The sequence below is a fragment of the Neorhizobium sp. DAR64862/K0K3 genome, assembly GCF_050500185.1.
Taxonomy (GTDB): domain Bacteria; phylum Pseudomonadota; class Alphaproteobacteria; order Rhizobiales; family Rhizobiaceae; genus Neorhizobium; species Neorhizobium soli.
The window spans coordinates 115,204-170,310 of the sequence record NZ_CP191451.1; the positions used below are offsets into that span (position 1 = coordinate 115,204).

A 55,107-nucleotide genomic window follows, 5' to 3' on the forward strand; every position below is an offset into this window, starting at 1 on the left:
ACGGACGCCGTCGAGCGCTGGCGTAAACGGCGTATCAACGCGGTATGACACGTTGCCTTCGGAAAGCTGGCTGAGCGCTCTGGCAAGGTTCTCTACGGCGAACTTCACGTCGGCAGCTTCTTGGCTTCTCATTGCTTCGCGCTCGACGCGTTCACGTTCAGAAAGACTGAGATTGTCGATTGCCTCCTGCTCAAGGCGAAGACGCTCCAGAGCGTTGTCGCGGAAAATGGCGACAGCCTCGGCCATCATACCAACCTCGTCTTTGCGGCCCAGGCCATCGATCTCTGCGTCTGTGTTGCCGGCAGCAAGCGAAGACATGCGTTCACGAAGGCGCGCCATCGGAGCGGTGACGCCTGTGTGGGCGATCGCCATGGCAATCGCAACAGCAACCGCGATACCAATAAGCATTCCGATGAGAGCTAGCTGGATAGTGGAGGAAACTTCCGCCGAGAGCTGGTCACCGCCGTTCTTGATCATATCCGTCATTGCTCCGTTGTTTGCACCAAACTTGGGAGACAATTCGATGACGATTTTGTCGAGATCGCCTGACAATGCAGTAACCTTAGCAGTGTCGCCGGCGGCATGAGCCTTCAACAGAAGGTCGCCGATGGCTGCCAGCTTGTCGATATCGAGGAGAAGCTCTTGCACCGCAGCTTGACGGCTAGGAACGAGCCCTGGGACCTGCTCCAGACGACTGCGAGCTCCTGCAAGCTCCTTGCCAAAACGTTCAGAAAGATCTGCAAAAGCCGCCGACTGCGGGGCCTGAGCCAGCGCGCGACTGAGCCAGGTTGTGGCTGTCCAAGTGGCTGCTGCGCCGCGAGGGACAAACGCCGCAGCGGTGCTCTCTTTATGAAGGAAACTGGAATAGGACTGGTTGGCCGCGCTGAAGCGCTGTGTGACAAACAACAGGCCAGCGAGGGAAATGACTCCGAGGATGGCAATTGCCATCAGGAACTTGGTCTTGATCTTCAGATTTTTAAGCATGGAGGACCTTCGCAGGGAAAGGAATGAGCGCAGCGGGGAGAAAGGAGACAGGAGCCGTCGCAGACGGCGCGCATCATGCGCGTAAAAGGATCTGATCGATCTCGGTGTCCTGGCGGGAAGGTAAGAGAGTTCTCATAAGAAAAGATTACTCAGGTTTCCCTTGAGTTCTGGTTTCCTTGTGAATAAGCGATAGCCTGGTTGAAATATGCGCATGGGACAGCGCATGATTGCTACCGTCAGAAATTGTTGACCCGCTAAAGCTGCGGAATGCAATAATCGCAATCAGCGCGACGCACTAACTCAGACGTTCCCGATCGTCGATTGTGTCGCATTCATATATGGCAGCCGTGAAACCCAGTAACTCGGCTGAGATAGGGAAACAATGTATGCCAACAGGAACGGTTAAGTGGTTCAGCGTAGCCAAGGGGTTCGGATTCATCACACCTGACGATGGCACTGCGGACGTATTCTTGCATATCTCAAAGGTTGAGGAAGCCAATCTTCCGACCTTGGAGAACGGCATTACTCTTCGGTATTCCATTGGCTCGCGGAACGGGAAAGTCTTTGCAGAAGGCCTCTCGGTCATTTCCAAGCCAAAGGCACCTCAACGCGAGCCTGAACCGGATAATGCAACTTCGACTTTCGAGAAAGAATTCGAGAAGGAGTGGGGTCTTCGACGGCGATAGCTGTCGTGCATCGCTAATGTAACAGGCAGGCCCGAATTGCCTGTGCAAAGATCGTCAATTGCAGGATCGTCTCGCCTCGCACGGAACTTTCCTCGACAAGTTCAAGCCGCTCGAGGCGGTCAACAGTTTTCTCCGATAAGCGCCGCCGTTACGAAGCTCCGAACGAGGTGTCAGTAGACGGTCTGGTATAGCAGATAGACAAATACCTCGGGAAACTGTCGGCTCATACCGGGTGAAGCCAGCTCCCTAATGGTGACCGCCATGTTCTGGATCTCCCAAGCTTCTTCTCGCGCATCTCAACCTCCGTCGAACGCCTTCCAACATGGCACGTCGAGGTGAGCGTTATGTGACGCACATAAAGCAGAACGGCCGCCGTTGATGGCGACCGTTCCCCGAGATTGATCGATCCGTCCGATCGGAATAAGTCGAGATCATACTGAGGCTCAACGGTGCTGAAAGATGGGCTCCAAATCATCGGCGAGCCTTATCCGAAGTTAGACGGGTTAAATACGACCTGGCCGCATAGGCTGGTCATCAAACTCCTCGTCGTCCGTCGGGACCCGACCATCAGGTGTCAGGTCGTCTACCGCGGTTGGGAGGGAACGGCTGAGGCGACTGAGGATTTCCTCGGTCGACAACCCGGTACGTGACGATAGGTCATCGATCGTGTCGGTTCCAAGCGCCTCCGACAGCTGACCGTTAGTGACTGGTCTGTTCTCGCCGGGCTGCACCCACGAGTTGGCGGTCTCGCCATGTCCCTTGGCTTCGAACTGGCGTAGAAGATCACCGAGGCCTCCCGCAAGACCGCCCTTTAGCAAGTCTCCGAGGCCGCCGAGACCTCCTCGACCACCACCGCCCGCGCCGCCTGTCAGACTGCCGAGGAGATCATCAAGTCCGCCACCGGAAGACTGCGGTTGACCATCCAGACCCGGCTGTGAGGGACTACGAATTCCCTTCAGCAGCTCGCCGATCTTGTCCCGGTTCTGGTAACCCGCTACGGCGAGTACGCCTAAGAGAGCTTTCAAAGCATTGCTAGCCATTCTATCCTCCATCAATGACGAAACGCCGGAGACGCCAAGGCCTCCAGCGTCGGTGCGTTCACATGCGTTAGACGCGGCGCGTCACTGTCTCCGAGACGATCACGTTACGCTTGGTTCCGTATGAGCCGCCGAACCAGCCAGCGAGCGCACCGAGAGCAAGAGCGATGAAGCCGAGGATAGCGCCGGCAGAAACGACCGCGGTCGCGGTCTGTGCAGCTTCGAGCGCCTGCTGCTTAGCCGCTTCGATGTTCTCGCGATACGACTGTTCGTACTGCTCGACCTGGGTGCGAGCCTGATCGACCGGTATGCCTTGAGCCTTGGCGACGGCGTCGGCTGCGCGGGTGCGTGCTTCTTCGGCCTTGGCCTGGTCGCCAGTAACCAGTGCCTGCACCGAAGATACGGCGGCGGTCTGGAGAGCCTGCGGGTCGTTCCCCGTCGTGGACCTGATCTGCTGCTCGATACCCGCCATAGGGTTGGTCGAGTTTGCGAGCGCAGGAGCTGCAGTCGCGGCAGCGGTGGCTGCTGTCTGACCGACGCCGCCGACAATGGTGGTCAGTCCGCTAAACGCGCCGCCGATGAGTGCGCCGACCGAGGTGGTCAGAAGGTAAAGCACGACGAGAGTGGTGACGGCCCAAGTCGTCAGGCCTTGATACCCGCCCGTCGAGTTGCTCGGACGGCCGGAGAGACGGCTGGAAACATATCCGCCGAGGAACGCTGCGATAATACCCGCGACTACGAACCAGATACCGCCGCCAATCGAAAACGAGCTCGCGGCGGGATTGTCTGATGTCGTGGGGTCGAGAACTGCTGCTCCGATACCAACGCCCAGAAGATTCAGGAGAAATTGGGCAGCGAGCGCAATGGCAACGCCTGCGAAGACCGCGCCCCAGCTTACTTTGTTGTAGGCTGCAGTGGTCGACGTGCTGTCATGCAGGGCATCGTGTGGAAGATGCGTTGATACGGGTACGGACATTATTACCTCCAGTCGCTAATCACGGGTTCGTGAGTGCTCGCTCAACGCCGGAGCCGACTACAAGTTCCGGTATAGCCACACCTCCACCTCGATCGTCGCAGGTCGATGCGGTGAGTAGAACGCACGGCGGCGGTGTGCGGTGGCTAAGAGGGAATCTCGGCGACGAACGACGACGACGCGTGGCCGGTTAAATAGCTTTGTTCTCAAGGGAAAGGCTCGCTGTCACGACACCTAGTGCTTTCCATCGCACGTCCGCCAGAATTCGCGCACTGCTGACGATGGGGGAACTCCAGTCAGACGGTGACGGCAAGGCCGCGAAGGTTACGCGGGGTCGCAAGCGTGTGGCCTTCAAGGACGAAGTAGGGCAGCGAAATGCTACCCTACTTCGTCTGCGAGCCGATATCAGCCTTCGGCGTTCTGATTTACGACAGATGTCGCAATAGAAGTCAGAACAAGATCGGTCGCTTGTTCTTCGTCCAGCGTTGCCTGAAGAAGGCTTGCTGCGTCATTTAGACCAAGTTCTAGAGCCCACGTGCGAAGAGTGCCGTAGCGCGACATCTCGTAATGCTCGACAGCCTGTGCCGCAGCCAGGAGCCCCGCGTCCAACGCCGGGGAACCTGCATATTCCTTCATGATCTCGTCACCTTCGTCGGTAATACCGAGGATAGCGTCACAGGTCTTAGGCTCCGGATCCTCGCCGATGATTTTGAACACCTGCTCCAGCCGTTCTATGTGAACCTTCGTTTCGGCGAGGTGCTGCGTGAAAGCGTCCTTGAGGCTCCCGTTCTTCGCAGCTTCGTTCATCAACGGCAGGGTATCAACGATTTTCTTTTCAGCGAAGTAAACGTCTTTGAGCGTGTCGTGAAAAAGGTCTGCGAGGTTTTTCGTGTCGGCCATGGGTCTATTCCGTTCTCTGTTAGCGAAAAGAAAAGCCGCCGGGAAATTCCGGCGGCTTGTTTTAGTTGACACCTAGTCGCGGCGGATACTGCCCGAACCTACGTTGCTCACGCCGCCTGTCCGGTCGTCCTCGACCTCGACCTCGGTTTTACGCACGGAGTCAGATACTGTCTCCTGACGCTGTTGCGCCGTCTTCTTCAGCGAAATTTCTTCAACGACGCGCGCTTCCTTGGAAATGACGGCTTCCTCGCGGTGCTCCTCGGCTTCGATCGTACGGTCCACGAAAGCGTCTTCATTACCATTCAGCGGACGGTCCACCGTACGCCGGGTAATCTCGACGTTTTCATCGCGAAGCGAAACGCTCCCGCTGACCGGGGTCTCGGTAACGTAAGAGCGGACGCGTACGCGACCGTTGTTGACGTCGCGCTTGCCAACGCGCAGTTCTTCTTCGATGACGGGAATGACTTCCTCGTTGTCGGCGTCGATTGCTGTCGAGGTAGCAGTGCCGCTGGTGCGGTCGTAGGACGACGCCGCATACGCTTCAGTCGAACCCGTGCGTGACCAGCCTTCGAATTCCCACGCCTTGGAACGTTCGTCGATGTCGATGCTTCCTTCGTCATCAAGAATATCAAGGGCACGGTCGTGAAGGTCGAATGGATATCCGGATACGGTCACCAGAAAACCGCCGCGTCGAATGCCTTCGGCGTAGGTGTTGCGGTCATCGTCGGCGAGGAAAAACTCACCAAGCGCAGCCCAGAAGCCTTTGCTTTCATGCGTCGTCGTGGTTGTCTCACCGCCGTCGGCGATCATCTTGATTGCGGATCGCGGAATGCCCGCTTCGCTTAGTCTCTCGATCGCACGGTCTGCTTCAGAACGGTCGTCGAAGAAGGCGGTGATCGTATTGGAATGGGATGGCACGGTGTTTTGGTCAGTGTAGGCCATGGTGTTTCCTCCTGTGCTATTCGTCGATACGCTCGACGGTGGCGGTCTGCTTGCGAACGGTTACCGGGACGGAGACGTCTTCCGAAGTCAAGATTTGGCGGATGCGGATTTCTTCTACGAGGATAAGACGCTTCTCTATAACGACGATCTCCTCGACGACGGGAATGATCGTGGTGTCGCCTTCCACCCTAGTTTCGGGGATCGCATCGATCTCACGATCCATGCGCTCCCGCGTGACCTCGACGCGCGTGCCAGATAAAGTGGCCTGCGCTAGCTCTTCTACTTCCGAGCTGGAAGTGGAGACACGGACACGTCCCGTCGCGACGCGTTCCTTGTCGACGCTGACACTCTCTTCGACGATCTGGATTGTGGTTTCGTCGTGGTCTGTCATGGTCACGCCTCGTGGTCGGGAAGCAAACCCGGCGGATTGCGATATGTTCCGTGTCGGCAATTTTTGGTCGCAACACGCGGCAAACGGCGATCCAGTTGAAAGTCCATTTTATGTTTCGGTACGACTTCGCCCGTGGCGGCCGGGCGGCCCTTATGAATCTCTGTTAAATTGAGTAATGTCTGCGGCGAACCAGCAGAGAAGTCAGATTCGACGCTTGCAACATTCTCATCGTCATGGCTCATGCGCATACGACTACCGCTTCGAGAATTGTGTGAGAAAAGATGCATAGAAAAAGCGCTGCTTTAAACAAGCTAGGCGGTCTTGGGCTGGAAAAGTCTCTGGCGTTTGGTCTGTTAGCTGCTGTGGTGTTTTTCGTCATCAGTGCAGCCGTTGCAGTTTACACAACGCAAACGTTGAGGGCGAGCAACGAAAGCGTAGTCAAAACCCATCAGGTCATTGTCTCGATCGACCTTCTTCTGTCTGATGTCCAGGACGCCGAGACAGGGCAGCGTGGTTATCTGCTGACGGGCAATGAGCCGTATCTGCAGCCGTATCAGCGTGCCGTTGCGCAGATACAGGCACGGCTTGCGCGGGTCGAGAGCTTGATCACAAGGGACACCGCGCAAAGCTATCGGTTAGAAGATCTCCGTAACTCCGTTTCCTCAAAATTAAGCGAGCTCGAAGAAACTATTCGCACCTACCGAACCTCCGGGCCTGCCGCTGCCCTCAGGCTCGTCAATACCGATCGCGGTAAGTTCGACATGGATACGATCCGCACACTGGTATCACAAATGCGCAACGCAGAAACCGACGTGCGTACGCAGCGTGTCGCGGAGATGAACAGGGCCTATGTCGTTGCATTCGTCACGAGCTTATTGTCGGGACTTCTTGGCATCGTTCTGACGCTGGTCATCGGTGGCCTGATGCGCCGTACAACCTTGGCACGGAAGAACGAGCAGTGGCAGCAGGAAGCGCAGGTCGGTCTTGGGTCCGTCGTCATCGGGGAACAGTCGACGCAGGAGCTTGGACAGAACATCTTGCGCTTTCTCACCAGCTACCTGGGTGCCGTTGCAGGCTCTCTCTATGTGAGAGACGGAGCGCGATACGCTCTGCAAGCCGTTCACGGTGTCCCTTCAGGCACAGCCATTCCAGAGCGTTTCGAAGAAGGCGATAGCCTGTTCGGTCATGTTCTCCGAGATCATCGTCCTGTCACGGTAGGGGAGCTTCCTGACGGCTATATCAGCTTCGGCTCCAGCCTCGGGCAGCAGAAGCCCCGCTTCCTGACACTGGCACCGGCGATGGTGGACGGCGAGGTCAAGGCGGTATTCGAACTGGGCTTTCTACACCCGGTTGGCGATCACGTTCTCGCCCTCCTGGAACGGTCGTCCAACACGATCGCGGCAGCTATCCGCTCAGCCGAATTCCGCACACAGCTACGAACACTGCTCCACGAGACGCAGCGGCAGACGGAAGAGCTTCAGGTCCAGGGCGAAGAACTGCGAGTATCCAACGAGGAACTGGAAGAGCAGAGCAGGGCGTTAAAGGAATCCCAAGCCCGTTTGGAACAGCAGCAAGTGGAATTGGAGCAGACCAACTCTCAGCTTGAGGAGCAGGCGCAGGAGCTTGAGCGGCAGAAGGACGACCTCGAAAAGGCAAACGACGCCGTCAGATTGCAGGCGCAAGAAGTGGAGCGTGCCAGCCGCTACAAATCCGATTTTCTGGCCAACATGTCACACGAACTGCGTACCCCGCTGAACTCGTCGCTGATCCTTGCCAAGCTCTTGGCGGACAACGCCGACGAGAATTTGACAGCGGAGCAGGTCAAGTTCGCACAGACGATACAGTCTTCGGGGAACGACCTGCTGAACCTCATCAACGATATCCTTGATCTTTCAAAGATCGAGGCCGGCCATGTGGAGGTCAATCCGGAGCCAGTTGCCATCAAGCGGACTGTCGATGGGCTTCGGCAGTTGTTCGATCCGCTCGCTGCCCAAAAGGGACTGAACCTCTCGATCGAAGTCGCCCCGGACGTCCCGTCGGTGATCGAGACGGATCCGCAACGTCTTGAGCAGGTCCTGAAGAACCTTTTGGCAAATGCCGTCAAGTTCACCGCAGAGGGGCAGGTATCGCTCCTGGTCCGCCCTGCCGGTGATGCGCAGATTGCCATCTCTGTGGTCGATACCGGAATTGGCATTGCCGAGGACCAGCAGCGCAACATCTTCGAGGCGTTCCATCAGGCAGACAGCACGATCAGTCGCAAGTTCGGCGGAACCGGCCTCGGGCTTTCGATCTCGCGGGAACTGGTCCGTCTGCTTGGCGGCACGATGCATCTGCAAAGTCGTCCAGGTGCGGGAAGTACGTTCACCGTCATCATCCCGAGGATCTTTTCGGCCAGTGCCGTTCGCGCGCCCGAACCTGCTATCATTACGGGCCCCACAGCACCTGCTCTCGTCAGCGGTCCCATCGCAACAGAACGTTCGCCGCGTTCACCTGGCATCGTCGACGACGATCGTCATCTGAACGGTGGCCCTACCCGCAAACTTCTCGTGGTGGAGGACGACCAGTCCTTCGCGATGATTCTGCGTGATCTGGCGCGAGAGCTGAGCTTTCAGGTGCTGGTCGCTGGGACGGCACAGGAAGCACTTGAACTAGCCCGCCAGCACGCGCCAAGCGCGATCGTTCTGGACGTCGGTCTGCCGGACCAGTCCGGGCTCTCGGTCCTTGATCGCCTCAAGCGTGACGTTCGGACGCGCCATATCCCGATTCATATCATCTCTGCGGAAGATTATACCGAACGCGCGCTGTCGTTAGGCGCCATTGGCTATGCGATGAAGCCGGTCCAGCGCGATGAACTCGTAGATGTCTTGAAATCGCTGGAGGCGAAAATATCGCAGAACGTGCGCCGCGTTTTGATTGTCGAGGACAACCAGATCCAGCGCGAGGCAGTCTCCAAGTTGATCGGATCGCAAGATGTGGAGACCGTTGGTGCCGGCACTGCGGCGGAATGCCTGGCGCTCCTGAAGGAACAGACCTTCGATTGCATGGTGCTCGATCTGTCGCTGCCGGACGCTTCGGGATTTGCGCTTCTCGAAACGATCAGTCAGGACACTGCCCATTCTTTCCCGCCTGTGATCGTCTACACGGGACGGGTCCTTTCGGCAGAGGAAGAGCAGAGCCTACGACGCTTTTCCAAGTCGATCATTATCAAGGGAGCCAAGTCACCGGAGCGGCTTTTGGACGAGGTGACGCTTTTCCTCCACCAAGTCGTGTCCGAGCTTCCCGACGAACAGCAGAAAATGATCCGAAAGGCCAGGAATCGCGACGCCTTGCTTGAGGGACGCCGGATCCTGATCGTTGAGGACGACGTGCGCAATATCTATGCGCTGACGAACATTCTTGAGCCGCGTGGTGCCGTTATCGAAATCGCCCGTAACGGTGAGGAAGCGTTGCAGAAGCTCGACCGGTCGCTTTCCAGCACCGATGGCCGGATCGATCTGGTTTTGATGGATGTGATGATGCCGGTGATGGACGGACTGACCGCCACCCGCCACATCCGCAACAATCCGAACTGGAAGAAGCTTCCGGTGATCACGCTGACGGCGAAAGCTATGCCCGACGACCAGAAGCGGTGTATCGAGGCCGGCGCCAACGACTATATGGCCAAGCCGCTGGATGTCGAGAAACTCCTGTCACTCGTCCGTGTCTGGATGCCTCAATGACGGAGACTTACGAGAAGATAGAAGACATCGAGATCAGGCTTTTGCTGGAGGCGCTCTATCACCGCTACCACTATGATTTCCGCAACTACGCCATGTCATCGATCCGCCGAAGGCTGCGTCAGGCGCGCGAGCAACTGGGTTTTGCAACAATTTCCGCGATGCAGGAGCGCGTTCTGCACGATCCGGACATGTTGCCGCGAATGCTGCGCTACCTCACGGTCCAAGTCAGCGAGATGTTTCGGGATCCGAGCTACTTCCGGGCAATTCGCGAAAAGGTAGTACCGCATCTGCGCACCTATCCGTCTTTGAAGATCTGGATCGCCGGATGCAGCACCGGCGAGGAACTGTACTCTTTCGTTATCCTGTTCCGTGAAGAGGGGTTGGAGGAGCGAACCCTGTTTTACGCGACAGACATCAACCCGGAAGCCCTGGCGCAGGCGGAGGCCGGCGTTTATGAACTGGATCGGCTACGCCTGTTTACTGAGAACCATCAGCAGGCAGGAGGGAAGACATCCCTGTCGGACTACTATCAATCTGGTTACAATCGCTGTGTCTTTGACAAGAGCCTGAGACGCAATGTGGTTTTCTCTGACCATAGTCTCGTCACCGACCAGGTGTTCGGCGAGATGCAATATGTCTCCTGCCGCAATGTCATGATTTATTTCGATCGTGATCTCCAGGATCGCGCCGTTTCGCTGTTCAGGGACGCCCTCCCACGCAACGGTTTCCTCGGGCTGGGCTCCAAGGAAACCTTGCGGTTTTCTCGCCATGAGGACGCCTTCCAGGACTTCGTGCGCGAGGAGAAGATCTACAGGAGGAACGGCGCATGACCGACACATCTCAAGGCGCTGTGATTATCGGTGCCTCCGCTGGCGCGCTTGAAGCGCTGTCGGTGATCCTTCCCTCGCTTCCGGCCGGGTATCCATATCCGGTTTTCGTGGTCGTCCACGTGCCGCCTCACAAACGCAGCGTGCTTGCCGAAATCTTCAATGCGAAGTGCCGGTTGCGTGCGGTGGAGGTCGAGGACAAGGAACCGGTCGAACCGGGAGTTATCTACTTCGCCCCTCCGAATTACCACATGTTGATCGAAAACAGGGCGACCATCGCGTTGTCGTCTGACGAGGAAGTGATGTTTTCCCGTCCATCGATCGACGTAGCGTTCGAAAGCGCAGCCGACGCATGGGGGCGAGATCTACTCGCCATTGTTCTGACGGGTGCCAATAGCGATGGGGCAAAGGGCCTATCTGCAGTAGCCAAGGCTGGCGGTAGCCTCATTGTCCAGCAACCACAGGACGCCTACGCGAGCGCCATGCCGGAAGCTGCAATTTCGGCTTGCCCGCAGGCCCGTGTCCTCTCGCTTCAAAATATTTCGTCATATCTGCTGAGTATTGCCTGATGAACACGCCGGCCAAATTCCTGATCGTCGACGATCTTCCGGAAAACCTTCTGTCTCTTGAGGCGCTCCTCCGGCGTCCTGATCTCGAACTTGTTAAGGCGAGGTCGGGCGACGAGGCGCTTGAGCTCCTGCTGCACCATGATTTTGCACTGGCACTGATCGACGTTCAGATGCCGGGCCTGAATGGTTTCGAGCTTGCCGAACTGATGCGTGGCAATGAGCGGACCAAACGCATACCCATCATCTTCGTTACAGCTGGCGCGCACAGCTCTGAACGGCGCTTTCAAGGCTACGAGGTCGGCGCCGTCGACTTCATCCAGAAGCCGATCGAAGCCCATATCCTTCGCAGCAAGGCGGAAGTTTTTCTGGAAGTCTACCGTCAGCGCCAGACGCTCGCCGAGCAGCGGGATCTACTGCAATCCCAATCGGAGGCACTACAGCTTGCCGACAAGCGTAAGGACCAGTTCCTTGCAGTCCTCGTCCATGAACTACGCAACCCGCTGGCGGCCTTACAGGGCGGCCTCACGCTTCTAAAAAGAAGGAACACTGAAGAACAGGCTGCCAAGATAGAGATGCTGATGCAGGATCAGATGTCCCACCTCACTCACCTTGTAGACGATCTCCTAGACGTGTCGCGGATTACGCAAGGAAAGATCGTACTTCGGCAGAGCGTGTTTGACCTACGGGAGGCCGTTCGGTCCGCTGTGGATATGACGCGGCCGGCGATCGACGAGAAGGGCCACAATCTGGTCGTCGAAGTTCCTGGGGACCCGTGCAACATACTAGCGGACCCGGTCCGCGTCACGCAGTGCATTGCCAATCTACTGAACAATGCCGCTAAGTACACGCAGGACGGCGGAGAGATACAGGTCAAGGTCGAGAACGAAGCCGCGTCTTTCCGCGTGACGGTTCGTGACAATGGTCTCGGACTGACGCAGGAAGCTTCAAAGGCGATATTTGCCATGTTCGCTCAGGTCGATGGTCACCGAGAACATTCGCACGGCGGGCTCGGTATCGGCCTTGCGCTCGTAAAGCAGCTCGTAGAGCTGCACGGAGGCAAGGTGACAGTGCAAAGCGATGGCCCGGGCCACGGAAGTACGTTCGTTCTTGAACTACCTAAGACTTGCGACTGATGGCTGGCCAAGTTCGGTTTCAGCTGCAGTGTAACATGTCCTGTCGGTAACTGTTGTCGTGCCGATCTGTCTCGGCCGAGGCCGCCTCATATCGCATCCTACTTAATGGCGACGCCCTTTTCGACCAGCCCGGACTTGATCAAGTCGATAAGGTCATAGCGTGTCTCGGTCCATTCGCTCGTTTTGGCCCAATATTCCATTTTCAGTGTCGTTCGGTCTGCAGCAAGATCGTCGGAGTACACCCGAGGGCTTGGATTTCTTTGCACCCGGACGTCTGATGTGATGATCGACAGCAGCGTATCCTTCACCATTCGGACATCGACGTCGTTTCCGACTGCAATCGATAATTCCTGACGACGTTCCGGTTCCCGGCTGTGATTGATGATGGGGGTGTTCCAAAGAGTGGAGTTGGGCGCCATCAGATAAAGACCCTCGCCTGTCCTGAGTTCGGTCGCGAACAGTCCTACGTCGACGATCTTTCCCTTCACGCTGGAGGTCTCGATATATTCGCCGACACGAAAAGGCCGCAAGACGAGAAGCATGATGCCGGCGGCTATGTTCTGCAGTGTCCCCTGCAGTGCCAGCCCAACGGCTAGGCCGGCTGCACCGAGCGCTGCGATGATTGACGTGGTCTGAACGCCGAACTGTCCGAGCGCCATGACGAAGACGAGGATCAGTAGGCCGTAGTGGACCACCTTTTCGAAAAAGCGTGCCAGGGTCTCGTCAATCCCATGGATGCGTGAAAGCCCGCGATATGACCAGCGGCTCAAAAGGCCGGACAGGATCCAACCACCGACGATGAGCACTATAGCGCCGATAAAGGACAGCCCGTAAGAAACGGCCAAGGCTCCGAGCTGGCTGAACGCCGTGTGGGTCGCTGTTGCGGTATTTGCTGTTTCTTCCATCTGGTCGCCTCATGTTCATTAATTAACGTGCCTGCGACCGTGGCGCTTCTCGAGGCGCATGAGCAGGCAACGAAAGGCCGTTCCGAAGAGCGGCCTAGTCTGAGATTGTTGAAATCAGGCTGTCTTCTTTGCCGCAGCCTTGTCGTTTGCTGAGGCTTTGGCAAGCTGAGTGAGTTTCTGATCAGTCGCCTCTTCTTCCTGCAGGTTTGCCTGCAGTAGCGGTACTGCGTCTGTTAGCCCTAGCTGGTTTGCCCACTCGATCAAGGTACCATAGCGAGCGATCTCGTAGTGCTCGACGGCCTGGGCGGATGAAATTAGACCCGCATCGAGAGCCGGCGAGCCCTTGAATTCTTCAATAATTTCTTCGCCCTCAGAGATAATGCCCTGAATTGCCTCGCAGGTCTTGCCACGGGCAGTTTTGCCCAGCAGTTCGAACACCTGCTCGAGCCGCTCGATCTGGCCTTGCGTTTCGTCGCGGTGCTGCAGGAAGCCTGCTTTGCCCTCCTCAGACTGTGCAGCACGTGCCATTTTGGGCAGGGCCTTCAGGATCTGCTTTTCCGCAAAATAGATATCCTTGAGCGTATCAAGGAAAAGGTCGTCAAGAGTTTTGATCGTAGCCATTGCGAGAGTACTTCGTCGTCGTTTGTTAAACGACAATCCCACCCCCGAGGGTTTGTTCCGAGTGCGGGCGCGTTTAACGCTTGTGGCGACCCAACGACTTAAAACTCGCCAATAGAGAAGTTTGAGCGCCGACGATCCTTCCCGCCGTACCGAGCAGCAGGCCGCATCGCTCGAAGAGACCGCGGCAGCGCTCGAACAGATCACTGCAATGTCGGCAACGCGTCGCGGCGATCGCAAGACGCCCATCGTATTGCCAGCGAAACCAATGCCGCGAGTGAAAGCACAGCAGTGCTCATTTCAAATGCGTTGAAGCCATGGCACGCATCGAGGTCTCGTCGACCAAAATCGGCGGAATCATCAGCGTGATCGACGAGATCGCCTTCCAAACCAATCTTCTGGCTCTCAACGCCGGGGTCGAGGCCGCAAGGGCGGGGGAGGCAGGACGAGGGATTTGCGGTGGTTGCCCAGGAGGTCCGCGCTCTGTCTGGAAGGTCGGCGGAAGCCGCACGAGAAATTAAGCAACTGATTCAGACGTCTGACCGCCAAGTTCTAGACGGCGTTCGCTGCGTCCGTGAGACCGGCGAAGGACTGTCAAGCAAGACTGCTTGTGGTGCATTCGTGCCATGACTGCTTCACGACCAGAGGGGTCTTCGCCGCCGGAGTAAGTGCCGAGAAACACTAAAATTCGGAACAGATCAGCGACGTTGTATTTTGAGGGAGATTTCGGTCGCGCAGAAATCGGTCGCAAAAAGCTAGCATTCGCGACCGACTTTTGCGAAGGGATTGGATCACCGGAAGTGACCCTTCTAAGCCGTTCCACAATTGCGCGTCTACTCCTGCTAGGCTGCCGCTTACTTTTCTCCTTCATGTCTAAGCATCGTGTATAGGCAGAAGCCGCAGGGAGCCACCGAGCCACATGTCCTATCGCACTATCTTCCCGCACCTTGCAGCGGCAGCGCTGTTTCTTCTTGGGCCGCCACTTGCCTTCGCGGAAGACCCGGCCTTGCCGCCAGGTGCCGAGACCGCGGGTAATGCGTTGCCCAGCGAAATCATGCTACGCGCGGCACCCCTGATGCAGGCGGGGAGGGGCGACGAGGCGACGTTCTGGTTCTATGCAGGACAACTTCGCTGGCGCTCACGCCTGAACGGCGGCCCAGCTCAGGACCCGACCGGCGAACCCGCTCTGTTCTCGTCGCTGTTCGAGACACTCGGGCCGCCCGTCAATGCTTGGGCCTTCGGCGATATCCCCAAGCTCCAGCGGACGATCGACGCTGTGCTTCTTTGGGACGCACATTATCCCGATCCTTCGCTGGATCCGCTTGTACACGAGCGGATGCGGGCAGGACTGAGGGACCTTCGAGACCAGATCGGCCGAGAAGCTGGCATGATCAGAGCTGAGCGCGCCTCACGTGGTCTGGGGAACCGATAATGCTATGCTTGAGGTGTTGCATCGACATGGAACGCTTGTCCCGCCTGCTGCTCGCCTCCGCGATGCTACTTTCCATCTCCGAATCCGCATCGGGGCAGGATGGTCCCGTCGCGGATCCTTTGCGCAGCGGTCTGGAGGGCGCACTGCGCGGCTGCGAGACTTGGGTCCTCGACCCGTCAAGCTGGCTGAACGATCCGGCGCGCTTCCTCGCGGCCATCGATCTTGGCAGCGCGGTGTACGAGACCAAGAAACTGCCCGAGCCGCTCCTCCCCCCTGAGCCCCTCAGGCGCGGCAACCGCTACTGGCGGATCAATGCCGGACCCAACGAGGGTTACGCGCTGGTGGTCTCGCGCGACATTCCGATGTGCCACATCACGGGCGGCGGCGGGGTTGATTTCCAGCCGGCGGCCGAAGCCATGGCCGCCTCGCCGGACTTCTCTGATCGCTGGGAGCGCATCGGCGAGGAGCGCCAGGACGGCATGGTCTCGACCCTCTTCCGACTGCGCAAGGAACCAAAGCTGGCGCTGGTCCTCAGCCGTGCCGACGCGCCGGGTGCACGACGTGACCGCGCCCAGGTGATTGCGACGGCGACCTACGACCTAGGTCGCTGAGGCGACGTAACTTCGTCTGGCCAGCGTGGTGGAAATGGTAAAACAGGAACCTTACCGCCCGGCGGGATCGGTCCCAGATGGCGGAGCACACGGTCATAGTTCTGATCGCTCGGCGAGTAGCGAAACTCACCATGTCCGACAACGGACCCGTCTTCGCTTTCGGCTCGCAGCCATAGGATCAGCGTGCCATCGGGCTCGCAATGCGCTGAGCCGATCGACGCCTCCGCGGAAGGAGGAGCCGGCGCATGCCCCTGCGAACTTGCTCGCCTGTTGGCGGACGCCGCCAACGCTTCCAGCACTGCGACGAAACGTTGTCTCGGACAATCGGAGCCGTCCTCCTGCAGGACGTCGTCGCCATCGAACAGGGCGACGCTGCACAGTTGGTCTGTCGGCTCACCGATCATTGGCGGATCGGGATCCGGCATGATCCAGACCTCGTTCCCGGACGCAATCACGTTGTGCCGCTCCTCCTCCGAAAAGGCATCGGTGCGTTCGCCTACGATCTTCACCGGCCCTCCCGCGTCGGCTAGACGGGTCGTTGCCTGCCGGATCGTCATGAGGTCGAGATCAATGACGATCCAGCGAGCCAGCGGCGACAGGACGTTGCCGGTGGTGACCAGCATCCCGCGACGGGGCAGTTCACCGACAGGAAAGGCGAGACGGACGCCCGCGCGGCTAGTGCGTGCGGGCGAGGCGATCTTTGCGTCGGCGTAACCGGGCTCGTGCGCCTCCGCTGCGACCCGCAAGACGAGAAGAAGGACCAGAAGCTCCAAGGTGCGCAGCCGTCGTAAACGGTCAAGCACTCCTTCGCGCCACTTGGTTCCAGTTTTGGTCCGGTATGCGCCCGTTCTGCTGCCTTCCATTAGCGAGCCTGCTTCAGTTCGTTTCGCGCCGGCGATCCTATCAACGCTGGTCCTAGCCGTCATCCATACATGGTCAGCAATCCGGGTAGTAGGGGCTGACCTCGACCAAACAACCGAGCCGCTTGCCGAGTTCCTGCCCAAGCGCCGTCATGCCGTCGGGATCGCCGTGCTGTGCCAGGAACACAGACTGGTTGTCCGCGCCGGGTGCATGCGTGTAACAATGGGCATGAAGCGACGAGCCGCCCCCGCCCTTGGCCGGCGTCTTACGAATGACCTCAAGATGCAGAATGTCGGTGCGGGGCATGACAAAGAGCTGATCCGAAACCACAATCAGCGCTTCTCCGTCTGCTGACAGCCCAAGCATTCGCTGCCGGTCCTCGATCAGGTCTTCTGGGTCGCGCACATATTCGAGCTCTGTCTCGCCCGGCGCAAGGCGGCCAGCCTGTGCCATGCGCGCTGTCCCGACATAACCCTCGAATGCGAGAGGCACGGAGCTTGTCACCCATTCTCGTTCTCTTGCGCTTAGAGGCAGGCGGAAGCCCGTCGCCAGCGTCACGTGGCAGGCGGTCCTGAGGCGAGGGTCGCGATCCTCGGACGGGTTTTGCAGACCTTGCGATTGCCACTCCGGCGGCCAGGCCGTCAGCGAGACCTCAGCCAGCCCCGACCGCCACGTGGCGACGACGGTGTTCCACCGCTGGCCGACCGGCGTGGGCCCCAGCGATGGCGTCAGATTGTCGGCTATGCGCCGAAGGTTGGCGTGCGCGTCGTCCTCGAACCACGCAAGGGCGGTGAAACGGGTGATCGGGAACTGGGGTGGGATGCGCTCAAAGGCACTTGCCGTCCAAGGCGCAAGTGCACCTGGTAGGGGTTCGGCCTCGTTCAGGACGAGCGCTGGCCATTTGTAAATCGGATCGGGCAGAACGCCACAGCGCGCCAAGACCTCCGTGCGCGTTTCGTGACGGGGTAAGCGCCAAAGGTCCGCAAGGCGGAGGATCGGGTTCATTCCATCGGCAAGTAATGGAACCTCCGCCGACACGGGGCCATCGGGCCAGACCGTCAACGGAACCAGTGCGACCTGCGTGCGGCGGAAGAGGCGGTTCAAGAATTGTATCGCGGCGTCCGTTTATGCTCGCCGCTCAGCAACGGGTCCAGGCAGAATACAAGATATGCGCTGCCCATGTCCACGTCCCAAACGTCTTGCCCGCGAGTGGACCAAAAACCTCTCGGTGACAACGGATGATTCCTCGGAACAGATTAGACTACTCACGGCCCATACCGGTCATGTCGAGTGCAAGTGATTACTGGGTTAGATGATTTAATGCGAATATAGCGACAGGGTCGGCGGTTCGATTCCGTTCAAGGCGACCACGATCGGCGAGCGAGACTCTGACAACATCGTCCGGCGTACCGGGATGTCAACCGAACACGTTCCTTATGCGCTAGGCCTGAAGCGACGGAGCATTGATCTATATCTGCGCCTACCCTGACTTAGCCCCCTCGAAATCTGACGGCGCTCTATGTTTTGATCCGACGCAGGACGCTTTCTAGTGCCGCAGTCAACGCCTCACTTCCGCCACCCTGCTCGAACTCTATGAAGAGTTGCTCGTTCAGGCCACCTCTCGTAGAGAACTCGCGTCGTAGATCGCCCGGAGGGCGCTCGACCGATTTTGCGCTGACCTTGCCGAGGCTGGCAAAAAGCGAAATAAGATAGTCTCGTGCTTTTTGATCGGGTATGCCCTGGCTTGCCAGCCAATCTGTCGCGCGCTCCAGAATACCAAAATAGGTCCCCATCGTGGCGCTCGCTGCTGTGAGCAGATCGTACTCATTCTGGGTTTCGCATTCGACGGCGGTTCCGAGCTCCGAAAAGAACGAGGCGGTGCGGAGTTCGGGTGGATAGAGCATCGTAACACCCGTTCGATCGGCGACGAATGGAAGTGGAACCGCCCGGACGAGATCAACCTTTTGGTTGATCCACTCCACGAGCTTTGCTTCCTGAACCGCGGCGATGAGACTGACAACGAGCTGATCAGGGCGAAAGCGCAGCGACCGTATCACCTCTTCTGCAATCTGCGGGCGGATAGCGAGGAAGAGCATATCCGCGGCATCCACAATTTCCTGGTTACTGCTGGCAATCCGGACGGCAGGATATCGTTTCGCGAGCCCTGTAGCCACGTCGGTATTGCGAGGCGAAACCAGAATTTCGAACGCAAGATTCGGCTCGGCGAAAACACCGGTGATAATCGCCTCGGTGATTGTGCCGGTGCCAACGAAACCCAATGTGCCTTCCATGACGGCCCTCAATCCCTATCCGCTTCCAGTCGAGCGTTCACCATCCGGGTCTGCCGTTGCGGCACCTCCCGATCAGTCCAGGGCGTATCTGCGCAGACCGTGTGCGCGGCGAGTACCGCCCTCAGCGCAATCGGACGGTAGTGAACAGAGAGGTCCAGCTCTTTGGCGATTTCAGTCTTTCTGTCCTTCAACTGGGCCTCCTTCAATTTGGTACAAGGAAGGAAACGAACAGATCGATGAGGTTTCCATGATGGTGCGTTTACCGTCGCTGTTACGGTTGATATTTGACCATGGTACCGCCGCCGGTCGCCTGGTCAGTGGGAAAGACCTCGATACGCGACACATCGACAAATGTCGGGAGCGTGATCACGTTGGCGATAATGGTGGCAATATTCTCGGGCTGGATTGGGCGATAGCCATCGTAAAGAAGCTCTCGCGCCTGGTTTCCGGCTATTGCCGTGCGATAGAGTTCAGTCTGGACCCGGCCCGGCACAACTTCGCTGACCCGGACGGATGTCCCCAGCAAATCGCAACGCAAGTTGTCGCAAAAGAGGCTCAGGCCTGCTTTTGAGGGGCCGTAAGCGCCCATGGAGGGGTAGGGTGCTTGGCCGCCGCTGGAACCGAGATAGATCAGATGGCCGCGTTTCCTCTCAACCATTCCGGTGAGGAACGCCCGCGTCAGATGCATCGGCGCCTTGAGGTTGATGTCGATCATGGCGTCAATCTCGGCAGGATCGATTTCATGGAACGATGCCCGGGTAGAGAGAATGCCGGCATTGTTGACGAGGATATCGACTTCGACACCCAATAGTCGGTCGAAGATTTCTCCTGTATCGCGCACATCTGCCTTGATGGGCTTGGCGCCGGAAAGCGCCGCCAATTCCTGCAACTTGTCTTCGTTCCTGCCAACGGCGTAGACTGTCAGCCCAAGCTCGCGCAGTTTCAGGACGGTCGCACGGCCAATCCCGCTGGTCGCACCGGTAACGACAGCAGTGCGATAGGGGAGAGTTTCAGACATAGATGTAACCTCCGCTGATGACGACGTTTTCGCCCGTCGCATAGGTGTTGCGGCTACTTGCCATCATGACAATCCATTCCGCCATCTCGACGGGCTCGGCCGCCCGACCCAAAGCGCTGGCTTTTGCCAGTTCCGGGAGAAAGCCGAGTTCCTTAGCGCGGTCAGTGGCAAAGCCGGCGGGCGCGACAGAGTTGACTAGGATCTGATCCTTCGCACATTCCTGCGCGAAGGACTTGGTGAGGCTGACGACCGCTGCCTTGGTCGCCGCATAGTGGGCGTTTTGCGGGTGCGCCTTGAATGCGTCGACGGAGGTGATGTTGACGATCCGGCCGGTGACCTCAGGAGGGTTCACGTAGTTGCGCATGTGCAGAACGGCGGCAACCATCATATGGTAGGTGCCCTTGATGTTGATTGCGTTTTCGAGATCCCAGTCCGCGTCGGTGATCTCGAGGATCGACTTGCGTGGGTAAATAGCCGCGCTGTTGACCAGGGAATGGACACGGCCAAGCTTCTGGGCGACCGCATCAAAGCCACGATGCGCGCTCTCACCAATGGATATGTCGGCCGCAGCGGTTGCCACTTCGACCCCCAGGCCTCTCAACGTTTCGGCTGCCGTTTCGAGCAGTTGTTCGTTGCGATCGATCAAGCCGATTTTCGTGGCGCCATGCGAAACCATAAGCTTTGCGGTCGTCAGGCCCAGCCCGGATGCTCCGCCAACGATAACCACCGTCTGGTCTTTCATAGTCCACCCCTTATTTGGTTGCTTGATTTATTGATATGATATCACTTATATGCCAACTTTCAAGGTTTCAAGATCTTTTTTCGGACGCGCAAATGATCCCTCGCCTCGTCGCCACATCTTCCGACGCCATGCCCAGAACCGGTTTCTTCGAACACCTTGTCGAGGCGGGGTTTCGCGGAGATATCGACGTCAGTGAGGCGACACGCACCGTGTATTCCACTGACAATTCAATCTATCAGGTTGCACCCGCCGGTGTCCTTTTTCCGCGAGGCGGTGACGATTTGGTCGCCATTTCAAAGGTGGTCTCAGAGCCGAAGTTTTCGGCCGTCGTCCTCGCCATGAGGGGCGGCGGAACGGGCACGAATGGCCAGTCCCTTTCCGACGGTATCGTTGTGGATTGTTCACGCCATATGAACCGAATTCTTGAAATAGACCCGGTTCGACGTATTGCTCGCGTCGAAGCGGGTGTCGTCAAGGATCAGTTGAACAGGGCGCTCGAACCGTATGGGCTGTTCTTCGCGCCTGAGCTCTCGACCTCCAACAGGGCAACGATCGGAGGGATGATCAACACGGATGCGTGCGGCCAGGGGTCGTGCGTCTACGGAAAAACCAGCAATCATGTAATAGGTCTCCGCGTCATATTTGCTGACGGAACCGATTGGTGGTCCCGTGCCACGACGCCGCAGCAACTGGCGCAGTTGCAACAGCGATCCGGTCGCGTAGGGGAGATCTGCCGCGTCCTCGATCGGATTGAGCGGGACAATCGGATGCTGATTGACCAGACTTTCCCGAAACTGAACCGTTACCTCACCGGCTATGACCTTGCCCATCTGAGATCGGAAGACGGCGGGCTGAACGTGAATTCTGTCCTCTGCGGATCGGAGGGTACCCTGGCGATGATCGCCGAGGCGGAACTGAATCTGCTTCCAATTCCTGCCTGCGCCGCGCTCATAAACATCCGCTACGAGAATTTTAACACGGCCCTTGAAGACGCGCGCGAGCTGACGGCCATGAGGGTGGCTTCCGTCGAAACCGTGGATGAGAAGGTGTTGCGCCTGGCCAAGGGTGACATCGTCTGGCCGGCAATCTCGCTCTTCTTTCCCGATGATGCCGCGGGAATGGCCAACGGGATCAATATCGTTGAGGTTCTTGCGGACAATCAGGACGAACTGGCCGGTAAGATCGCGACGGTGACCTCGCGACTGGACAGTCATCCCATTCCGGAAAGAAACGGTTTTACGGTTGCAACGTCCAAAACGGACATCGACGCGATCTGGACGATGCGCAAGCGGGCCGTGGGGCTTCTCGGAAATGTCGAGGGTGCCGTCCGACCCGTGGCATTCGTCGAGGACACCGCAGTGCCGCCCGAGAATCTGGCTGCCTATATCCGGGAGTTCAGAGAGCTCCTGGACGGCGAGGGCCTCGAATACGGCATGTTCGGTCACGTCGACGCGGGTGTTTTGCATGTGCGGCCGGCACTCGACATGACGCGTGAGGATCACGCTCTCCTGGTCAGGCGCGTGAGCGATAGCGTTGTCGCACTCACCCGAAAATATGGTGGCGTGCTTTGGGGCGAACATGGAAAGGGGGTCAGGTCGGAATATGTGCCGCTCTTTTTCGGCGATCTTTATCCGTGCCTGCAGGAAATCAAACAGGCGTTCGATCCCTTCAATCAACTCAATCCCGGCAAGATCGCGGCCGCCGGGCCGGGGGATCTCACAAAGATCGATGAAGTGCCGCTGCGCGGTAGCTTCGATCGCACCATCGGCGCCGAGATCCGCGCAGCCTTCGACAATGCAACCTACTGTAACGGCAACGGCGCATGCTTCGATTTCAGCGAGACCTCGCTCATGTGCCCATCGTTCAAGGGAAGCCGTGACAGGCGCTATTCGCCAAAGGGCAGGGCTTCGCTCATGCGCGAATGGCTTCGCTTGCTGACAACAAACGGGATTGACCCGAGACGCGAGGCGGAGCGTCAAAGAAGCGCCCTCGGCTTTGGGCGCGTGGTTACCCGGGCCTGGAATTCAATCAATCCCGCCAACCGATCGGATTTTTCCCATGTGGTCCGGCAATCGATGGACACCTGTCTCGCCTGCAAGGCATGTGCTGGACAATGCCCCGTGAAGGTCAACGTTCCCGCGTTTCGGGCAAAATTCCTTGAACTGTACTATGGACGGTATCTGCGTCCTCTGAAGGATCCCTTGGTCGCGTCCATCGAAACAATCCTGCCTGCGATGGCTTGGATGAAGTCGAGCTACAACGCATGCGTCGGCAGTCGAATTGGCCGGCGTCTTTTGACGTTCGTGGGATTGACGGCGCTGCCTGAGATGTCGCCGCGATCTGCCCGACGAGGGTTCAAGGATCGCGGTGTCGCAACCGCGACGCCTGAGCGGATCTTGCGCCTTCCGGCGGAAGACCGTGCCCGGACGGTTGTCTTCGTACAGGACGCTTTCACGACATATTTCGATTCCCAGGTCGTTCTCGATGCCGTCGACCTGGCACGACGAATGGGCTTCATTCCCTTTGTGTCAGCGCTCCACGAAAACGGCAAGGCCCTGCATGTCCACGGATATCTCGGCAGATTTGCGAGAAAGGCATCGGATACCAGCAGCTACCTGAACGCACTGTCCGAAGCGGGAGCGACGCTCGTTGGATTGGATCCGTCAATGACGCTGGTTTACCGCAGCGAATATGCGAACCTGCCTTCGATCGGCAAGGTGCCGACGGTTCTGTTGCCACAGGAGTGGCTTTCCAGGAACCTGGATCTCCTTCAACGAGGGGCCGTTCTCGGTGATATCGGGGTTTTCAAGCTGTTTCTTCACTGCACGGAACAAACCAGCGTTCCGGCCGCCGGCGCTCAATGGTCGGCTATCTTTGCAAGTCTCGGGATCAAACTGGCTCTGGCGAAAGTTGGGTGTTGTGGAATGGCCGGCACCTTCGGCCACGAGGTTCGCAATCGCGGATTATCTGACGCAATCTATGCGCTGAGCTGGACTGATGCGTTTTCTCGCCCGGAAGAAGGCGAGATTTTGATGGCGACGGGGTATTCCTGTCGGTCTCAGGTGAAAATCATGGAGGAGAAGTCCCTGAAACATCCGCTTCAGGTGATCAACGCTCTCATTGTTGATAAATCGCCGTCGCTTAGCTAGGATTGACATGATATGTGATATGTGAAGTCTCTATCGAGTCCGCCGAAATTTGGAGCAATAATGTGTCCGTGATAACCCAGCGCGGCAACCTTGCCGAAATAGTCGTAGCGCAATTGACCACGCGCATCGACTCGGGCCTCTATACGCCCGGCGAGAAGATACCATCGAGCGCATTGCTATGCGAGGAGTTCGGCGTCAGCAGAACGGTCATTCGCGAGGCGCTGACGTCGCTTAAGGTCAGCGGACGCGTTATCGCCCGTCAAGGCGCCGGCGTGTATGTGACCGACAGGGACAGCAAGTCGCTCAATTTCGAGATCAGCCGGATTGACGACATCAGGTCTGCGATGCAGATCCTTGAATTGCGCCTTGGCGTGGAAATGCAGTCCGTTGCGCTCGCTGCAGCGCGACGCACGCCAGAGGCACTCGCCGAGATCGCCAGGGCCTATGATCATCTCGAGGGTCTTCAGACGGACGACGCAGAGATTGAAGCGCAGGCCGATTTCGAATTTCATCTAGCGATCGCAAAGGCCACGCGCAATCCGCATTTTCCGCGCTTCCTGGAAGCGGTCATCGGTGAAATTAGCTTTGATCTCGTGTTGAAGCATCGCCAGTCGGCGCGGACCTATCAGAGCTATCTGAAGAAGATCAACAAGGAGCATGCAGCGATCATGTCGGCGATCACCCAAGGGGATGCCAAGGCTGCCAAGAACGCCCTGGCGCAGCACCTTGAAGAAAGCCTCAATCGCTACCGGACCATGCTGGACGAGCCCGCCAGCACCGAACTGGCAGAATAATCCATGCGAGCCGTGCGCCAGTTTCTCGCGTCGCTCCTGGCTCTCTATGTCAACGCGTTCCATGATCCGGCGCGAGACGAGATCGACTCCAGTCCCAAGCCGGGGCGATGGGGCTGAAACATACAAAGCCCGCCCGCGCCAGCAGGCGGGCTTTGCCGTTCTGCTTGGCTATCGACCTTGCGCGATGGCCTGGTCGCGAATTTGCGAGAGGCTCATTTTCGGGGTCAGCGCCTCAGGATCAATCCTGATCTCGATCAGCGCGGGTTTTCCCGATGCCTCGGAACGCAGGAAGGCGTCGGCGAACTGCTCTGTCGCCTCGACCGTTTCACCGTGTAGCCCGTAGGAACGGGCAAGGGCGGCGAAGTCGGGGTTCGTCAGCTGCGTGCCGGAAACGCGGCCAGGATAGCTCCGCTCCTGGTGCATCCGGATGGTGCCGTACATGCCGTTGTTGATGACGAGAAAGATGACGCGCGCGTCATACTGCATCGCGGTCGCCAGTTCCTGGCCGTTCATCAGAAAGCAGCCATCGCCTGCAAAGGCGACCACCGTGCGGGCCCGGTCGGTTATCTTGGCGGCGATCGCTGCCGGAACGCCGTACCCCATCGAACCGTTTGTCGGTCCGAGCTGTGTGCGGAAGTGGCGGTACTGATAGAACCGGTGCGCCCATGCAGAGTAATTGCCGGCGCCGGTTGTCAGGATCGAGTCTACCGGCAGATGTCCACGCAACCACGCCATGATGTCGCCCATCTGGACAGGACCGGGAACCTGTAGATGCACCAGGTTTTCCAGATAATCAGCGTGCGCAGTCCTGGTCCATTCCGTCCATCGGGGCGGAGCTGCCGGCTTGAGCTTGATTGCCTGCGAGAGAAAAGCACCGACTGCCGCGTTGATTGGAAGCGTCGCATGATAAACACGCCCCAGTTCTTCCGCGCCGGGGTGAATGTGAACAAGGATCTGCGTGGGAACCGGGATGTCGATGAGGGTGTAGGCCCCCGTCGTCATTTCACCCAGCCGGGCGCCGATAGAGATGAGGAGATCACATTCCTTCACGTGCTGAATGAGTTTCGGGCCTGCGGCCAATCCCAGATCACCCGCATAATTGGGATGCGTGTTGTCGAACAGGTCCTGGCAACGGAAGGACGCGGCAACGGGGAGAGAAAACGCCTCAGAAAATTTACGAAGGTTGTTGACCGCAGCTGTCGTCCAGCCGCCACCGCCGGCGACAATCATCGGTCGTTCGGCCTTATCAAGAAGGGTGACAAGTTCAGCGAGTTGCGCCTCGCCGGCATGGGCCTCGACCTTCTTGAACGCTGGAACATCAGCAACGGTTACTTCATCCGTCAGCATGTCTTCCGGCAGCGCAACGACGATCGGTCCCGGACGACCGTTCATGGCCCTGTGGAACGCTTGGCTGATCAATTCCGGAATGCGGGCGGCGTCATCGATTTCGACAACCCATTTGGCCATCTGGCCGAACATCCGGCGATAGTCGAGTTCCTGGAAGGCTTCCCGTTCGACCTGATCGCGTGCAACCTGACCGATGAACAGAATCATCGGGGTCGAGTCCTGAAAGGCCGTGTGAACACCGACGGAGGCGTTGGTCGCCCCAGGCCCGCGTGTCACGAAGCAGATGCCGGGTTTACCAGTCATCTTGCCATAGGCTTCCGCCATATAGGCCGCGCCGCCTTCCTGCCGGCAGACGATCAGCTCGATGTCGTCGGCGGCGTCATGGAGTGCGTCCAGTGCCGCAAGATAGCTCTCGCCCGGCACGCAAAAAGCACGTTCGACGCCATGGATACGCAATGCGTCAATAAGAACCTGCCCGCCATTGCGGGTGTTTTTGGTGGTCGCCATCGGCATTTCCCCTCACTCTATTCTGATTTAGATGACCGCGTCTTCCAGGAAGGGCCGGTTGGCTGGCACGCGCTCGTACCCAAACGGCGACAGATCGAGCGTCTTGAAGGCGCCGTAGGTGATCAGTTCACTCAATCCCCGGCCCATGGCTGGCGATTGCTGGAGACCGTGCCCGCTGAAGCCATTGGCAAACAGGAAGTTGCGGACCGCGCTATGAGGGCCGAGAATGACGTTATGGTCGAGCGTGCAGTAGTCGTAATGCCCGGCCCAGGCATTGACGACCTTGATCGCCTCGAAGGCCGGGACGCGTTCCGCGAGGATCGGCCAGATTTCTTCCTCGAACTCGTCATGCATGACGTCGAAATCTTCGGGGTCAACTTCAGGGTCATGCTTGGGATAGGTCCCCATCAGATAGAACTGGCCCTCGGGGCGGAAGAAGACGCCGGTCGGATCGATCGTCAGGCCGACCACGCCCGGTAGCGGCGTCTTGCAGTCGACGACGAAAAGCGACCTGCGGCGCGGCTCCACGGGAATGTCGAGACCGGCCATGCGCGCCATCTTCTTGCCGCGGGTGCCCGATGCATTGACCAGGGTGCCACAGACAATCGTTTGCCCGCTTTTGGTAGTCACCGACACGATCCTGTCACCCTGACGATTGATTGCGATCACCTCGTCTTCGATATATTCGGCGCCAAGAGAGCGTGCCTTCTTGCGGAACCCTTGCATCAGGCCGGAACTGTCGAACCAGCCTTCCCCGCGCTCGCCGTAGCTGCCGAGCGTCAGACCTTCGAGGTTAAGCCACGGGAAGCGAGCGCCGAGCGCGTCCGGCTCCAGCAGTCTGACCTGCGCCCCGCACGACACCTGCGTGGCGTGGTTCCGTTCCAGAACCGCCCGCCCTTTTTCGTCGCCTGCCAGAAACAGGTAGCCGTTCTCATGGAAGCCGAGTTCCGGCGCGTCGCCATCAACAATGACATGCGTCCTGAAGTCCCGGATGAAGTCGGTGCCGAATTGCGAAATCTGAACGTTGATCGGATTGGAGAATTGATGACGGATCGAACTCGACGAGAGCGCGGTCGCCGACCGGGCATAACTCCAGTCCTTTTCGATCACCAGGATCGAGCCTTTGAAATCGGGATTGGTGGCGAGGAAGTAGGCCGTGGCGCTGCCGACGACCGCGCCGCCGACAATCACCACATCATAGGACGTCTTGAAAGACTGCATGATTGCACCCGTTATTTGTGATCGTCTTCGTAATGACCGGCGGCACAGAAGCTTCCGCCCTGAAACCGCACGGCCGGATCATTCGGGTCGCCCTGCGACGTGTTGGCCAATACCTTTCCGCGGTAGTCGTCCGCGCTGTCCTGCGGCTTGTAGCCGAGGACGGCGGCCGTCCGGTTGTCCCAGAAGGACTCGCTGTTGTTCGACATGCCGTAGGCCACCATGAAGCCGACGCGGGGGGCCGCAAGGCTCTTTTCGACGAGCTGCCGGCAGTCGCGATAGGACAGCCAGGTGATCAGGTGGCGGCGGTCGGTTGGCTCGGGAAAGCTCGAGCCGATGCGAAGCGACACCGTCTCGATGCCGAACTTGTCGAAGTAGTAGCGTGCGAGATTTTCCACGAACGTTTTGGAAACGCCGTAGAGACTGTCCGGCCGTGTCGGGACATTGCCGTCGATCATCTCGGTGCGTTCGTAAAAGCCGATTGCATGCACCGAACTTGCATAGACGATACGTTTCACGCCGTGCTGCCGCGCGGCCTCGTAGAGGTTGTAGCTGCCTGCGATGTTGGCATCGAGAATGGTCTTCCACGGTCCTTCAAGACCCTGGCCGCCCATGTGGATGATCGCATCACAGCCTTTGACCGCAGCAGAGACGGCCTCGAAATCGGCAAGGTCGGCCGGCATATCCTCCTCGTGAGGCGCCAGATCCTGGCACGATTTGCGTGCGGATAGACGAACGATTTTGCCAAGCTTGGTGCCCGATTTGCGCAGTTCGGTCCCGAGCGCACCGGCAGCACCGGTGAGAAGCGTACGCTGGTAATCAGTCATGATCTTATCCCGCAATCATATTCAACGAAGTTGGGCGAGCGCGTCGGCGACCCGATCGATCGCAATAGACAGGTTTTCCTGCGAAGTCGCGAATGACAGGCGGATATAGGGCTCGACGCCGAACGCCGCCCCTGGAACCGTCGCCACCTTGGCGGATGTCAGCAGGTAGCTCGCCAGTTCCGTATCGTTGCCGATGCGGCTGCCGTCCGGGGCGGTCTTGCCAATATATGCGGCGCATTTCGGGAAAAGATAAAACGCTCCGTCAGGTGGCCGCACTTCCAGGCCCGGGATTGCTGAAAAGCCCTTGGCGACCAGCGCACCGCGCCGCTTGTATTCGGCAACGGCGCGCGTCACGAAGTCCTGCGGCCCATTCAGAGCCGCCGCTGCGGCGATCTGCGAGATCGACGAGGGGCAGGTCGTGCTTTGCGACTGCATCTTGTTCAGAACCTTTGCCAGGCTCTTTGGACCGGCAGCATAGCCGAGCCGCCAGCCGGTCATCGCATAGGCTTTCGAAACCCCATTGATGATCAGCGTCCGGTCGGCAAGCTGCGGGCAGGCATTGGCAAACGACGTGAACGGAACATCGCCGCAGACGATATGCTCGTAAATCTCGTCCGACATGACGGACACGTGTGGATGACGGTCCAGCACCGCGCCCAGCGCCGCAAGCTCGGCTGCCGTATAGATGGCGCCGGTCGGGTTGGAGGGGGAATTGAACAGGAACCAGCGGGTCTTCGGCGTAATGGCCGCTTCGAGGCGCTCCGGCGTCAATTTGAAATCATCTTCCACGCCGCAGGGGACAACCCGCGGAACACCGCCATGGAGGATGACGATATCCGTATAGGAGACCCAATAGGGAGCGGGAACGACGACCTCGTCGCCCGGCTCCAACGTGCCGAGAAAGGCATTGAACAGAATTTGTTTTGCACCATTGCCAATCGAAATCTGGTCTAAGGCATAGTCCAGACCGTTTTCGCGCTTGAACTTTGCAACGATCGCCGCGCGAAGCTCCTCCAGGCCATCGGGACTGGTGTATCGCGTCTTGCCGTTGCGCATCGCTTCGATTGCCGCTTCGACGATAAAGTCCGGCGTTTCGAAGTCCGGCTCGCCCAGCGAAAGGTCGATGACGTTCTCACCGTTGGCGCGCATCGCCTTGGCGGCCATCGAAACGGCCATGGACGGTGACGACTTGATGCTCGCTGCCTTGGTGCTCTCAAACCTGATCATATTCATGCTTCCGCTCCTCCCGCCTTTTTGTCTGTGCCCGTCTTCTTGTCCGTATATGTCTCTGCCTGCTCAGCCGTCATGTAGCCTTGCTTCAGGTCATGGCTCACCGTCGTGGCAGGCCGCTCGGATGGATCACCATAACCGCCACCGCCGGGAAGCTGGAGAACGAGCTTCCTGTCTGCCGGCACGAACTGCAGGCCCTTGCCGCGCAATTGGGTGCCATCATCCAGCGAAACCGACCCGGAAGCACCGGCCTGGCCGCCGTCGCGGCCGCGCGCCGGATGTTCGAGCCGGTCGAACATGGCTGAAAACCGGAAGCTGTAGCCTTCGGCGGCCGAGATCTCGATGGTTTGTCCGAGACCGCCGCGATGCGCACCGGCGCCACCCGATCCCTCGCGCAATTCCTTGCGCCAGACGATGACCGGGCCGACATTTTCGGTCGCCTCGATCGGCATCGTGTGCACGCCACTTGGAAAGGCGGTGGCGTTGAGGCCGTCCAGGGCAGGGCGTGCACCGCTTCCGCCGGAATTGAACATCAGAATTTCAGCACCCTTGCCGCCGATCTGATCGGAGACCGGGCGAACGCTCATGTGAAGGTTCCAGAGCGCGCTGGCACCTTCGGCCGGCACCTGGCCGGGCAGCGCCTGGTGAAGGGCTCCCAGCACGAGATCGGGGACAAAATGACCGAGCACGTGACGGACAGCCACGGGTGCCGGCCGTTTTGCGTTGAGAATGCAGCCTTCCGGCGCAACTACATCGAACGGCGCCAGCGAAGCGGCATTGTTGGGGATCTCGGGCGCCACCACGCATTTGATGCCGTAGCAGGCATAGGCCTTGGCATAGACGAGAGGGACATTGATGCCGAACTTGCTCATGCCGGAGGTGCCGTCAAAGTCGACCAGCACGCCGTCGGCGCCGATGGTGAGCTTGGCAGCCAAGGTCACCGGCTCGTCGTAACCGTCGAGATCGAGGCTGTAGGACCAGCTTCCATGCGGAAGATTGCGTAGCCGCTCGAGGGTCGCTTCGCGGCTGTGCTTGAGAATGAACGCGCCGATCGTGCCGAGATCGTCGAGATTGAATTCCGTCAGCATGTCGATCAGGCGGCGATGACCGGTTTCGTTGCAGGCCGCCAGCGCATAGAAGTCGCCCACCACCTTGTCGCTTTCGCGAACGTTGTTCCTGACGATCTCGATCAGTGTGCGGTCCAGTTTTCCGCGATCGAAGAACTTCATGATCGGGATGAAGAGGCCTTCTTCGTACACTTCGCGCGCGTCGGGCCCGAAGCCGCGACCGCCGATATCGACGACATGCGCCGTCGATGCGAAATAGCCGACCAGTTTGCCGTGGTGGAAGGACGGCGTCACGATGGTGATGTCGTGAAGATGGCCGGTGCCTTTCCAGGGATCGTTGGTGATATAGACGTCGCCCTCGAAAATATTGCCGGGGCCGATATCATTGATGAAATGCGCAACCGATTCCGCCATCGCGTTGACGTGGCCGGGCGTGCCGGTGACGGCCTGCGCCAGCATCTGACCTTTAAGATCGAAGACGCCAGCGGACAGGTCGCCCGCTTCGCGAACGCTGGTGGAAAAAGCGGTTCTGATGAGGGTCTGCGCCTGTTCCTCGACGACCGAGATGAGGCGGTTCCACATGACCTGCATATGGATATCGATCATGGACTGGTTCATGGGATCTTCCTCAGAGACGGGTTACGAGAAGGCAGCCGTCGGTCTGGACGGTTGCCTTGAACGAAGAGGTGAGAACAGTCGACGTTTCCCGTTCGACGATGACGGCAGGGCCGTTGACGACATTGCCGGGTACCAGATCGGTGCGATCGTGAATGCCTGCGTCGAGAAACGCGTTGCTGGCCGCATCGAAAAGCTTGCGCTGCGATACTGGCGTCACCACGGCGCCCGTTGCGACGGGCGCAACCGTGGCGACGTCCGGAAGCGGTGAGCTTGCCTTGACCGACCAGCTGACGATCTCGATTTCCAGCCCCTCGATGGCGCGGCCGAAAAAGCGGGCATATTCAAGCTCGAACAGTTCAATGATCGCGGCAGCACTCGTGCCATCGAATTGTTCGAAGGCGAGGGCGACTGGAATGTCCCAGCCCTGTCCGGCATAGCGCATGAACACCGTGCGCTCGATGACAGGCTGCACGCCCTCGAGACCGCCTTCGACAAAACTCAGAGCCTCGTCGGTCATCGCGGCGACGAGTTTATTGGCCTCCGCCGCATTGAACCGCTGGAGATTGAACACAGCGCTTCGCACAGATTCGTAGCCGAAAGGAGCCCGCAGAAAGCCGATCGCCGAGCCGACGCCGGCGCCGGGCGGAACGAGGAAGGTCGATATGCCCATTTTTTCGCAAAGACGTGCGGCGTGGAGCGGTCCGGCGCCGCCGAAGGTGATCATGGTGAAGTCGGAGATGTCCTTGCCGTTTTCAACCGTGTGAACGCGCCCGGCATTGGCCATGTTTTCATCGACCATCTCGCATGTGCCATAGGCGGCCGCATCGGCGTCCAGATTGAGGAGCGCGCCGATCTCGTTCACCATTGCCGCGCGGCCTGCCTCAACGGACAGCGGAATGGCACCGCCTGCAAAATTGTCGGGATCGAGCTTGCCGAGAATGAGGTCGGCATCGGTGACTGTCGGCCGGGTGCCGCCGCGCTGATAGCAGGCAGGGCCGGGCTCGGACGCCGCGCTATGCGGGCCGACGCGGATCTGGCGCATCGAATCGACGCTGGCGATGGAACCGCCGCCGGCGCCGATTTCAACCATTTCGACAACCGGAATGGAAATTGGCATACCGCTGCCTTTGCGGAAGCGGTAGGTCCGTGCCACTTCGAATGTCTTGGCGGTTTTCGGAACCTGTTTTTCGATCAGGCAGATTTTCGCCGTGGTCCCGCCCATGTCGAACGACAGAACGGCATCGAGACCATGGTGGCGCGCAATGTCGGCAGCGAAGATAGCGCCGCCCGCCGGGCCGGATTCCACAAGGCGAACCGGAAACTCGGATGCGCTTGTCACGGAGACGATCCCGCCGCCCGAATGGATCATGTAGACCGGGCAACCGACGCCGATCTCTTTCAGGGCGACCACCAGCCGGTCCAGATAGGATTTGATCGCTGGCTTTACATAGGCATTGGCGCAGACCGTGTTGAAGCGCTCGAATTCGCGCATCTGCGGCGACACCTCGGACGATATCGAGACCGAGAGGGCCGGCATGCGCTCAAGCATCGCTGAGCGGACCTGTGCCTCGTGCGCGCCGTTCGCATAGGCATGAATGAAGCCGATCGCAACGCTTTCGTATCCGCCAGCTTCAATCGCGTCCACAGCGGCTTTCACCGAGGCGTCGTCGAGCGCAAGCAACACCTTTCCCGATGCATCGACGCGCTCGCGGACAACGAAGCGGTCGGCGCGCTCGATGAGGGCGGGCGGCAAGACAATGTTCAGATCGTACTGCTCGAAACGGTTTTCCGTGCGCATTTCGAGAACATCGCGAAATCCCTCCGTCGTGACGAATGCCGTTTTCGCACCGCGCCGCTCAATCAGCGCGTTGGTCGCGAGCGTGGTGCCGTGGATGAGGATGTCGATCTCTGAAAGGTGAATGCCGGCAAGCTCGGCGACCGCCTTGACGCCTTTGAGAATGGCCCGCTCAGGAGCGGTGTAGTCCGTGAGGATCTTGGTGGAATGCAGCGCGCCGTCTTGATCGAGAGCGATGTCGGTAAAAGTCCCACCGATATCGACTCCGACGCGGCAGTTTCGTCGTGCATTGTTCACCATTTTTGATCCCCAGTTTCGTGAGCAGCTATTTGGTCCCGTTCATACAGGCGCGCACATTATCTTCGCGTTTTCAATAGCTTCCAACCTATTTTACAGCAGTCGGACGCGCCGATAATTCCGCTTGACGTTCATCGGATATATCACTTATCATACATGTGTCAACTAGAAAGCAACCGCGACGGCCTCCAACGGCTAAAGCGCCCCGAGCGCAACGGAAAGGAACTTTTCAGATCGATTGCACGGCCCTGAGCGGTCGCAAGAAAACCAGGACGCGGGACGCACCTGCGCCGGATGAAGCCAACGAACCGGTTTTAAACCAGAGGGAAATGATGATGAAATCCGTAACAAAATTTTTGGCTACCACTGCGGTGATGACCTCGCTGCTCGTCGCACCCGCGCTTGCCGCAGACACGATCAAGATCGGTGTGGCAGGCCCGATGACCGGTGCCAACGCCACATTTGGCGAACAGGTCTGGACCGGCGTTTCGGCCTATATCAAAGACGTGAACGCGGCAGGAGGCGTGGAAGGCAAGCAGATCGAGCTCGTCAAGGGCGATGACGCCTGCGAGCCGAAGCAAGCCGTGGCAGTGGCAAACCGTTTTGTCGATCAGGACAAGGTTCAGGCGGTTGTCGGTCATTTCTGCTCTTCAAGCACCATTCCGGCATCGGAAATTTACAATGACGCCGGCGTTCTGACCGTAACGCCGTCTTCCACCAATCCGATCGTGACCGACCGCGGCTTTGACACGATGTTCCGCACCTGCGGCCGCGATGACCAGCAGGCCGTGGTGGCAGGTGGCTTCATTCTCGATACGCTGAAGCTCACCAAGATCGCGCTGATCCATGACAAGGACACTTATGGCCAGGGTCTTGTCGATGCGCTGAAGCGGACCCTTGCGGAACGTGGCGTCGAGCCGGTTCTCTATGAAGGCCTGACCCGTGGCGAACGCGACTTCAATGCTCTTGTCACCAAGATCAAAAGCTCCGGCGCAGAGGCCGTCTACTTCGGTGGCCTCATCCCGGAAGCTGGCCCTCTGATCCGACAGCTTCAGGAACAAGGCCTCACTGTCAAATTCGTTAGCGGCGATGCGCTCGCGCAGACCGAAATCGTAACATCCGCCGGCGGTGCGCAGAACCTGACGAATGTCTACTACTCATCGGCGGCTGATCCCCTGAAAGACCCTGAGACCGCCGATGCCCAGGCTACATTGAAGAAGGCAAATATCGCGCCGGACAACTACACGCTGTTTGGTTACGCCAGCGCCCAGACCATCGTCGCTGCCCTGCAAGGCACCAAGGATGGCGATGTGAAATCGCAGATCGAGTGGCTGCGAAAGAATGACGTCAAATCGGCGGTCGGCAAGCTCGGCTGGAACGACAAGGGCGACGTCAAGGACTTCAAGTTCGTCTTTTACAAATTCGACGACAAGGGCACCCCCGTCGCTTCGAACTGACATCCGCACAAGCGAGCCGGCCGAGGCATCTTCGGCCGGCATTCTTTTGCCAAACAATAAAAATGGGGGTCGCCATGGATTTTTACATTCTGGCACAACAGCTGGTGAACGGTATCACACTGGGCACGATCTACGGCTTGATCGCCGTTGGCTACACAATGGTTTACGGTGTTATCCGGATGATCAATTTTGCACACGGCGACGTGTACATGGTTTCCGCCTATATCGCAGCGATTTCGCTTGCCGTGCTGAGCTTCTTCGGGGTCCAGTCGGTTCCTTTCGCGCTTGTCTCCGTACTCGTCATCACCTGTTTCGTCACTGGCGTATACGGCTGGGCGATCGAACGGGTGGCCTATAGTCCGTTGCGCGGCTCGACAAAACTCGCCCCATTGATCTCCGCCATCGGCATATCGTTGATGCTGCAAAGCTATGTGCAGATTGCCCAGGGCGCTCGCGATCAGGGCGTGCCGATCTTGATCAGCGGCGCCTTTCGCTTCGGCATGGAAAAGGATTTCGCGCAGATCACCTACATGCAGGTCGTGATCTTGCTGGCGTCGCTGATTGCCATGGCGATCCTGACCTATGTGATCAACCACACGCAGATCGGCCGGCAATGCCGGGCCACGCAGCAGAACCGGGGAATCTCTGCCGTTCTCGGAGTGAACACCGACAGGATCATCTCGACGGTTTTCGTCATCGGAGCCTCAACGGCTGCCGTTGGAGGGACGCTGGTGACCTTCAACTACGGATCGTTCAACTTCTTCATCGGCTTCGTCATGGGTATCAAGGCGTTCACCGCCGCCGTGCTCGGCGGGATCGGATCGTTGCCCGGCGCCATTCTTGGAGGGCTTTTGCTTGGACTGACCGAAGCGCTTTTCGCGGGCTATGTCAGCACGGACTACAAGGACGTTTTCGCCTTCGCCCTTCTCATCATCATCCTGTTCTTCCGCCCCTACGGTCTGTTGGGCCGGCCGGAAATCCAGAAGGTCTGACGTCAATGGAAAACGCTATCAAGCCAAATCTAGTTGTGAAGCTGGCCAAGGAGGCACTCTTCACCTTCGTGATCGCTCTTATCGTCTTGGGTCCGATGTCCGGTCTCGTTCTTGAGGGTTTCTCGTTCAGAAGCGAGTTGGCGCGCGCCCTTTCGCTTGCTGCAACCGTCGCTGCCGGACGCGTTCTTGTTTCGCTGGCGCTCAGCACTGCAATCGGCTCAAGGCTGCTCGAACGCTTCAGCCGCAACAGCGGAGGCGGGGTCACCGTCAACACGGGCAAGGAGAAATTTCCCTACCCTCTTCTCGCTCTGGTGATTGTCGGGGGCCTGGCGCTTCCAGCCTTCGCGGACAAATATTACCTTGGTGTGGCGATCCTCGCCCTTATCTACGTTCTGCTCGGCCTTGGCCTCAATATCGTGGTCGGTCTTGCGGGGCTTCTCGATCTTGGCTTTGTCGCTTTCTACGCCGTCGGCGCCTATCTTCTGGCGCTGGGGTCCCAATATCTCGGGTTTGGTTTCTGGAGCGCGCTCCTCATCGCCCCATTCCTCGCAGGCCTGTTCGGGATGATCCTGGCATTCCCGGTCCTTCGCATGCACGGCGACTATCTTGCCATCGTGACGCTTGGATTTGGCGAGATCATCCGCCTGATCCTGACCAACTGGCTAGAGTTTACGGGCGGTCCTAACGGCGCACCCGCGCCGCCACCGACACTGTTCGGTCTCGAATTTACCAGAACCGCTCGCCAGGGCGGCGTGCCGTTCCACGAATATTTCGGCATTCCCTATAGTGCCGACTACAAATTCTGGCTGATCTATATCGTGCTGTTTCTCGTCGTCTGCGCTGTCGTCTATGCGGTCCATCGCTTGCGTGCCATGCCGCTCGGCCGCCTATGGGAGGCACTCAGGGAAGACGAGATCGCCTGCCGCTCGCTTGGCGTGAATCACGTGTTCACCAAACTGTCGGCCTTCATGCTGGGCGCTTCCACCGGTGGCCTCGCAGGCGTTTTCTTCGCTGTGCACCAAGGCTTTGTGAACCCCACTTCGTTTACGTTCTTCGAGTCGGCCCTGATCCTTGCAATCGTCGTCCTCGGTGGTCTCGGATCTACGGTCGGCGTCATTCTCGCAGCCCTGGTCCTGACCATTCTGCCGGAGGTTCTGCGGGATTTTGCCGAGTACCGGGTCTTCGTCTTCGGCATTCTCATGGTCGTCATGATGATTTGGAAGCCGCGTGGTCTCGTGCGGATCACACGCCCTGCCTTTTTCCCCTCGACGTCATCTGTGTTGGCCATGAATGTAAACCAGCCATTGGAGGTGGCACAATGAGAGAAGCTGTCCTCCAAGTCGAGAACGTGACGATGCGGTTTGGTGGCATCGTCGCCAACAGAAATGTCAGCTTCAAGGTAAAGCAGGGCGACATAACGGCGTTGATTGGTCCAAACGGCGCAGGAAAGACCACGATCTTCAACTGCATCACCGGCTTCTATCGTGCCAGTGAAGGCCGGATCGTTCTGGAGTCGAACGATCGTTCGTGCAACATCGGTGATTTGATCACCAAGCCGATCGTAGGTGGCTCACACCTAGTCACGCGCGCAGGCATCGCCAGAACCTTTCAGAACATACGGCTCTTCAAGGAAATGTCGGTCGTGGAAAACCTGCTGATCGCGCAGCATCTGGCAACCACCAACAACCTTCTCAGCGGCATCTTCAAAACGCCACGCTTCCGCAGGACCGAGGTCGAAGCCATCGATCGGGCCTACTACTGGCTTGGTCAGATGAATTTGCTCGAGGATGCCAACCGCCTTGCGGGCCAACTGCCTTACGGCCGTCAGCGCCGTCTGGAAATCGCCCGGGCCATGTGTACCTCGCCAAAGCTCATCTGCCTGGATGAACCTGCAGCAGGTCTCAACCCCTCCGAGACGCGGGAACTGTCGCAGGTCATCCGGCGCCTGCGGTCGGATCATGATCTGACCGTTCTCGTGATCGAACACGACATGGGGCTCGTGATGAGCATCGCCGATCACATTGTGGTTCTCGACCATGGCGAGGTGATCTCGGACGGCACCCCAAGTGAAGTGGCAAACGATCCTGCCGTCATCGCCGCCTACCTCGGTGTCAGCGAAGAGGAAGTAACAGCATGAGCACCGTAGCACCCGCATCCAGTCCCCTGCTGGAATTCGTCGGCGTCGAAGCCCACTACGGTGCGGTTCAGGCCCTGAGAACCGTCGACGTGCACATCTGTGCGGGCGAGATCGTCAGCCTGATCGGTGCCAACGGGGCAGGCAAGACCACCCTCTTGTCGACGATCTTCGGCGTCCCACGTGCATCATCGGGCCAGATCCGCCATCGTGGTGAAGACATCTCCAGGCTACCTACCAACAAGATTGCGCGGCGCGGGATCGCTCTCGTTCCAGAGGGCCGGCAGATTTATCAGGACATGACGGTCGAGGAAAATCTGATGATGGGCACCACGGCGATCGGCATGTCTCATTTCGATGAGGACCGGGCGACGATGTTCGAGCTATTCCCTCGGCTGAAAGAACGCCGCAATCAAACCGCCGGAACCATGTCCGGCGGCGAGCAGCAGATGCTTGCAATTGCCCGTGCCTTAATGGCGCGTCCCGAGCTCATCCTCTTCGACGAGCCGTCGCTCGGCCTGGCACCTCTTGTCGTCAAGCGGGTCTTCGAAGTTCTGGCGGAAATCGCGGCAATGGGAAAGACGATTTTCCTGGTTGAACAGAACGCCAATCATGCGCTGAAGCTATCTCAACGCGCATACGTCATGGTCAACGGAAAGATCCAATTGTCCGGCGACAGCGCTTCGCTTCTCGACAACGAGGACGTGCGCAAGGCCTATCTCGGCCTTCACTAATTCAGGGAACGACGATGTTACATAAGAATCTCATTGCCGGTGAGTGGGTCGGCGGCGACGTATCCACCAATATCAATCCATCCAATACCAACGAGGTTGTCGGCGAATTCGCCAGGGCCTCCACTGACGACACCCTGGCTGCGATTGCAGCCGCCAAAAGTGCGTTTCCCGCCTGGTCGCGATCGCCTATCCTCGAGCGCCACGCCATCCTCAAGAAGGCTGGCGATGAAATCATGGCCCGCAAGGATGAACTCGCGACGCTTCTTGCCCGGGAGGAGGGAAAAACCCTTCCCGAGGCGATCGGTGAAACCGTCCGCGCCGCGCAAATCTTCGACTTCTTCGCCGGCGAGGCCCTGCGCCTTTCCGGAGAGACACGGCCATCTGTTCGGCCGGGCATCGGTATCGAGATCACCCGCGAGGCCGTCGGCGTCATCGGGATCATCACGCCGTGGAATTTTCCGATCGCCATTCCCGCTTGGAAAATCGCGCCGGCACTGTGTTTTGGAAACACCGTGGTCTTTAAACCTGCCGACCTCGTCCCTGCCAGTTCCTGGGCCTTGGTTGAAATACTGCATCGGGCGGGTCTGCCAGCCGGCGTCCTCAACCTCGTAATGGGAAAGGGCTCAGTAGTCGGGCAGACGATACTGGACAGTCCTGATGTCAATGCGATCACCTTTACCGGTTCGATAGGCACCGGAAAACGCGTCGCCATTTCCTCTGTCGATCACAATCGGAAATTCCAGCTCGAGATGGGCGGAAAAAATCCGTTCGTGGTTATCGATGACGCGGATCTGACGGTCGCTGTTGAGGCTGCAGCCAATTCATCCTTCTTCTCAACGGGTCAGCGCTGCACCGCGTCCTCGCGTCTGATCGTCACGGAAGGTGCGCATGACCGGTTTGTTGCAGCCCTTTCTGAGCGAATAAAGTCTCTTGTCATCGACGATGCCTTGAAAGCCGGCACCCAGATCGGCCCGGTTGTCGATGCGAGCCAGCTCAAACAGGATATCGACTATATTTCGATCGGGAAAGGCGAGGGAGCAAAGCTCGCCTTTGGAGGTGATATTCTCAAGAGAGAAACTCCTGGGTTCTATCTCCAGCCGGCGCTGTTCACCGAGGCCACGAATGCGATGCGGATTAGCCGGGAAGAGATATTTGGTCCAGTTGCAGCGGTCATTCGCGTCAAGGACTACGAGGAAGCGTTATCGGTTGCGAACGATACGGCGTTCGGTCTGTCCTCCGGGATCGCGACGACGAGTCTAAAGCACGCAACGCATTTCAAGAGAAATTCGGAAGCCGGCATGGTCATGGTCAATTTGCCAACAGCGGGCGTGGATTTCCATGTGCCGTTTGGCGGTCGCAAAGGCTCGTCCTACGGTTCGCGGGAACAGGGAAGGTACGCCGCCGAGTTTTATACAACAGTCAAGACTGCCTACACGTTGGCATAGCTGGAGATGTAGAGATGAAAGTTCTGGTCACCGTAAAGCGTGTCATCGACTATAACGTGAAGATCCGCGTCAAGCCGGATGGTTCCGGGGTCGAACTCGCCAATGTGAAGATGTCGATGAACCCGTTCGACGAAATTTCCGTCGAGGAAGCGCTCCGCCTGCGCGAATCCGGCAAGGCAACCGAAGTTGTCGTCGTCTCCGTGGGTCCGGCCAAGGCCGAGGAAACGCTGCGCACGGCATTGGCCATGGGCGCCGACCGGGCGATCCTCGTAGAGACCGACGATCAGGTCGAGCCGCTCGCCGTCGCCAAGATCATCAAGGGCGTGGCTGAAGCCGAAAGCCCTGACCTGATCATCGTCGGCAAGCAGGCGATCGACGACGATTCCAACCAGACTGGACAGATGCTTTCCGCCCTTCTCGGCTGGGCACAGGGCACCTTTGCCTCCAAGGTCGAAATCGGTGACGGCAAGGCTCAGGTTACCCGCGAAGTCGATGGCGGTCTTCAGACCATCGAGATCAAGCTGCCGGCAGTCGTCACCACCGATCTGCGTCTCAACGAACCGCGCTATGCTTCGCTGCCGAACATCATGAAGGCCAAGAAGAAGCCGCTCGACAAGAAGACCCCGGCCGATTTCGGCGTCGACACGGCAGCCCGTCTCAAGGTGCTGAAGACCGAAGAGCCAAGTGGCCGCAAGGCAGGCATCAAGGTCAAGTCGGTCGCGGAACTGGTCGACAAGCTGAAAAACGAAGCTGGCGTGCTGTGAAACCCGTGAGGCCGCCTGCAAACGGCGGGCTGCTGCGCTTCCGGTGCTCACGTACCTTTAAGTACGCTGCGCGCCGGTTCCCGCACCCCACCGTTTTCGGCAGGGCCTGACGGATTTCAGGAACCAACACTTTAAGAGGAACAAACATCATGGCCATTCTTCTTCTGGCTGATCACGACAACGCAACCCTGTCCGACCAGACCGCCAAGGCGCTGACGGCAGCAAGCCAGATCGGCGGCGACGTGCATGTGCTGGTCGCCGGCAAGGGCGCCCAGGCTGCTGCGGATGCCGCCGCCAAGCTTTCAGGCGTTTCCAAGGTGCTGCTCGCCGAAAGCGACGATCTTGCCAACAACCTCGCAGAACCGCTCGCAGCCCTGATCGTTTCGCTTGCCGGCTCCTACGACACCATCATCTCGGCAGCCACATCTGTCGGCAAGAACGTGCTGCCGCGCGTTGCCGCCCTGCTCGACATCGCCCAGATCTCGGAAATCACGGAAGTTCTCTCCGCCGACACCTTCAAGCGCCCGATCTATGCCGGCAACGCCATCCAGACGGTGCAGTCGTCAGAGGCAAAGAAGGTCATCACCGTGCGCACGGCATCCTTTGCCTCCGCCGCTGAAGGCGGTTCGGCATCGGTCGAGAGCATCTCCGCGGCAGCCAACCCCGGCCTGTCGACCTTTGTCCAGGACGCATTGTCCTCGTCGGACCGCCCGGAACTAACGTCCGCCAAGATCATCATCTCCGGTGGTCGTGCGCTCGGTTCGTCGGAAAAGTTCCAGGAAGTCATCCTGCCCGTCGCCGACAAGCTTGGTGCCGCCGTTGGGGCAAGCCGTGCTGCCGTCGATGCCGGCTACGCGCCCAACGACTGGCAGGTCGGCCAGACCGGCAAGGTGGTCGCCCCGCAGCTCTACATCGCGGTCGGCATTTCCGGCGCCATCCAGCATCTCGCCGGCATGAAGGATTCCAAGGTCATCGTCGCCATCAACAAGGACGAGGAAGCCCCGATCTTCCAAGTCGCAGACTACGGCCTCGTCGGCGACCTGTTCGAGCTGCTGCCAGAGTTCAAGAGGGCGCTTTAACGATCCATCTGATGATCGAAGGCAAATGGCCGTTTTGGCGACTAAAATATCTTTTGATGACCTGATATAGCGGCCAAAGGTTTCGGATCTCGTCAAACAGCTAACGCTAAGAAATGAGAACTTCGTCGGCAGCATATTCACTAACCCGCCGAATTTCGACGGTAATCTTGCCGGCAAGGTACTTCGCCGCTGGAGAAAGGTCGCGGTTTTTTAACCGGATCAACGACATCGTGCGCCGGATCTGCGGTTCCGTCAGCGGGATGGCGCGGGCGTGTGCTAGCGGCTGTTTCTCCAACCGGGTACTGGGCTGTATGGCAACGCCCAGGCCGGCCTCCGCCATGGCGATGATCGTCTCTACCTGTATAAACTGAGAGCGGTTGGTGGATTCCAGCCCGTTTTCACGAAGAACGCGATCGACGATCCAACGCACGGCTAGTATCCACCTCCTGTTTCCGCAGCGGGTCGTTAATCACAAGGTACTTGTTAGCCAGCAGATACATCAGCTCAATGTATTGAGCCCCGTTGTCGGACCAGCCAGTCAACGGACATGCTTTTCATGAACTTTTCGAGCGGCTGCGCGCTGATCGGATGATTCCGTATTTGAAGCGCCTCGGGCTAAACTCTCGACCGCCAAAGCAATACGTCTCTTCCTGTCGCGCTCCTCTCGCGCTCTTCTCGCGCCAAGATTATAGATTTTTTGCCGCAATGCAATGTTGCCCCATCGGGATCCCAAGCCCTTAATCGGGAAATGACGACGTGCGAACGTATTGAAGTCCTGCGCCGGCTTGTCGGTTGCTATCACGAGCACCCAGCTCTTCAAGGGGCTAAATGCCGATCCTTTGCCATCGGCCGGGTCCTACTTCTCGATGACGATCCGGTGCGACGAATGTCGGCCGAGCCCGTTAGATACGATTGTGTCTCGGCGGCGCAACGTTGTGAGTCGGTCCCGCGTGTATATTTTGACGTTTAAGAGCCTGACTCGAAAAGAACTCAATAAACATGGTATCTTACAAGCCTTCGGGTGAGAAGGCGGATGTGGGCGATCAGCATCCAGGCTTCAGTGGAAGTGATTGATTTCTCCCAATCCTTGGCCAGTCGCCTGCATCTTCCAAGCCAGGCGAATGTGCGCTCCACGACCCAGCGACGCGGCAGCACTTCGAAGCCCTTTGCCTTGTCTGTTCGTTTGACGATCTGCAACGTGAACTTGCCGACCTTGCGTAATGCCGCCCGCAGTTTCGGACCGGCATAGCCGCCGTCAGCAAAAATATGCCTGAGCCACGGCCAGCGTCTGAGGATAGTTTTGAGAGCCGTCGCTGCACCATCGCCGTCCTGAATGTCAGCACTGTGAACGACGAGCCCCACCATCAAGCCGAGCGTGTCGACGACGATATGGCGCTTGCGGCCTTTAATCTTCTTGCCCGCATCATAGCCCGCAATCCCTCCGCTTTCGGTCGTTTTGACACTCTGACTGTCGATCACCCCTGCCGTCGGTGAGACTTCCTTTCCTTCCAGCTCTCGCGTCTCCATAACGAGATGATGGTTGATCCTCAGCCACATGCCAGTCGCCCGCCACTCGTAGAAGTAGCCCTGCACGGTTGAATAGGGTGGAAAATCCTTCGGGAGCATCCGCCATTGGCATCCGGTCGACGCGATATAAAGCAATGCGTTCAGAACCTCGCGCAATTCCGTCTTACGCGGTCGACCGAGCCTGCGTGGCCTCGGCAGTTGAGGCGTCAAACACCCGCCAAATGACCCGTCGGTTCCATAAATCGCATTACGCGATTTTTACGAAGTCATTGATGTTACTGTATTTACTACCCGTGTCGCCTTTGTTGGGCAAATTGAAAAACCGCTGACCGCTGACAATCGTAAGGTTCGGGCCCTCGTCCGCAACATTTTTTGCGCCGCACCAGTGCGCCCATTATAGATGACAGATCCGCTGCTTTTCGTTGCAGCCAGGACAGCGCTGAAGGCTGCCATATGGGGGTGAACGGTTTTCGTATCGCTTTGCCTGAAGAATGTCGATCTCTCCCCCAACGCAACACGAAGCCGTCCAGCCGGCCAACCGCTTTGAGACGTATTGCGCACAGATGGTCTTGCCTGATGCTTTGCTAAAACAATCTACCTGTCAAAATGACCCTTGAGACGTTTCAATGGGATGGGGCCAAGCCATGAGTGCAGATGCGGAATCGACCATTTTGAGTTTTGTCGCAAGTCGACCTGCTGGGACGACGTGCCCGAGCGAAGTTGCGCGCAGCCTTGCAACGGATGACAACGTCCCGCTTGAGTGGGTTGACTACATGCCAGCCGTGCATGAAGCGGTTGATGCCTTGATTGCGCGAGGAGAGATCACCCTTACCTGGAAATCTGTCGTAATGAGGGAGAGAGCCGGTCCCTACCGCATAAGTGCTCGCAAGCAAAATTCGTAATGCCTAGACTTCTGCAGCCACTCGTTGGGTGCCCTCAACGAGCTTAGTGACAGAAAACCGATCAAGCACATCTCGACCGTGCCGGTAGACGCGAGCCCCTGTTCCATGTCGACAAGCTTCGGGTCAGTAAGTGTGCGCGGAAGAGCCACGCGGTTATCGGGCCTCAGGGAGCTTTGTCGTTGCGCGATTGATGTAATCGACCAGGGCACGGGCAGCGGCGAACGATTTTACTATCTCCTCGACCAGATTGGCGGACACGAGCATCTCGTCAGAAACGTTGCAACAGGCTCCAAAGTTTTTGAGATTAAGAAAGTGGAGCGCGTCGTGATTTTTGACGTACCCGCTGGCTCTCAAATCATGTCCGCCTGTCAAACCATTCGGGAAGTATTTCCAAAATAACGGACCCTCGACAATCCCTCTCCATTTGCCGGTGTGGCTTGCGATCGTTTGCCGCAAAATGCGGGCGAGCCTTGGCGGAGGTAGCAGCGCTCCGCCCCCGCTGTAGGAGCCGTGCGGGGAGATTTGGACGAAATAGGTCGCGGCCGCGTTCTTTGAAGGCGAAACTCGCAACGTGATGCAGCAGGTGCCTTTCGAGATAGACGCGGTACTCAAACATTTTCGGGGATCTCGGTTGGCCTCATAAACGCGCTTGTCGATCAACCCTGTGCTTGTAGCCAACGCCAAGGTGAATTCAATCAGGTCGCGGCGCGCGCAATCAAGTTCAGCTCTTTTGTCGTCAAGCCACTCGGCGCCGTGACTACTGGACGCTTCCTTTAGAAAATCAAAAGTCGATTGGCTGATCATTCACTGTCCCAAACATGGCAAGCTGTCCTGTCCTCTCATAGGGTATGTGAAACATAAAGGGAACGAAGATGGGTCGAGCGGCAATGAAAGAGTTGAAACTCGGGTGCTTCTAATCGCTGATAGCTATCCCCAAATACGGGTAACGCTTTCGGAACTGCTACTTCGGTAACTCACCAGCAAGTGGTTCGTTTGCATTTTCGAAAACACGTTTTCTAGCGGAGGATCCATATGGCAAGAATGGTCAAGAAAGCGGATCTGCCGATGAAAACGTGCGCGACATGCGGAAAACCTTTTGCATGGAGGCTGAAGTGGGCAAAGAACTGGAGCGACGTGAAGTACTGTTCTGAACGCTGCCGCCGCTCGAAGCTCAAACCATTACCCACGCCGTGATCACGACGCTAAACGACACAGCCTGCAATTCCGTTAGAGTGGCGGGCGGGTTGGGGGTAATGCGGATCGCGCGCTCGCGTTAACTGCAGCAACGAAGGCAGGATCGTTCGCTTGTCCATTCTCCCAGCTTTAAATGCCACTACCATATGGCTTTCGATCTGACTGAGCCGCCTGACCTCGCCCCCTCGACTATCTTTGATGCGCCTCCGCCCTTCACGTCCAGCTATGCCTGGTGTTGATACTTCGGCTTACCCGTATATCTACAGACGACACGGAGAGACGGTATGTGCAACCTCTACAACGTCACGACTAACCAGCAGGCCATTAGGGACTTCATCAGCATCGCGCAGTTTCGGGAAGGAAACCTACCGCCGTCGATCAACGTCCACCCCGATCGAGAGGGGCCGATCATCCGCGTGGACACCGAAGGCGAGCGCGAGCTGACGATGTCGACCTGGGGCATGCCGACGCCTGAGGTGCATCTCGACGGCAAGCCTGACCGGGGCGTAACGAACGTCCGCAAGACCTTCATTGCACACTGGCAGCAGTGGCTGCGCGTCGAGAACCGTTGTCTTGTTCCCGCGACGGCATTTAGCGAGTACGAACAGATGGCCGACCCGGGTACGGGGAAGAAGCCGCTCCGGTGGTTCGTCGTCGGCGAGGATCAGCCACTGTTCATGCTCGCGGGCATTCATACCAAGTGGATTGGCTCACGAGGACCGATCAAGGCGCCCCGCGAGGGAGAACACGACCTCTACGCCTTCCTGACGATCGACCCCAACGAGATCGTAAAGCCCATCCACCCGAAGGCCATGCCCGTTGTTTTGACGACGCAGGAAGAATGCGAGATTTGGATGACCGCGCCGTGGAGCGAGGCAAAGGCTCTTCAACGCCCTCTACCCGCCGATCGAATGATGGTGCTGCCGCGCTACACGGCGGTTGGAGGCCTAGGGGAATTGCCGGCACTGACGAAAGACCTGTTCGGCTGACCTATCGTCGAAAGCTGGTGCCGAAGGAAGGTAGACGCAGCGCTATGAAGTCGAAAATGGCCAGTACATCGTCATCGATCCAGACGAGGTTGCCGCGGCAATCCCAGAGACCGACCGGACGCTCGAAATCGATGCGTTAGACCCGCGCGGCGCAGGTGGCAGATTGATACTCAGGCTGCTCGCTGGCGAGATCCGGTCAGAGCTTACTATGAGGCGCAACGACCGCGTTCCTTAGTCGCTCCAGAGGCAACATCCATGAGTATTGGCACTGGGCCAAATTCTCCAGTTGCATTGCGCGGATAGAGCCACTCGGTGAGATGGGCGTCGCTGTTCTAAAAGCCCTGTCCAACTAGGAGGAAACCGGCGTCGCTGACCGGGTCAAGCAGATGCTCGGCAAATGCTGAACTGGCTTCTGTGAACGATTTTTGCCACACCTCAATTCCCGCCGAAGCAAACCAATTCCGGTCTTATGGGTGGCCTACTGGACCAGGCCCGGTTCTCCGTCGATCAACCTACTATGAGTGTCGGTTAGCAACGCCTGGGTTCTGAGATGGTTTTCCTTCGACGACGAAGGCTTGGTCTGCTGGCGCATTGTCTCTCCAGGTTGCGGTCGAGCTTCAACGATATCGCATGGGGCAGTGTGGCCGGTTCGCCGGGCCGGTACCTCCAGCTCAACACCACGGTTCTCGCCGGCCGCTCCATGTCCTGGCGAGACCTTGGATGGGACCCTGGTCAACTTCAGTGCTTCGCGCTTGTCATTGCGTATTGTCTATGGAAAGAACCGCCGAAGCAAATTCAGGAGGACAGATGGAAGACGCAATCCAGATCGACAACCGCGGCGACTTTGGCCTCTGGGCCATCGAAGTCGCTAAGCAGATTGTTGCGGCTCAGGGGTTTGATCTTGCACGTGCTGCCCGCGATGGTTCTGAGGACGACGTCCGCGCGAGTGGCAACGCTCTTGGCCAAGCCATAACCGACGCGATGATGGTGGTTTTCGACGGACTGACAGAGGGTGTCTCCGGTGAGTAAGCGACCGTCTGAAGCGGAATGCCTCTGTCGGGGGCAGTCGGTCCCGGCTTCCGCTTGCGCGGCGCTATGCTAAGCCTCCTGCGGCTGCCTCATATCCGACCGATGCATGACGAGAATTCCCGAAATCACGCCCTGTCGGTCGTCGCGATGCTGATTTCTCCGATGCTCTTCATTTTTTTGTCGGCAGGCGCTTCGCGCTGCCAAAACCTGCTCCGTCCGACGCGGCTGTCATATCTTCCCGCCGAAACCAGATGGCGCGCTCGCATCGGAGTGGCGGGTTGCCGGCCGTAAAAACGATTTGCTCATCCTCCCGCATGCGCAACACTTCATGCGGCTGGATCAGCGGCCGGGCGACCAACTGCTTTGAGCGCGTTCGAGACGAGCCGCGTGACTGGAAACTGCGGCTGACCTGATCGATCTCTACGGTCGTCACAACGCATCGACGAGAGATGTAATCGGCGGTTGCCGGATCGTTGATACGGCAAAACTGATCCAGCTTGCGCACTCGAACCATTTGCTCGACGCGTTGCGCCCATAGGTTTCACGAAGTTGGCCGATCGATTGATAGATAATTATCAGCGAGATGCCATACTTCCGGCCGGCATCTCGCGCGGTCTCCAGAATACGCATGTGGCCGAGATCCCCTCGGCTATCGAGTCGAATGATGCTTCTGAACTGAAGGTCGACCTGGTCGATCCTTGCGCCAACCTGCGAATGGGCACAGCGATGTTCGCCAAGATCCTTCGTTTCGTTGCAAAGCGGTATGGAAATCCGAGGAGCGAAGAGGTTTTCCCGCTGTTGTTCGATGACGCGATCCGCGCCTGGCGGCCGGGCAAGTTCAAGGATGAGGCCTGTTACAGGCTGAGGATACGGGTGGCGCGGTCGCGCAGCGTTGGCCGGTGGAGGCCGATGATGCTGGCGAGGACGGATATTTAGAAATGCGAGAGCAAACTCCGACCAAACCCGACGACGCTGTATCAGGATCGATCCGACTAGGATCGGAGCCCAAAAAGTGACCGGATCGAGCCGCTGTTCTAGGAACCAGTGAATTAAGGATGTTCTCAGTTTGCCGGGAGCGAATAGCGTGTGAGAACTGCCTCATCGCCCTCAATGCTGATCTCGATCACCTCGTTCAGGACTTCTTCGCCGCCTGCAACTTCCTCCAGAACGAGCGTAAACAGGTCGCGCTGCAATGCCGGAACAACCTGAGGCACGATGATGATCAATCCCGCATGGATCTCTTCATTGCTGTAGAGTTTCCTGAAATCGCGCGCGTTGTTGGTCACAAAGGTGTAGTCCTCGGCCACGATGCGCGGCATCAGATCCCAGTCTTTCTGGCCGCTCAAGCCGAGCCAATTTACGTGGAAGCCATCGTGGCCGTTGTTCTGAGCGACGGCGACAAGAGACGTATGAAGGCACTCATCAATCAGGAACTTCACGAGATCAGCTGCCGGACGACTTGCTAGCGGCCTTCAGAAGTGAGAGACGCTTTACAGATTTCACAGTCGCGCCAAGGTCGGAAAGTTTGCGGGGCCGGCCCCGTGCCGGGTGAGCGGCAGTCCAGATCTCTGCGAGTTCTACCATACGCGTAGTGAGCGAAGGATACCCGTCGACAATTTCCTCGGTGGTCGCGCCGTGGGCCTTCATGGCGGCAATCGTCCTGACCGGAACACGGGTTTTGCTGAAGACCGGTTCGCCGCGAAGGACGCCCCTTACGGATTCGATAACCCGTTCCGCTTCCCGTAGTGCCTCCGCACGCGCAGCAAGCTGTTCCCGGGCCCGGGCAACATCCACGATCAGATAATCGTCTGCTCGAACAGTATCGGCATCTGGATTCTGGTCTATGGTGTCGAACAGCCGTTGGCGAAGCTCAGCCGACAGGATCGAGCCGACACCGTACCAGAGCTTGAGCCGCAGCAAATCATCGTCGGAAAGCGCGCGCCCTTCATTTCCAGCGAGACGTCGGGCGATAATCCGTTTGTCGATTGCGTTATGCACCGACTTCACGGCAATTTCGCTGACGGCGGCTGCTTCTGCAGGCGTGTAGACGCGTGACATCTGAGCCATAATCATTCTCCTTGTGGAGAATATATAATAGCATCCGGATAGGAAGTGAAGAGGCGTTTCGATGATCTGGTGGATTGAGTGGACTCATCACATCTGACTGGCGAGGCCGGGCCATTTGCTTCAAATCCCTCTGTCCGCCATGACCAGTTCGACATGGCTCACACCCAGTGCCTGGGCAATCTCATGTAACGTAATCACGGAGGAGTTTTGCTTCACTCTTCCCCTGGCGCGGTCATAAACGTTCTGACTGACCTGTGGCGAGATCCTGCCCGAAAGTCACAGTTCAAGCCAAAGATCATGGTCGCAGGAAAGACGGATCCCCGCTTCAATTCGTAGAGCGAAACTGTGGGACGACTTGGTTTGGGAGATTGCCGAGATCATTGATGTCAGAGCGATTTTCTGGCGAGGTGTGTGCGGTCGGGTGCATCGTGCGACGGAGCAGCGCGCCTCAATGATTTCGTCCAGGCATGGCCTCAAAACCATCTACGCGAGAGGATGCAAAGTTCCGTTCCGGTAATCTCCCACATGTGGCGTTGTCTCATCCATTCGATTGAGGCTTGTAGGCGCTATGCAACGCAGCCCACTTGTCACAACCGAAGATGCCATGCCGTGCCCCTTCATCTGCCAGCTGGCATGTCCACTGCGTTCTCGATGGGGCATGTCTGACCAAAGACCGCCTCGCGATGCTCGGCTCGATCGGCATCCGCAACGGCCGGCTCGTTTTCTTCCCCTGTGCGCTGAAGCGCCCATTCCTCGCGAGACAAGAAAGCCTCTCCCTGGCCGTCCTCCACTCCGTTTCGGTCCGTTGGATGCAGGCCGATCGTCTCCGGTCCTATCGACTGCCATCGAGGCAGCGATGGACGCGGCCCGAACAACCGAAAAGGAATACGACAATGGCAACCATCGGCTCTTTCACCGCTTCCGGCAACGGCTTCTCCGGCACCATCAAGACCCTCAACCTCAACGTCAAGGCAACCATCCGCGCCGTCGAGCGCACTTCCGAAAAGGGCCCGGACTACCGCATCCTCGCCGGGGCTACGGTCGAATTCGGCGCAGCCTGGAAGAAGACCTCGAACGAAGGCCGCGACTACCTCTCGGTCAAGCTCGACGATCCGAGCTTCCCGGCCCCAATCTACGCAACGCTGATCGAGGTCGAAGGCGAGGAAGGCCTCTCCCTCATCTGGTCCCGGTCGAACCGGGACTGACACTGGATGCCCCGCCTGAAAAGGCGGGGCTCTCCACGTCAAGGATCACTTGTTCAGAGCATCCTTGAGCGCCTTGGCAGGCGCGAAGGTCAGCTTCTTCGAAGCCGCAACTGTCATCTTCTCTCCGGTCGCAGGATTGCGACCCTCACGCTCAGGCGATGCCTTCACCTTGAATTTTCCGAAGCCGGGGATCGAGGTTTCAGCGTCGGAGCCTGCGGCATCGGCGATGGCCTGGAACACGGATTCAACGATACCCTTGGCCTGAACCTTCGTCAGGCCGTTATCGGCTGCGATCTTGTCGGCGATTTCATTGGTGGTGGTCATGGAATTCCTCGCATCTTGTTGTCAAAGATAAAATCCGTGTCAGCTTCTGACTGGATTGTCATCGGTCACGATGGGGTCGAGGATCAGATCCGCTTGATGTCCACAGGTGGTTTTGGCCGATAGCCTCGTTTACGCTTCTCGCGAAGCACGTCGAGGAACAGGTTGATGGCCTGCTTCTCGTTGTCGAACAGATGCACCATCTGCTGTCCGCGCGTTCCAATCCGCCCCCAGGCACGGACAAGCGACACCTCGCCGAACAATGTCGGCTGAACGGCGAGCGCGTAGAAGCGCGCCATGTTCCTTTCCGGCGCGATACGCTCGACATAGAGGTGGTAGGGCTGCGTGATCATGCCCGTAGAATCGCGCGTTCGGAATCTGCCGTCCAATGACAGTTTTGAATCGGTCGGGCATCATCGATTCACAACAGTGATCCGCCGGCGCCCGGATCATTTGCACCAGCTCCGGCGCGATCCTTCCCACTTCCGAGCCAAGCCTTCGGCCACGAGCATATCGCCGACCGATCGTCGCTCCCGATAGACGATCCTGAGCTTGCGACCGAAGCGATCTTCATCCCTTGCGGTCGTCTTGAACGAGAGCGGACCCGAATTGAGGATGTCGAGCAGACGCTGTTTGGCGGCAAGCCCTCGCTCGCGTTCGCGCTCACATCGCGGCGGGCTGAGCTCCGGCGTGTCGATGTCGGCGATCCGGATCTTCTCGCCTCGAAACCAGAACGTATCACCATCCACCACGCAAGTGATCCGTTGCCCGCTTCCGCAGATAGAGAAGGCTTCGCTCACGCTGCTTGCACTGCTTGAAGGCTGGGCTGAGGCAACAGATGCGAGGAAGCCAATGGCTAAGGCGGATAGGCTGGCAATTGCCGTAAAAAGTCTCACTTTCATGTCTCCTCAGTATCTGTCGTCGGAGCGGCCTTATAGCTCTTCACCCCTTCCTTGATTTGCTTGTGAAACCGGTTTTCTCCGACGGACGCGCTCATGTCCTTACGTCTGAACCAGATGGCGCGACCACATCTGAGCGGCGGATTGCCTGATGTGAACACGATCTGCTCGTCCGCGCGCATGCGCAGCACCTCATGCGGCAGGATCAGTGGCCGGCGGCTGAGCTGCCGGGAACGTGAGCGCGACGATCCCCTCATCCCTGACGAGCGGTTTGTCTGGTCCACCTCGACCGTCGTATCGCCGCAGCGTTTCGAGATATAGTCGGCGGTATCAGGGTCGTTGATCGCGGCAAACGAGATCCACGACGCGGATTCGGACCACTTGCTCGTCGCGTCCCGCCCGCCATAGGCCTCGCGCATCTGGCCGATGGATTGGAAGATCATCGTCAGCGTGATGCCATATTTGCGTCCGGCGTCGCGCGCGGTCTCTAAGATGCGCAGATAGCCGAGCCTGGCGACCTCGTCGAGCAGGAAGAGCGCGCGACCTTTCACATCGCCATTACGATTGTAGATGGCATTGAGCAGCGATCCGATAACCACTCGCGCCAGTCCGGGATGGGCTTCCAGTACCTTCAGATCGAGCGCTATGAAGATGTCGGTTCCGCCCTCGGCGAGATCGTCGGTCGAGAAACTGTTGCCCGAGACGAGTGCGGCATAGTTCGGATAGGACAGCCAGTGGGTTTCCTTCACCGCGTTGGCGTACACGCCGGAAAAGGTCTCGGGTGTCATGTTGACGAAGACCGAAACGTTCTCCTTCACGAAGTCCGATTCCGACTGTCCGTAGATTTTTGTCAGGCGCGCCCGCAGCTGTGGTTCAGGCTCCGAAAGGTTCTTACGCACACGGCGCAGCGTCTGGTCTTCCTCGTCCGTGTGACCGGACAGGCAGACGTCGGCGATCAGGGCCGTCAGAAGCTGCATCGCCGACGCCCGGAAGAAATCGTCGCGTGCAGAGGCCGAGCGGGGATTGTCGGTCATAATCCACGTTGCGACGGCGACGATGTCTTCTTCTTTCGTGCTGCCATGTCGCCCGATCCAGTCGAGCGCGTTAAAGCCGACACTTGGTGCCGAGGGATCGAGAATGATCACCTTCCGGCCAGCCTTGCGGCGATGCTCCGCTACCATTGGCGCGACCTCGCTCGATGGATCGAGGACAACGAGACCGCCACCCCACTTGAGCGCGGTCGGGACCGTTACCGACGTCGTCTTGAAGCCACCGGATCCGGCGAAGACGATGCCATGCGAGGAGCCGAAAGAGCCGTCGAAGCATAGGAGCGGGCTCTTGCCTCCCTCGCCCCAAGTCGACGGATCATCGGCGCGGAACGACACAGCAGCAACGCTGTCGCGATCGACGCGATACCGTTCGCCGACGACAATGCCGCCGGGATCGGGGAAAAGTTTTGCGGCCTCCTGCACCTTCATCCAGTCGGCCTCGCCATGCACCGCTCGCCTTCCCCCAATCCGCCTTGGTGCGGCTTTGGCAAAAGCTGCGTTCCCCTTCATCGCGACGCGCAGTGCGAAGACGCCGGCGAGGAACGTTGTCGATGCGCCAAGCATCGTTGCGGGGTCCGCATATCCAAGCACGGATTGTCCTTTCGGGATGTCGCCAGCGATCCCGGCCAGGCGAACCCCCTCGCGCAGGAGAGCGATGAGGATTGCCACTCCATTTCCGCTGACGACGCCCCATCCTGCCGCCTTGATACCCGCTACGCCATTCGCCGCGAACAGAAAGATCGTGCCGATTGCAGCCGCGGTGGCATAGGGCAGCGCGAGGCCGATACGCCCGAGCATCAGCTTGGCCTGCGCGGTCTTGCCAAACGCGGCCAGCCATTGTTCGATCCCCGGCATGAAAACCACGACGACGATCATCGTCGTGGCCGGGATGGTGGCGAGGAACAGTTTACTCGCCGTCATGAGCGAACGCCTCCGCGCCTATCGCCGTGAGGCGCGAGTGCTCCGCATCGTTGCCCTTGAGGCGGCGACTGGCATCGATCAGCATGCCAAGCAGCAGAGCCCGCTTCTCGTAGCGCAGTCCTGCCTTGACGATCAGGCCTCCGAGTTCGATTTTCTCGCGCGTGTCTTTCTTGCGTGCGTCAGCCGTCATCGTGCGGGCCATCCGTTCAAGCCTCACCAGGCCCGCCCGCAGGCGCGCCGGACGCGACCGTCGCCGATGGTTCACCGCCGGTTCGACCATCCCCGGCATTTTTCCTTCCGGTTGAAGCGGCCTTGCCTCCGCGAAACCGCCCTGCAATCTCTTCGAACGCCACCTGTAGTTCGGTCTCCTCGATCTCGATCTCACCGAGACCGGCCTTCAGCGCGATCCGGCCGATGCGCTCGGCCTCGCGTGTTTCGGCTTGTCTCAGTTGATCCTGCAATTTGGCGATTTCTTCCCTGATCTTCGATGACGGTTTCTTCATTCCGGTCGCATCTCCCTGGAAATCTTGGGCGTCTGTTCCGTTGCAAGATTTCCTCAAAAGCACTTCCGAAGGAATGTGCAGATCTGCACGTCGGCAAAGCCGACACTTTGGAGGATGATCCCGCCGTTCCGAAGGAGCGGATCCAAGGGCGCAATTATACGTCGCTGATGCGACGTGCTTGCCCACGGCCCTGGCGGGGCCGTCGTAAGGTTGCCGCTCGACCTGGCTGCTCTTTGGGAACGAGGTTCGAACCGGGAGTGTTTTACGCCGTGGCCATCGCCCACTTCTCAGCCAGCATCGTCAGCCGCGGCGGCGGCCGCAGCGTGGTGCTGTCTGCGGCCTACCGGCACTGCGCGAAGATGGAATATGAGCGCGAGGCCCGTACCATCGACTACACCCGTAAACAGG

55 protein-coding genes and 5 pseudogenes (2 of these 60 cut by a window edge) are annotated in these 55,107 nt (G+C 58.5%); 26 read left to right on the plus strand and 34 right to left on the minus strand.

Translation table 11 applies throughout. The features are described 5' to 3' along the window. On the minus strand, positions 1-984 hold the 5' portion of the coding sequence (locus tag ACQY1L_RS24100) for a methyl-accepting chemotaxis protein (RefSeq protein WP_430246372.1). Its footprint begins 957 nt before the window's first position; the window shows 984 of its 1,941 coding nt (coding positions 1-984); its start codon is at positions 982-984; its stop codon lies beyond the left edge, outside the window. Positions 985-1,370: 386 nt separating this feature from the next. Between ACQY1L_RS24100 and ACQY1L_RS24105 the strand changes: the two genes are divergently transcribed. Further along, positions 1,371-1,670 carry a cold-shock protein gene (locus tag ACQY1L_RS24105; protein WP_430262140.1) on the plus strand — a complete coding sequence of 100 codons (300 nt, stop codon included), beginning with the start codon at positions 1,371-1,373 and terminating at the stop codon, positions 1,668-1,670. Between the two features lie 503 nt (positions 1,671-2,173). On the opposite strand, the gene ACQY1L_RS24110 is transcribed toward ACQY1L_RS24105, so the two are convergent. From ACQY1L_RS24110 to ACQY1L_RS24135, 6 genes are all read right to left on the minus strand, one after another. Further along, the gene (locus tag ACQY1L_RS24110) at positions 2,174-2,710 is read right to left on the minus strand and encodes a YidB family protein (protein ID WP_430246369.1); all 537 of its coding nucleotides are present in this window, start codon (positions 2,708-2,710) and stop codon (positions 2,174-2,176) included. A gap of 67 nt (positions 2,711-2,777) precedes the next feature. Further along, positions 2,778-3,683, minus strand: a complete 906-nt coding sequence (locus ACQY1L_RS24115; protein ID WP_430246367.1) for a PhnA-like protein — start codon at positions 3,681-3,683, stop codon at positions 2,778-2,780. Between the two features lie 402 nt (positions 3,684-4,085). Further along, positions 4,086-4,580 carry a ferritin-like domain-containing protein gene (locus ACQY1L_RS24120; RefSeq protein WP_430246365.1) on the minus strand — a complete coding sequence of 165 codons (495 nt, stop codon included), beginning with the start codon at positions 4,578-4,580 and terminating at the stop codon, positions 4,086-4,088. Between the two features lie 72 nt (positions 4,581-4,652). After that, positions 4,653-5,522 carry a YsnF/AvaK domain-containing protein gene (locus ACQY1L_RS24125; protein WP_430246363.1) on the minus strand — a complete coding sequence of 290 codons (870 nt, stop codon included), beginning with the start codon at positions 5,520-5,522 and terminating at the stop codon, positions 4,653-4,655. A 16-nt stretch (positions 5,523-5,538) separates the two neighbouring features. Next, positions 5,539-5,913: a YsnF/AvaK domain-containing protein gene (locus tag ACQY1L_RS24130; RefSeq protein WP_430246361.1), complete on the minus strand. Its 375-nt coding sequence runs from the start codon at positions 5,911-5,913 to the stop codon at positions 5,539-5,541. A gap of 2 nt (positions 5,914-5,915) precedes the next feature. After that, complete coding sequence (locus ACQY1L_RS24135) at positions 5,916-6,161, minus strand: hypothetical protein (RefSeq protein ID WP_430262142.1); 246 nt, start codon at positions 6,159-6,161, stop codon at positions 5,916-5,918. Positions 6,162-6,194: 33 nt separating this feature from the next. On the opposite strand from ACQY1L_RS24135, the gene ACQY1L_RS24140 reads away from it, so the two are divergent. The 4 genes from ACQY1L_RS24140 to ACQY1L_RS24155 are packed head-to-tail and all read left to right on the plus strand — an operon-like array spanning position 6,195 to position 12,161. Further along, a complete protein-coding gene (locus ACQY1L_RS24140; protein WP_430246357.1) occupies positions 6,195-9,632 on the plus strand; it encodes a response regulator in 3,438 nt (1,145 codons plus the stop codon). Beyond that, on the plus strand, positions 9,629-10,462 hold the full coding sequence (locus ACQY1L_RS24145; protein WP_430246355.1) for a CheR family methyltransferase: 834 nt from the start codon (positions 9,629-9,631) through the stop codon (positions 10,460-10,462). Before ACQY1L_RS24140 ends, ACQY1L_RS24145 begins: the two co-directional genes overlap by 4 nt. Continuing rightward, positions 10,459-11,028, plus strand: a complete 570-nt coding sequence (locus ACQY1L_RS24150) for a chemotaxis protein CheB (protein ID WP_430246353.1) — start codon at positions 10,459-10,461, stop codon at positions 11,026-11,028. Before ACQY1L_RS24145 ends, ACQY1L_RS24150 begins: the two co-directional genes overlap by 4 nt. Continuing rightward, positions 11,028-12,161, plus strand: a complete 1,134-nt coding sequence (locus ACQY1L_RS24155) for a hybrid sensor histidine kinase/response regulator (protein ID WP_430246351.1) — start codon at positions 11,028-11,030, stop codon at positions 12,159-12,161. Before ACQY1L_RS24150 ends, ACQY1L_RS24155 begins: the two co-directional genes overlap by 1 nt. Positions 12,162-12,259: 98 nt before the next feature. Here the strand turns inward: ACQY1L_RS24155 and ACQY1L_RS24160 are convergent, their stop codons facing one another. Together ACQY1L_RS24160 and ACQY1L_RS24165 are read right to left on the minus strand one after the other, a co-directional pair. Continuing rightward, the gene (locus tag ACQY1L_RS24160) at positions 12,260-13,066 is read right to left on the minus strand and encodes a mechanosensitive ion channel family protein (RefSeq protein WP_430246349.1); all 807 of its coding nucleotides are present in this window, start codon (positions 13,064-13,066) and stop codon (positions 12,260-12,262) included. A 114-nt stretch (positions 13,067-13,180) separates the two neighbouring features. Continuing rightward, positions 13,181-13,687 (minus strand): ferritin-like domain-containing protein, encoded by a 507-nt coding sequence (locus tag ACQY1L_RS24165; RefSeq protein WP_430246347.1) that lies wholly within the window; start codon positions 13,685-13,687, stop codon positions 13,181-13,183. 133 nt (positions 13,688-13,820) lie between these two features. Between ACQY1L_RS24165 and ACQY1L_RS24170 the strand changes: the two are divergent. The 3 genes and pseudogenes from ACQY1L_RS24170 to ACQY1L_RS24180 form a co-directional block, all read left to right on the plus strand. Next, positions 13,821-14,278 (plus strand): annotated as a pseudogene (locus ACQY1L_RS24170) (methyl-accepting chemotaxis protein); the annotation flags it as partial. A 325-nt stretch (positions 14,279-14,603) separates the two neighbouring features. Beyond that, the gene (locus ACQY1L_RS24175; RefSeq protein ID WP_430246345.1) at positions 14,604-15,116 is read left to right on the plus strand and encodes a hypothetical protein; all 513 of its coding nucleotides are present in this window, start codon (positions 14,604-14,606) and stop codon (positions 15,114-15,116) included. A 26-nt stretch (positions 15,117-15,142) separates the two neighbouring features. Next, positions 15,143-15,727, plus strand: a complete 585-nt coding sequence (locus ACQY1L_RS24180) for a hypothetical protein (protein WP_430262144.1) — start codon at positions 15,143-15,145, stop codon at positions 15,725-15,727. Here ACQY1L_RS24180 and ACQY1L_RS24185 read toward each other — a convergent pair. The 6 genes from ACQY1L_RS24185 to ACQY1L_RS24210 all read right to left on the minus strand — a co-directional run bounded on the left by ACQY1L_RS24185 (position 15,709) and on the right by ACQY1L_RS24210 (position 20,639). Then, complete coding sequence (locus ACQY1L_RS24185) at positions 15,709-16,530, minus strand: hypothetical protein (RefSeq protein WP_430246341.1); 822 nt, start codon at positions 16,528-16,530, stop codon at positions 15,709-15,711. The two genes, ACQY1L_RS24180 and ACQY1L_RS24185, sit on opposite strands and share 19 nt — an antisense overlap. Before the next feature lie 133 nt (positions 16,531-16,663). Then, complete coding sequence (locus tag ACQY1L_RS24190; RefSeq protein WP_430246339.1) at positions 16,664-17,692, minus strand: hypothetical protein; 1,029 nt, start codon at positions 17,690-17,692, stop codon at positions 16,664-16,666. Positions 17,693-18,105: 413 nt separating this feature from the next. Continuing rightward, positions 18,106-18,879 carry a pyrroline-5-carboxylate reductase gene (locus ACQY1L_RS24195; RefSeq protein ID WP_430246336.1) on the minus strand — a complete coding sequence of 258 codons (774 nt, stop codon included), beginning with the start codon at positions 18,877-18,879 and terminating at the stop codon, positions 18,106-18,108. An 8-nt stretch (positions 18,880-18,887) separates the two neighbouring features. Beyond that, positions 18,888-19,070 (minus strand): hypothetical protein, encoded by a 183-nt coding sequence (locus ACQY1L_RS24200; protein WP_173998119.1) that lies wholly within the window; start codon positions 19,068-19,070, stop codon positions 18,888-18,890. 80 nt (positions 19,071-19,150) lie between these two features. After that, complete coding sequence (locus ACQY1L_RS24205; protein WP_430246332.1) at positions 19,151-19,897, minus strand: SDR family oxidoreductase; 747 nt, start codon at positions 19,895-19,897, stop codon at positions 19,151-19,153. Next, positions 19,890-20,639 (minus strand): SDR family NAD(P)-dependent oxidoreductase, encoded by a 750-nt coding sequence (locus ACQY1L_RS24210; RefSeq protein ID WP_430246330.1) that lies wholly within the window; start codon positions 20,637-20,639, stop codon positions 19,890-19,892. The genes ACQY1L_RS24205 and ACQY1L_RS24210 overlap by 8 nt, the downstream gene beginning before the upstream one ends. Positions 20,640-20,731: 92 nt before the next feature. Here ACQY1L_RS24210 and ydiJ point away from each other — a divergent pair, with 92 nt between their 5' ends. Both ydiJ and ACQY1L_RS24220 read left to right on the plus strand, forming a co-directional pair. After that, a complete protein-coding gene (gene ydiJ, locus ACQY1L_RS24215; protein WP_430246328.1) occupies positions 20,732-23,788 on the plus strand; it encodes a D-2-hydroxyglutarate dehydrogenase YdiJ in 3,057 nt (1,018 codons plus the stop codon). A 62-nt stretch (positions 23,789-23,850) separates the two neighbouring features. Continuing rightward, entirely contained in the window at positions 23,851-24,582 is a 732-nt protein-coding gene (locus ACQY1L_RS24220) for an FCD domain-containing protein (RefSeq protein ID WP_173998127.1), read from the plus strand. A gap of 168 nt (positions 24,583-24,750) precedes the next feature. Here the strand turns inward: ACQY1L_RS24220 and ACQY1L_RS24225 are convergent, their stop codons facing one another. The 6 genes from ACQY1L_RS24225 to ACQY1L_RS24250 are packed head-to-tail and all read right to left on the minus strand — an operon-like array spanning position 24,751 to position 33,491. Then, positions 24,751-26,436, minus strand: a complete 1,686-nt coding sequence (locus ACQY1L_RS24225; protein WP_430246326.1) for a thiamine pyrophosphate-binding protein — start codon at positions 26,434-26,436, stop codon at positions 24,751-24,753. Positions 26,437-26,463: 27 nt separating this feature from the next. Further along, complete coding sequence (locus ACQY1L_RS24230) at positions 26,464-27,657, minus strand: NAD(P)/FAD-dependent oxidoreductase (protein ID WP_430246324.1); 1,194 nt, start codon at positions 27,655-27,657, stop codon at positions 26,464-26,466. Between the two features lie 11 nt (positions 27,658-27,668). Further along, positions 27,669-28,481, minus strand: coding sequence for an NAD-dependent epimerase/dehydratase family protein (locus tag ACQY1L_RS24235; protein WP_430246322.1), 813 nt, complete (start codon positions 28,479-28,481; stop codon positions 27,669-27,671). A 21-nt stretch (positions 28,482-28,502) separates the two neighbouring features. After that, on the minus strand, positions 28,503-29,714 hold the full coding sequence (locus ACQY1L_RS24240; RefSeq protein WP_430246320.1) for a pyridoxal phosphate-dependent aminotransferase: 1,212 nt from the start codon (positions 29,712-29,714) through the stop codon (positions 28,503-28,505). Continuing rightward, on the minus strand, positions 29,711-31,396 hold the full coding sequence (locus ACQY1L_RS24245) for a hydantoinase B/oxoprolinase family protein (RefSeq protein ID WP_430246318.1): 1,686 nt from the start codon (positions 31,394-31,396) through the stop codon (positions 29,711-29,713). Before ACQY1L_RS24245 ends, ACQY1L_RS24240 begins: the two co-directional genes overlap by 4 nt. A gap of 10 nt (positions 31,397-31,406) precedes the next feature. Further along, positions 31,407-33,491 (minus strand): hydantoinase/oxoprolinase family protein, encoded by a 2,085-nt coding sequence (locus ACQY1L_RS24250; protein ID WP_430246316.1) that lies wholly within the window; start codon positions 33,489-33,491, stop codon positions 31,407-31,409. Between the two features lie 332 nt (positions 33,492-33,823). Between ACQY1L_RS24250 and ACQY1L_RS24255 the strand changes: the two genes are divergently transcribed. The 8 genes from ACQY1L_RS24255 to ACQY1L_RS24290 all read left to right on the plus strand — a co-directional run bounded on the left by ACQY1L_RS24255 (position 33,824) and on the right by ACQY1L_RS24290 (position 42,093). After that, the gene (locus ACQY1L_RS24255; RefSeq protein WP_173998140.1) at positions 33,824-34,945 is read left to right on the plus strand and encodes a branched-chain amino acid ABC transporter substrate-binding protein; all 1,122 of its coding nucleotides are present in this window, start codon (positions 33,824-33,826) and stop codon (positions 34,943-34,945) included. A gap of 74 nt (positions 34,946-35,019) precedes the next feature. Then, complete coding sequence (locus ACQY1L_RS24260) at positions 35,020-35,937, plus strand: ABC transporter permease subunit (RefSeq protein ID WP_430246314.1); 918 nt, start codon at positions 35,020-35,022, stop codon at positions 35,935-35,937. Between the two features lie 5 nt (positions 35,938-35,942). Then, positions 35,943-37,259, plus strand: coding sequence for a high-affinity branched-chain amino acid ABC transporter permease LivM (gene livM / locus ACQY1L_RS24265; RefSeq protein WP_430246311.1), 1,317 nt, complete (start codon positions 35,943-35,945; stop codon positions 37,257-37,259). Then, complete coding sequence (locus ACQY1L_RS24270; RefSeq protein WP_430246309.1) at positions 37,256-38,074, plus strand: ABC transporter ATP-binding protein; 819 nt, start codon at positions 37,256-37,258, stop codon at positions 38,072-38,074. The genes livM and ACQY1L_RS24270 overlap by 4 nt, the downstream gene beginning before the upstream one ends. After that, on the plus strand, positions 38,071-38,805 hold the full coding sequence (locus ACQY1L_RS24275) for an ABC transporter ATP-binding protein (RefSeq protein WP_430246306.1): 735 nt from the start codon (positions 38,071-38,073) through the stop codon (positions 38,803-38,805). Before ACQY1L_RS24270 ends, ACQY1L_RS24275 begins: the two co-directional genes overlap by 4 nt. Positions 38,806-38,819: 14 nt before the next feature. Beyond that, a complete protein-coding gene (locus tag ACQY1L_RS24280) occupies positions 38,820-40,250 on the plus strand; it encodes an aldehyde dehydrogenase family protein (RefSeq protein ID WP_430246304.1) in 1,431 nt (476 codons plus the stop codon). A 14-nt stretch (positions 40,251-40,264) separates the two neighbouring features. Continuing rightward, positions 40,265-41,014 carry an electron transfer flavoprotein subunit beta/FixA family protein gene (locus ACQY1L_RS24285; protein ID WP_430246302.1) on the plus strand — a complete coding sequence of 250 codons (750 nt, stop codon included), beginning with the start codon at positions 40,265-40,267 and terminating at the stop codon, positions 41,012-41,014. A gap of 149 nt (positions 41,015-41,163) precedes the next feature. Further along, positions 41,164-42,093: an electron transfer flavoprotein subunit alpha/FixB family protein gene (locus ACQY1L_RS24290; protein WP_430246300.1), complete on the plus strand. Its 930-nt coding sequence runs from the start codon at positions 41,164-41,166 to the stop codon at positions 42,091-42,093. 106 nt (positions 42,094-42,199) lie between these two features. On the opposite strand, the gene ACQY1L_RS24295 is transcribed toward ACQY1L_RS24290, so the two are convergent. After that, a complete protein-coding gene (locus ACQY1L_RS24295) occupies positions 42,200-42,523 on the minus strand; it encodes a LysR substrate-binding domain-containing protein (protein WP_430246298.1) in 324 nt (107 codons plus the stop codon). Between the two features lie 560 nt (positions 42,524-43,083). Then, positions 43,084-43,818 (minus strand): annotated as a pseudogene (locus tag ACQY1L_RS24300) (IS5 family transposase); the annotation flags it as partial. Positions 43,819-44,264: 446 nt separating this feature from the next. Between ACQY1L_RS24300 and ACQY1L_RS24305 the strand changes: the two are divergent. Then, entirely contained in the window at positions 44,265-44,522 is a 258-nt protein-coding gene (locus ACQY1L_RS24305; protein ID WP_430262146.1) for a DUF3253 domain-containing protein, read from the plus strand. Between the two features lie 153 nt (positions 44,523-44,675). Here the strand turns inward: ACQY1L_RS24305 and ACQY1L_RS24310 are convergent, their stop codons facing one another. After that, a complete protein-coding gene (locus ACQY1L_RS24310; protein ID WP_430246293.1) occupies positions 44,676-45,326 on the minus strand; it encodes a DUF2461 family protein in 651 nt (216 codons plus the stop codon). A gap of 261 nt (positions 45,327-45,587) precedes the next feature. On the opposite strand from ACQY1L_RS24310, the gene ACQY1L_RS24315 reads away from it, so the two are divergent. The 4 genes and pseudogenes from ACQY1L_RS24315 to ACQY1L_RS24330 all read left to right on the plus strand — a co-directional run bounded on the left by ACQY1L_RS24315 (position 45,588) and on the right by ACQY1L_RS24330 (position 47,734). After that, positions 45,588-45,716, plus strand: a complete 129-nt coding sequence (locus tag ACQY1L_RS24315) for a DUF2256 domain-containing protein (protein WP_430262158.1) — start codon at positions 45,588-45,590, stop codon at positions 45,714-45,716. Positions 45,717-46,000: 284 nt separating this feature from the next. Next, positions 46,001-46,705, plus strand: coding sequence for an SOS response-associated peptidase (locus tag ACQY1L_RS24320; RefSeq protein WP_430262148.1), 705 nt, complete (start codon positions 46,001-46,003; stop codon positions 46,703-46,705). A gap of 46 nt (positions 46,706-46,751) precedes the next feature. Next, positions 46,752-46,850 (plus strand): annotated as a pseudogene (locus ACQY1L_RS24325) (Ku protein); the annotation flags it as partial. Between the two features lie 662 nt (positions 46,851-47,512). Continuing rightward, a complete protein-coding gene (locus ACQY1L_RS24330) occupies positions 47,513-47,734 on the plus strand; it encodes a hypothetical protein (RefSeq protein ID WP_430246286.1) in 222 nt (73 codons plus the stop codon). 125 nt (positions 47,735-47,859) lie between these two features. On the opposite strand, the pseudogene ACQY1L_RS24335 reads toward ACQY1L_RS24330, so the two are convergent. Continuing rightward, positions 47,860-48,373, minus strand: a pseudogene (locus ACQY1L_RS24335) (type IV secretory system conjugative DNA transfer family protein); the annotation flags it as partial. Here ACQY1L_RS24335 and ACQY1L_RS24340 point away from each other — a divergent pair. Beyond that, a complete protein-coding gene (locus ACQY1L_RS24340; RefSeq protein ID WP_430246382.1) occupies positions 48,374-48,670 on the plus strand; it encodes a hypothetical protein in 297 nt (98 codons plus the stop codon). It abuts the pseudogene before it with no gap. Between the two features lie 125 nt (positions 48,671-48,795). Here ACQY1L_RS24340 and ACQY1L_RS24345 read toward each other — a convergent pair whose 3' ends face one another. From ACQY1L_RS24345 to ACQY1L_RS24355, 3 genes and pseudogenes are all read right to left on the minus strand, one after another. Next, a complete protein-coding gene (locus ACQY1L_RS24345) occupies positions 48,796-49,173 on the minus strand; it encodes a DUF5615 family PIN-like protein (RefSeq protein WP_430246284.1) in 378 nt (125 codons plus the stop codon). Positions 49,174-49,177: 4 nt separating this feature from the next. Further along, on the minus strand, positions 49,178-49,801 hold the full coding sequence (locus tag ACQY1L_RS24350) for a DUF433 domain-containing protein (RefSeq protein ID WP_430246282.1): 624 nt from the start codon (positions 49,799-49,801) through the stop codon (positions 49,178-49,180). A 218-nt stretch (positions 49,802-50,019) separates the two neighbouring features. After that, positions 50,020-50,189, minus strand: a pseudogene (locus ACQY1L_RS24355) (IncP-type conjugal transfer protein TrbI); the annotation flags it as partial. Between the two features lie 505 nt (positions 50,190-50,694). Between ACQY1L_RS24355 and ACQY1L_RS24360 the strand changes: the two are divergent. Then, positions 50,695-51,006 carry a DUF736 domain-containing protein gene (locus tag ACQY1L_RS24360; RefSeq protein ID WP_041699667.1) on the plus strand — a complete coding sequence of 104 codons (312 nt, stop codon included), beginning with the start codon at positions 50,695-50,697 and terminating at the stop codon, positions 51,004-51,006. Between the two features lie 45 nt (positions 51,007-51,051). Here the strand turns inward: ACQY1L_RS24360 and ACQY1L_RS24365 are convergent, their stop codons facing one another. From ACQY1L_RS24365 to traC, 6 genes are all read right to left on the minus strand, one after another. Next, positions 51,052-51,330: an HU family DNA-binding protein gene (locus ACQY1L_RS24365; protein ID WP_003518435.1), complete on the minus strand. Its 279-nt coding sequence runs from the start codon at positions 51,328-51,330 to the stop codon at positions 51,052-51,054. A gap of 83 nt (positions 51,331-51,413) precedes the next feature. Next, entirely contained in the window at positions 51,414-51,680 is a 267-nt protein-coding gene (locus ACQY1L_RS24370) for a WGR domain-containing protein (RefSeq protein WP_430246279.1), read from the minus strand. A 96-nt stretch (positions 51,681-51,776) separates the two neighbouring features. Continuing rightward, a complete protein-coding gene (locus ACQY1L_RS24375) occupies positions 51,777-52,229 on the minus strand; it encodes a thermonuclease family protein (RefSeq protein ID WP_430246277.1) in 453 nt (150 codons plus the stop codon). Further along, positions 52,226-54,196, minus strand: coding sequence for a Ti-type conjugative transfer system protein TraG (traG, locus tag ACQY1L_RS24380; protein ID WP_430246275.1), 1,971 nt, complete (start codon positions 54,194-54,196; stop codon positions 52,226-52,228). The genes ACQY1L_RS24375 and traG overlap by 4 nt, the downstream gene beginning before the upstream one ends. Next, entirely contained in the window at positions 54,183-54,398 is a 216-nt protein-coding gene (gene traD / locus ACQY1L_RS24385; RefSeq protein WP_430246273.1) for a type IV conjugative transfer system coupling protein TraD, read from the minus strand. Before traD ends, traG begins: the two co-directional genes overlap by 14 nt. 4 nt (positions 54,399-54,402) lie before the next feature. Next, a complete protein-coding gene (gene traC, locus ACQY1L_RS24390; RefSeq protein ID WP_430246270.1) occupies positions 54,403-54,699 on the minus strand; it encodes a conjugal transfer protein TraC in 297 nt (98 codons plus the stop codon). A gap of 269 nt (positions 54,700-54,968) precedes the next feature. On the opposite strand from traC, the gene traA reads away from it, so the two are divergent. Beyond that, on the plus strand, positions 54,969-55,107 hold the start of the coding sequence (gene traA / locus ACQY1L_RS24395) for a Ti-type conjugative transfer relaxase TraA (protein ID WP_430246268.1). The gene runs 3,164 nt beyond the window's last position; the window shows 139 of its 3,303 coding nt (coding positions 1-139); its start codon is at positions 54,969-54,971; its stop codon lies off the right edge, out of view.

Excerpts from the sequence above, each read along its gene's own strand:
- ACQY1L_RS24240 (WP_430246320.1), bottom strand. The coding sequence starts at position 29,714 with ATGAATATGATCAGGTTTGAGAGCACCAAGGCAGCGAGCATCAAGTCG.
- ACQY1L_RS24160 (WP_430246349.1), bottom strand. The coding sequence starts at position 13,066 with ATGGAAGAAACAGCAAATACCGCAACAGCGACCCACACGGCGTTCAGC.
- ACQY1L_RS24155 (WP_430246351.1), top strand. The coding sequence starts at position 11,028 with ATGAACACGCCGGCCAAATTCCTGATCGTCGACGATCTTCCGGAAAAC.
- ydiJ (WP_430246328.1), top strand. The coding sequence starts at position 20,732 with ATGATCCCTCGCCTCGTCGCCACATCTTCCGACGCCATGCCCAGAACC.
- ACQY1L_RS24375 (WP_430246277.1), bottom strand. The coding sequence starts at position 52,229 with ATGAAAGTGAGACTTTTTACGGCAATTGCCAGCCTATCCGCCTTAGCC.
- ACQY1L_RS24125 (WP_430246363.1), bottom strand. The coding sequence starts at position 5,522 with ATGGCCTACACTGACCAAAACACCGTGCCATCCCATTCCAATACGATC.
- ACQY1L_RS24135 (WP_430262142.1), bottom strand. The coding sequence starts at position 6,161 with ATGCGCATGAGCCATGACGATGAGAATGTTGCAAGCGTCGAATCTGAC.
- traG (WP_430246275.1), bottom strand. The coding sequence starts at position 54,196 with ATGACGGCGAGTAAACTGTTCCTCGCCACCATCCCGGCCACGACGATG.
- ACQY1L_RS24255 (WP_173998140.1), top strand. The coding sequence starts at position 33,824 with ATGAAATCCGTAACAAAATTTTTGGCTACCACTGCGGTGATGACCTCG.
- ACQY1L_RS24250 (WP_430246316.1), bottom strand. The coding sequence starts at position 33,491 with ATGGTGAACAATGCACGACGAAACTGCCGCGTCGGAGTCGATATCGGT.
- ACQY1L_RS24140 (WP_430246357.1), top strand. The coding sequence starts at position 6,195 with ATGCATAGAAAAAGCGCTGCTTTAAACAAGCTAGGCGGTCTTGGGCTG.
- ACQY1L_RS24360 (WP_041699667.1), top strand. The coding sequence starts at position 50,695 with ATGGCAACCATCGGCTCTTTCACCGCTTCCGGCAACGGCTTCTCCGGC.
- ACQY1L_RS24180 (WP_430262144.1), top strand. The coding sequence starts at position 15,143 with ATGGAACGCTTGTCCCGCCTGCTGCTCGCCTCCGCGATGCTACTTTCC.
- ACQY1L_RS24110 (WP_430246369.1), bottom strand. The coding sequence starts at position 2,710 with ATGGCTAGCAATGCTTTGAAAGCTCTCTTAGGCGTACTCGCCGTAGCG.
- ACQY1L_RS24365 (WP_003518435.1), bottom strand. The coding sequence starts at position 51,330 with ATGACCACCACCAATGAAATCGCCGACAAGATCGCAGCCGATAACGGC.
- ACQY1L_RS24120 (WP_430246365.1), bottom strand. The coding sequence starts at position 4,580 with ATGGCCGACACGAAAAACCTCGCAGACCTTTTTCACGACACGCTCAAA.
- ACQY1L_RS24105 (WP_430262140.1), top strand. The coding sequence starts at position 1,371 with ATGCCAACAGGAACGGTTAAGTGGTTCAGCGTAGCCAAGGGGTTCGGA.
- ACQY1L_RS24330 (WP_430246286.1), top strand. The coding sequence starts at position 47,513 with ATGGAAGACGCAATCCAGATCGACAACCGCGGCGACTTTGGCCTCTGG.
- livM (WP_430246311.1), top strand. The coding sequence starts at position 35,943 with ATGGAAAACGCTATCAAGCCAAATCTAGTTGTGAAGCTGGCCAAGGAG.
- traD (WP_430246273.1), bottom strand. The coding sequence starts at position 54,398 with ATGGCCCGCACGATGACGGCTGACGCACGCAAGAAAGACACGCGCGAG.
- ACQY1L_RS24245 (WP_430246318.1), bottom strand. The coding sequence starts at position 31,396 with ATGAACCAGTCCATGATCGATATCCATATGCAGGTCATGTGGAACCGC.
- ACQY1L_RS24285 (WP_430246302.1), top strand. The coding sequence starts at position 40,265 with ATGAAAGTTCTGGTCACCGTAAAGCGTGTCATCGACTATAACGTGAAG.
- ACQY1L_RS24195 (WP_430246336.1), bottom strand. The coding sequence starts at position 18,879 with ATGGAAGGCACATTGGGTTTCGTTGGCACCGGCACAATCACCGAGGCG.
- ACQY1L_RS24315 (WP_430262158.1), top strand. The coding sequence starts at position 45,588 with ATGAAAACGTGCGCGACATGCGGAAAACCTTTTGCATGGAGGCTGAAG.
- ACQY1L_RS24165 (WP_430246347.1), bottom strand. The coding sequence starts at position 13,687 with ATGGCTACGATCAAAACTCTTGACGACCTTTTCCTTGATACGCTCAAG.
- ACQY1L_RS24175 (WP_430246345.1), top strand. The coding sequence starts at position 14,604 with ATGTCCTATCGCACTATCTTCCCGCACCTTGCAGCGGCAGCGCTGTTT.
- ACQY1L_RS24275 (WP_430246306.1), top strand. The coding sequence starts at position 38,071 with ATGAGCACCGTAGCACCCGCATCCAGTCCCCTGCTGGAATTCGTCGGC.
- ACQY1L_RS24305 (WP_430262146.1), top strand. The coding sequence starts at position 44,265 with ATGAGTGCAGATGCGGAATCGACCATTTTGAGTTTTGTCGCAAGTCGA.
- ACQY1L_RS24320 (WP_430262148.1), top strand. The coding sequence starts at position 46,001 with ATGTGCAACCTCTACAACGTCACGACTAACCAGCAGGCCATTAGGGAC.
- ACQY1L_RS24235 (WP_430246322.1), bottom strand. The coding sequence starts at position 28,481 with ATGACTGATTACCAGCGTACGCTTCTCACCGGTGCTGCCGGTGCGCTC.
- ACQY1L_RS24145 (WP_430246355.1), top strand. The coding sequence starts at position 9,629 with ATGACGGAGACTTACGAGAAGATAGAAGACATCGAGATCAGGCTTTTG.
- ACQY1L_RS24280 (WP_430246304.1), top strand. The coding sequence starts at position 38,820 with ATGTTACATAAGAATCTCATTGCCGGTGAGTGGGTCGGCGGCGACGTA.
- ACQY1L_RS24210 (WP_430246330.1), bottom strand. The coding sequence starts at position 20,639 with ATGAAAGACCAGACGGTGGTTATCGTTGGCGGAGCATCCGGGCTGGGC.
- traC (WP_430246270.1), bottom strand. The coding sequence starts at position 54,699 with ATGAAGAAACCGTCATCGAAGATCAGGGAAGAAATCGCCAAATTGCAG.
- ACQY1L_RS24205 (WP_430246332.1), bottom strand. The coding sequence starts at position 19,897 with ATGTCTGAAACTCTCCCCTATCGCACTGCTGTCGTTACCGGTGCGACC.
- ACQY1L_RS24115 (WP_430246367.1), bottom strand. The coding sequence starts at position 3,683 with ATGTCCGTACCCGTATCAACGCATCTTCCACACGATGCCCTGCATGAC.
- ACQY1L_RS24230 (WP_430246324.1), bottom strand. The coding sequence starts at position 27,657 with ATGCAGTCTTTCAAGACGTCCTATGATGTGGTGATTGTCGGCGGCGCG.
- ACQY1L_RS24130 (WP_430246361.1), bottom strand. The coding sequence starts at position 5,913 with ATGACAGACCACGACGAAACCACAATCCAGATCGTCGAAGAGAGTGTC.
- ACQY1L_RS24260 (WP_430246314.1), top strand. The coding sequence starts at position 35,020 with ATGGATTTTTACATTCTGGCACAACAGCTGGTGAACGGTATCACACTG.
- ACQY1L_RS24370 (WP_430246279.1), bottom strand. The coding sequence starts at position 51,680 with ATGATCACGCAGCCCTACCACCTCTATGTCGAGCGTATCGCGCCGGAA.
- ACQY1L_RS24270 (WP_430246309.1), top strand. The coding sequence starts at position 37,256 with ATGAGAGAAGCTGTCCTCCAAGTCGAGAACGTGACGATGCGGTTTGGT.
- ACQY1L_RS24290 (WP_430246300.1), top strand. The coding sequence starts at position 41,164 with ATGGCCATTCTTCTTCTGGCTGATCACGACAACGCAACCCTGTCCGAC.
- ACQY1L_RS24225 (WP_430246326.1), bottom strand. The coding sequence starts at position 26,436 with ATGGCGACCACCAAAAACACCCGCAATGGCGGGCAGGTTCTTATTGAC.
- ACQY1L_RS24350 (WP_430246282.1), bottom strand. The coding sequence starts at position 49,801 with ATGGCTCAGATGTCACGCGTCTACACGCCTGCAGAAGCAGCCGCCGTC.
- ACQY1L_RS24150 (WP_430246353.1), top strand. The coding sequence starts at position 10,459 with ATGACCGACACATCTCAAGGCGCTGTGATTATCGGTGCCTCCGCTGGC.
- ACQY1L_RS24310 (WP_430246293.1), bottom strand. The coding sequence starts at position 45,326 with ATGATCAGCCAATCGACTTTTGATTTTCTAAAGGAAGCGTCCAGTAGT.